Below are 45,916 nucleotides of genomic sequence, written 5' to 3'. Positions count from 1 at the left end.
CCCCCCCCCCCCCCCCCACGGCTCTCTTCCTTTGCATGGCGACACAACGCTTCCGCATCAGCTCCTGGGTCCTCGTACCGACGTTCTTCCTCGCCGCATGCACCTCAGGAACCGGCGACGGACCCGTTCACGCGAACTAGGCCTCCCCGAGCCGAACCACCTCGACCGCGGCGCAGCAGGAGAAGAAGCTCGGTGCCGAAGCCCGGTCGGCCCTCGAAGCCACCGCGACCGGCTCGCTGGTGGCCTCCGGTCTGGAGCGTGTGTCGGACGGACTGCACACTGATGCGGGCCTCTCCCCGGGCACCGCATACCGCCTGACCGTGGTGTGTGCCGGCACCGGAACCGCCGCCATCGAGTTCGCACCGGCTGGCGCGGCCGCGAAGAAGCCGGTTTCCTGCGACGGGACGACGGTCCTGGAACGCTTCACCGCGAAGCACGCGCAGCGCGTCGACATCAGCGGCGAGCAGGGCGCCACAGGGATGATCGCCTGGCGGATCGACAAGGTGTGAACCGACAAGGTGTGAACCGAAAGAGCATGAGTCGGGCGCCGGCCCGCTAGAGCTCGTAATCCCGCGCCAGCCCCTCCCAGTCCACCTCCCGCAACGCCCCCTCCGCCTCGCACTCGCACGGCACCCGCGTAGTCGGCTGGAACCAGACGACCGTGAGCGCCGAGCGGTACTGAAGCGGATCGTGGTCCGGGTCCAGTGCCGTGGACCGGAAAGAGCCGACGCAGGCGACGGGCGGCAGGAGCTCGACCGGGCCGAAGGCGCCCGCGTAGTGGTGCGGGTGTTCGCGCCGGGGTGGGACGAGGTGGATCGGGGTGGTGGGGAAGGTGTGTTCGGCGGTGCTGAGGAGGCTCTTGATCACCATGTCGTTGACCGGTTTGCAGGGGTAGCCCGGGCAGCCCTCCGGCATTCCTCCGTACGTCGACGACAGTCGTAGCTCGGCGAGGTCGACGGAGCGGCCGGAGGCGAGGACCACGCGGGTCAGGGATGTGGTCCGCGCTCTGTGCCGGTCGTGCATGGACTTCCTCTGCTCAGGCTCTGCTCGGTCTCTCGGTGTGTCGTCGGCTTCAGGGCCGATGCCCCGTCATTCGCGCCGCCGACGCGATCGTCGCCCGTGCCTCGCGTTCGGTCAGGCCGGTGTTGAGGGCCGCGTCGACCAGGGGGGCGACGAGGGCGGGGCCGATGCCGTTCTCGTAGGCGCGGCAGGCCGCCCAGAACAGGCGGGTGTTGCGCTGGCCCTCGTGCGCCGCGAGGACGAACTGGACCAGGCCCTGACCGTGGTCGCCGGCCGAGGGGTGTGTCGAGGGGTGGGTGGGGCGCGGCGGCGGCAGGAGGAGGCGGAGGAGGGCGGGCGGGCAGGCGGCGGGGGCGAGATGGGCGGTCCCGGGGGCTGACGAGTACACGCCGTGGTCGGTGCGGGAGCCGGGGCCGACGAGGTAGCCGCCGGCGCCGCGGATGTCGATGCCGGGGGCGAGGCGGCCGGCGGAGTTGGGGACGGCGGCGTCGGGCGGGCCGGTCAGCCAGAGGTGGCGGCCGCCGCTGGGGGTGAGGACGACGACCGTCTCGGGGATGGTGAAGAGGTGGCGCAGGGCCAGTTCGCGCAGGGCTGCCGAGGAGTCCGTACCGGATTTTGTGTCCAGGTCGACGCCGATCAGGTGGTGGGGCGGCAGGCCGCATGCGATGCCGTAGCCGGTTGCCCAGGGGGCCGCGGCGAACAGTTCGCGGATGCGCGCCGGGTCGGTCGAGGCGTCGTACACCCCGTGTCCGAGGCGGCCGCACTCGCCGTGGCAGGGCTGGGGTTCGGGGTCGTCGCGGTGGGGGGAGCGCAGGGCCGGGAGTTTGGTCCGGGACAGGGGGATGACGGCCAGTCCGCGCTCGGCGGCTGACAGGGCGTGTGCGAGGGCCAGCGTCGTGGCCTGCCGGTCGGTGGTGGCCATGCCTCCATGTTCGTACGTACGTTCGAAAAAGGGAAGGGGGGTCGGGTGCGACGCGCCAGGGGAGCAGGGGTTGGCCGGAAAAGTGCCGGAACGCTTCACCCCTTGCGCCGCTTGGGGTCGAGGTGTCCGTACCGCCCTGAATTGGGGCTTGGAAGTAGCGATAGGGGTTTATCGACTTGTCGTAGCACTTGAGGAGGAATGGTGCCTTCCGGGGTGGTTCGCCGGGGATTCGGTGGGCAACTCTGATCTCGCGACGTCGTGCACAGCATCGAGGCGGTCGGCCAACTGCCTTGGTAACAGCCGTACTTCAGCCGTACTTCACGTTGGTGTTCTGGAGGAACAACATGGCAAGCATCCGTACCGCCCGCGTCATCGCCGCCGTCTCCGCCCTTCCGCTGGCAGCCGCCCTGTTCACCGGCGTCGCGGCGGCGGACAACGGCGCCATCGCGGACAACGGATCGAACGCGGGTGTCGCGAGCGCCATCGGCAGCGGTGTCGGGCTCGACAACAACGGCAACTCGTCGACCACGCAGCAGAACGCGGTCGGCTCCGGCGCCTCGAACCAGAGCAACACCGCCCAGGTCAAGGGCTCCGCGTTCACGGCCGTCAACCAGGGGAACAAGAACGTGGCCATCAACTTCTCAGAGCTGTGGTGAGCCGACTCCCCTGACTTCAGGGGGTCGGGGTGTGCTCTGTGGGGTGTGACGCGTCTGCGCGGCGGTACTTCGGTGCCGCCGCGCAGGCGTTTTCGCGTGCGGGCCGCCGACCTTGACAGTGACCATTATCTGACGGACAGTCAGAAACTCTGACGGGGAACGAGGGAGACGGTGAGGGGGCGACATTGAGCGAGGACGAGCTGGGGACACGGCTGAAGGCCTACGAGGGGCGGCGCGCCGCCGTCTCCGGCAGAGGCAGGGATCCCGTCAACACGCCCATGATCCGGCACTGGTGCGAGGCGATGGGAGACATCAATCCGGCCTATGCGGGCCCCGACGCCATAGCTCCCCCCACCATGCTCCAGGCATGGACCATGGGCGGCCTCTCCGGCCACGAGGGACGCACGGGGGACTACGACGAACTGCTCACCCTGCTCGACGAGGCGGGCTGCACCTCGGTCGTCGCCACCGACTGCGAGCAGGAGTATGTGCGACCACTGCGGCCGGGGGACGAGATCACCTTCGCCACGGTGATCGAGTCGGTGTCGGACCGGAAGACGACGAAGCTGGGCACGGGGTACTTCGTCACGACGCGGACGGACGTCAAGGCGGGCCCGACTCTCGTGGGCACGCACCGCTTCCGCATCCTCAAGTACGCACCCACCCGCCGCAAGAAGCCGGAGCAGCCCGCCCTGCGACCCCGCCCGGTCGTCAACCGTGACAACGCCGGCTTCTGGGACGGAGTCGAGCGGCACCGACTGCTGATCCAGCGCTGCACCCACTGCGCGACCCTCCGCTTCCCCTGGCTGCCGGGCTGCAACAGCTGCGGCAGCCCGGACTGGGACACGGTCGAGGCGAGCGGCGAGGGGACGGTGTACTCGTACGTCGTCATGCACCACCCGCCCTTCCCGGCCTTCTCCCCTCCCTATGCGGTCGCCCTCATAGAACTCGCCGAGGGCGTGCGGATGATCAGCGACGTGGTGGGAGTGCCGTACGACAAGGTGCGCATCGGGCTGCCCGTGCGGCTCGAATTCCAGGTGTACGACGAGGAGTTGGTGCTGCCGGTGTTCCGTGCCCGGGAGGAGGAGGCCGTATGAGCGAGGTGGTCGTATGAGTGAGGTGCCGTATGAGGGCCGGTGAGAAGCTGCAGCCGCTGGAGATCCCGATCACCCGCACGCTGATCGTCGCCGGCGCCATCGCCTCCCGCGACTACCAGGACGTGCACCACGACGCCGAGTTGGCCCGGCAGAAGGGCTCCCCGGACATCTTCATGAACATCCTGACGACGAACGGCCTGGTCGGCCGCTACATCACCGACCACTTCGGCCCGACGGCGGTGCTCCGCAAGGTGGCCATACGGCTGGGGGCGCCCAACTACCCCGGGGACACGATGGTGTTGACGGGCACGGTGGAGAAAGTGGTCGAGGAGGTCGACGGTGATACGGCGACGGTCCGGGTGGTGGGGGCGAACGGCATCGGCAGCCATGTCACGGGCACGGTGACGGTCACCGTCCCCGCGGAAGGCCCCGGGGGTGCCGGATGAGCGTCCGCACCCGGGACGGCCTCGGCGGGCGGGCCGCGGTCGTCGGTATCGGGGCCACCGAGTTCTCCAAGGACTCGGGGCGCAGCGAACTGCGGCTGGCTGCGGAGGCGGTGCGGGCCGCGCTGGACGACGCAGGCCTGACGCCGGGGGACGTGGACGGGCTGGTCACGTTCACCATGGACACCAGCCCGGAGATCACCGTGGCCCAGGCCTGCGGGATCGGCGAACTCTCCTTCTTCTCCCGCATCCACTACGGCGGCGGCGCGGCCTGCGCGACCGTCCAGCAGGCGGCGCTCGCGGTGGCGACGGGGATCGCGGAGGTCGTGGTCTGCTACCGGGCGTTCAACGAGCGGTCGGGCCGCCGCTTCGGCTCCGGGGTGCAGCACCGGGAGCCGTCGGCGGAGGGTGCGGCACTCGGCTGGTCGCTGCCGTTCGGTCTGCTGACCCCGGCGTCCTGGGTGGCGATGGCCGCCCAGCGGTATCTGCACACCTACGGCCTGACCCCGGAGGCGTTCGGGCAGGTGGCGGTGGTCGACCGGAGATATGCGGCGACGAACCCGGCGGCGTACTTCCACGGCCGCCCGATCACTCTCGCCGATCATGCGGCCTCGCGCTGGATCGTCGAGCCGCTCAGACTCCTGGACTGCTGTCAGGAGACGGACGGCGGCCAGGCGATCGTCGTCACATCGGTGGAGCGGGCCCGCGATCTGCCGCATCCGCCCGCTGTCATAGCGGCGGCGGCCCAGGGCGCGGGCCGGGCGCAGGAGCAGATGACGAGCTTCTACCGGGACGAGCTGACCGGACTGCCGGAGATGGGAGTGGTGGCGCGGCAGCTGTGGCGCACCTCCGGGCTGACGCCGGCCGACATGGACGTGGCGATCCTGTACGACCACTTCACGCCGTTCGTGCTGATGCAACTGGAGGAGTTCGGGTTCTGCGGCAAGGGGGAGGCGGCGGACTTCGTGGCCGGGGAGTCGTTGCCGATCAACACGCACGGAGGACAGCTGGGAGAGGCCTACCTCCATGGGATGAACGGGATAGCGGAGGGGGTACGGCAGCTGCGCGGGACGGCAGTGAACCGAATACCGGGGGCGGGACGGGTCCTGGTCACCGCAGGTACCGGGGTGCCCACATCCGGCCTGATCCTGGCCGCGGACGACTCCTGACCGACTCCTGACTCGGGCAGCCCCCAGGGGTCATCCCGCAGTATCCCTGGTCCGTTTGTCCACCTACAGGAGGTGCAGCTACCTCCACCCCTACAACCTGAGGCGGACTCGGCTTCGGGACCTGCGGCCGATGAGCCGGAGGTGCCCGCGCTCATAGCGTGGAGCCATGACCACACCCGTCTGCACCAGTGCTTCGACTGCCGCCACGCCGGCGGCGCAGACCCTCCCGTATCCGTCGTTCGCTTCGTATGTGAGGGCCCGGCAGCCGGTGCTGCTGCGTACCGCCCGGTCGCTGACCGCGAACCCGAGCGACGCGGAGGACCTGCTGCAGACCGCGCTCACCAAGACGTACGTCGCCTGGGAGCGCATCGAGGACCACCGTGCGCTCGACGGCTATGTGCGCCGGGCGCTGCTGAACACGCGTACGTCGCAGTGGCGCAAGCGCAGGGTCGACGAGTTCATGTGCGAGGAGCTGCCCGAGCCGGAGCCCGTGCGCGGCGGGGACGACCCGGCCGAGCAGCAGGCGCTGCACGACGCGATGTGGCGGGCGATCATGAAGCTGCCCGCGCGGCAGCGGGCGATGGTCGTCCTCAGGTACTACGAGGATCTCAGCGAGGTCCAGACGGCCGAGGTGCTCGGGGTGTCGGTGGGCACGGTGAAGTCGGCGGTGTCGCGTGCGCTGGGCAAGTTGCGCGAGGATCCTGAGCTGGGGCTTGTGCGGTAATGCGGCTGCCTGGTGTCCGTCGAGGGCCGACCTGGTGGCTATTGGGGGCCGACGTGATGCGATCGATCATCGGCACCTAGTGACATACCACGCGGTATGTGCGCAGAATCAGCGCAGCCCGTACCACCGCGTAGGCAATGTCGCCCCGGGAGGACACCGTGCTGAGCACGATGCAGGACGTACCGCTGCTGATCTCGAGGATCCTGACCCACGGGTCGACGGTCCACGGGACATCGCAGGTGACCACCTGGACGGGAGAGGGCGAGCCGCACCGCCGCTCCTTCGCCGGGATCGGAGCCCGCGCGGCCCAGCTCGCGCACGCCCTGCGCGATGAACTGGGCGTCGTGGACGCCGACCGGGTGGCGACCCTCGCCTGGAACAACGCCGAGCATGTCGAGGCCTACTTCGCGATCCCCTCCATGGGCGCGGTGCTGCACACGCTCAACCTCCGACTGCCGGCCGAGCAGCTGGTGTGGATCGTCAACCACGCGAGCGACAAGGTCGTCATCGTCAACGGCTCGCTGCTCCCGCTGCTCGCCCCGCTGCTGCCGAAGCTGCCCACGATCGAGCACATCGTCGTCACCGGCCCCGGCGACCGCTCCCTCCTGGAGGGCGCCCGTCCCCAGGTCCACGAGTACGAGGACCTGATCGCGGACAAGCCGACCACCTACGACTGGCCGGAGCTGGACGAACGCCAGGCCGCCGCCATGTGCTACACCTCCGGCACCACGGGCGACCCCAAGGGCGTCGTCTACAGCCACCGTTCGATCTATCTGCACTCCATGCAGGTCAACATGGCCCAGTCGATGGGCCTGACCGACCAGGACACCTCGCTCGTCGTGGTCCCCCAGTTCCATGTCAACGCCTGGGGACTGCCGCACGCCACGTTCATGACCGGCGTCAACATGCTGATGCCGGACCGCTTCCTGCAGCCGGCACCGCTCGCCGAGATGATCGAGAGCGAGAAGCCCACCCATGCGGCGGCCGTCCCGACCATCTGGCAGGGCCTGCTCGCCGAGCTGACCGCCAAGCCGCGCGACGTCTCCTCCCTCACCCAGGTCACCATCGGCGGTTCGGCCTGTCCGCCGTCCCTCATGGCGGCCTTCGACAAGCTGGGCATGCGGGTCTGTCACGCCTGGGGCATGACGGAGACCTCGCCGCTCGGTACGATCGCCCGCCCGCCGGCCCATGCGGTCGGTACGGAGGAGGAGTTCGCGTACCGCCTCACCCAGGGCCGTTTCCCGGCCGGAGTCGAGGCCCGCCTCAGCGGCCCCGGCGGCGAGCGCCTCCCCTGGGACGGCGAGTCGGCCGGCGAGCTGGAGGTCCGCGGCAACTGGATCGCGGGCGCCTACTACAGCGGCCCCGACGCCGAACCCCTGCGCCCGGCCGACAAGTTCAGCGAGGACGGCTGGCTGAAGACGGGCGACGTCGGGACGATCTCTCCCGAGGGCTTCCTCACCCTCACCGACCGCGCCAAGGACGTCATCAAGTCCGGTGGCGAGTGGATCTCGTCGGTGGACCTGGAGAACGCCCTGATGTCGCACCCCGAGGTCGCCGAAGCGGCCGTAGTGGCCGTCCCCGACGAGAAGTGGGGCGAACGCCCGCTTGCCACCGTCGTGTTGAAGGAGGGCGCCACCGCCGACTTCGAGACCCTGCGCGCCTTCCTCGCCGACGAGGGCCACATCGCCAAGTGGCAGCTCCCGGAGCGCTGGACGATCATCGAGTCGGTGCCGAAGACGAGCGTCGGCAAGTTCGACAAGAAGGTGCTGCGCAGGCAGTACGCGCAGGGCGAGCTGGACGTCACCAAGCTCTGAGAGACGGGGTCGTACCCGGGGGCTACCGTCGCACGGCGGTAGCCCCCCACCCCAGCACCAGCCACACCCCCGCCACCGCGCACACCCCGCCCCAGCCCCAGTGGCCGAAGGCGAGGCCGGCCAGGGCCGAGGCGCTGGCGCCGCCTGCGAAGCCTGCGACGACGTAGGCACTGTTGGCGGTGGCCGGGGTCGAGGTCGTGGTGAGGGCGAGGGTCTGGTTGGCGACGTGGGAGGCGACCAGGGCCGCATGGACGGCGATCGCCGCCACGAACAGGGCCGCCAACACCCGCCCGCCCAGCCAGAAGAGCGGTACGGACACGGCGGCGAGCAGATACGCGGACCGTACGACCTTGGCTGCGCCGAAGCGGTCGACCAGTCCGCCCGCCAGGGGTGCCACCGCGCTGGCGGCCAGCCCGAAGAGGCCGAACAGACCGGCGGTCGCGGTGGACAGGCCGTACGACCGCCCGGTCAGCAGCAGGGCGAGCGAGGTCCACAGGGCGCTCCAGGCGCCGTACATCCCCGCCTGACGCACGCAGGCGCGCCACAGGTCGGGCGAGTGGCGCACGAGGGACGGCATGGTGGCCAGGCCCGAGAAGAGCGGGCCCTGGCGGCGGCGCGTCTCCGCGGGGAGGGCGAGCGCGGTCGCAAGACCCAGTACGGCGGTCAGTGCCGCCGCGCCCACGAAGGCCGTCCGCCAGCCGAAGGCCTGGCCGACCAGACCGCCGAGCACCCGGGCCGCCACGATGCCGGTGAACAGACCGGAGATGACGGCGGCGACATGGCGGGCGCGGCGGTCGGCGGGGGCGCGCGCGGCGACCAGTGGGACGAGGAGCTGGGGGACCACGGTGGCCGCGGAGGCGACCAGGACGGCGGCCGCGAGTGCGGTGGTCCCGGCGGCGGTGGCGCCGGTGACCAGGGCCGCGGCGGTGACCAGGGACAGGACGGCGACCAGGCGGCGCCGGTTCACGCTGTCGCCGAGCGGGGCGAAGAAGAGCAGGCCGGCCGCGTAGCCGAACTGCGCGACCGAGGCGATCCAGGCGACCGCCGAAGGGGTCGAGCCGAAGTCGTGGGCGATGAGGGGGAGCAGCGGCGCCGCGAGGTAGATGTTGGCGGCCGTGACGGCGGTGCACAGGGCGATGAGGGGGAGGAGCAGACGGGAGGCGCCGCCCGGCTCCCGCACCGGGGTCCGGGCCTGGTCCTGCTGGGCAGTGGTCACTGACGGCATGAGCGGAGGAACTCCTTCGAGCCAGCTCTAGCAACTAACTGGTTGGTTGGAATGTGAACAGCCTGCATCGCCCCCGAATTCCCTGTCAACCAAATAGTTGGTTACCTGTGCCTGCCCATTACCCTGACCCCATGGCAGTAAGAGACCCCGAGGCCACCAAGGCCCGGATCTTCGAGGCGGCGGTCGCCGAGTTCGCGCGGCACGGCATCGCGGGCGCCCGCATCGACCGCATCGCGAGCGCGGCCAAGGCCAACAAGCAGCTGATCTACGCCTACTTCGGCAACAAGGCGGAGCTGTTCACACAGGTCCTCGGCAAGAGCATGGTCGACCTCGCCGCCGCGGTGCCCGTCGACCCGGACGACATCGAGGGCTGGATCGACCGGCTGATGGACTACCACGCCGCCCACCCCGAGGTGCTGCGCCTCCTGTTCTGGGAGGGCATGCAGTACGGCTTCACCGAGCTCCCCGACGAGGACGAGCGTCAGGAGCACTACCGCCGCAAGGTCGCCGCTGTCCAGGACGGCCAGGACCGGGGCGTCATCACCGATGCGATTCCGGCCCGAGACCTGCTCTTCCTCCTGGTGGCCCTCGCCAACTGGGCCACCGTCGTCCCGCAGATGCGCCGCGTCCTGGTGGGCGCCGACGACACGGCCACGGACCGTCTGCGTGACTCCATCAAGGAGGCGGCCCGCAGGCTCGTCGCCAAGTGAGCCCCAAGCAGGGCTAGTTGGTCCCGATCCGCGACAGCAGGTCCACGATCCGCGCCTGCACCTCGCCGCTCGTGGAGCGCTCGGCGAGGAAGAGGACGGTCTCGCCGGAGGCCAGCCGGGGCAGGTCGGCCTGGTCGACGGCGGCGGTGTAGACGACGAGCGGGGTGCGGTTGAGCTGGCCGTTCGCGCGCAGCCAGTCGATGATCCCGGCCTGGCGGCGGTGCACCTGCATCAGGTCCATCACGACCAGGTTGGGCCGCAGCTGCCCCGCCAACGTCACCGCATCCGCATCACTCGCGGCCCGCGCCACCTGCATCCCCCGCCGCTCCAGCGTCGCGGTCAGCGCCAGCGCGATCTCCGCGTGCTCCTCGATCAGCAGCACCCGCGGCGGATGCTGCTCACTGTCCCGCGGCGCGAGCGCCTTCAGGAGTACGGCGGGGTCGGCGCCGTAGGCAGCCTCGCGCGTCGCCTGTCCGAGACCGGCCGTGACCATGACCGGGACCTCGGCGGCGACGGCCGCCTGCCGCAGGGACTGCAGAGCCGTCCGCGTGATGGGCCCGGTCAGCGGATCCACGAACAGCGCCGCCGGGAAGGCCGCGATCTGCGCGTCGACCTCCTCGCGCGAGTGCACGATGACGGGCCGGTAGCCGCGGTCGCTCAGCGCCTGCTGGGTCGTCACGTCCGGCGCGGGCCACACCAGCAGCCGCCGCGGGTTGTCCAGCGGCTCCGGCGGCAGCTCGTCGTCCATCGGCTGCGGCCGCGGGGTGTCCGCGATCTCGACGGCCCCACCGGGACCGTCCAGCGGCTCGGGCCCCTCGGCGGCGTTCTCGTCGGGCGCCCCTATGGCGTACGACCGCCCGGTGCCCTCGGTCACCTGCGCCAGCCGGGACTGCCCGGCGAGCGACGGCTGCGGCTGAGGCTGCGCCGGTACGGAGGCCTGTTCGGCCGCCGGGTGCGGACGGGCCGTCTGCTCCGGAGCTGCGGCGGCGGGTTCGGTCCGTGTACCCAGCTTGCGACGCCGGCCGGAACCGTTCGGGTTGTGCGGCGCGGGTGTGGCCGACGGCTGCTGCACCTGCGCGGCCTGCCGCGTGAACGGCACCCCCTGGCCCAGGGTCCGCACGCTGATCGCCTGGCCCTGAGTGGAGTTCGGGTCGACGGGGGCGGCCGGTGCGGTGGCCGCTTCGGCCGGGAGGGGCTGCGCGGGACGTGCCGGTGCCTGTGCGGCAGGGGCTTCCGGGGGGAGCGGGGTGCCGGGGGCCGGGGTGGACTGCGACGGTACGGGGGCGGGCTGACCGGGGGCCGCCTCCACGGGCGCCGCGGGAAGCGGCTGACCGGCGGCGGGCGCGACCTGGCCGGTGGCGTTCTGGGCGGGCGCGGCCTGCGCGGGAACGGGCGCGGCCTGCTGCACCGGCACCCCCTGCCCCGCAGTCTGCCCGGCGGCTTCCTGCGCCCCCGGCTGCGCCACGGCACGGCGCCGGCGGCCCGTCGGCGCGCTCGTGGGATGCGGCTGGGGCGGGGTGTGGTCGCCGGACTGATCATGCGGAACGGCATCGTGCCGGCCGTCGTCGATCAGGGCGTCACCGGAGGCATCCTGGCCACCCTGCCCGGGGACCTGCGGCTGAGCCGGAACCGGAGCCGGCACGGGCGGCTGCCCCTGCACCGGTACGGGTGCCTGCACGGGCACGGGACCGGGCACGGGCACAGGCGCCTGCGCCTCAGCGCCCGCGGGGGCCCGGTCCGCCTCCGCCGGAGGCAGAGCGAACACAGAGCGGGGAGCCGCCTCCTGCGCGGCGGCGCGATCGTTCGCGGCGGCCAGGGCTCGGCGACGCCGCCCGGTCGGCTCGGCGTTCTCCCCGTTGCCGGCGTTCTGAGTGCTCTGAGTGTTCTGTGCGGGCACAAGCTGGTCGCCCGGAGGAGGGGCCTGTCCGGCAGGTGTGGGGCCCGCGGGCAGCGCCGCCGGCAAGGCGCGCTGTTCGCCGCCGTCACGCCGCGCACGCCGACCGCCAGGCGCGGGCACGCCCTGCGGAGGAACGGTCCCGCCCAGTCCCGTACCGACGGCCGCGGTCCCGGCGCCATGCTCGCCGGCCATCACGACGGCACCCTCGGCGACACCGTCACCGGCACCCTCGGCCGACCGCCCGCGCCGCCGCCCGGTGCCACCGGAAACCTCCAGGGCACCCGCTGCCGAGGCGGCGGCAGACTCCTCGACCGCACGCCTGCGACGCCGCCCCGTGGGCACACCGCCCTCCGCGTCACCGGCCTCCGCGGAGTCACCGGACTCCCCCGGTACCTCGCTCTCCAGGAACGCGTCGACAGAGGACCGCCGCCCGCGCCGCCGCCCGCCACCGGAGGTCTGATCGGACGCGGCACCGTCGTCGGATTCAGCACCCGAAGCGTCGGCCGCGACGGCCCCGGCCCCACCCCCGATGGGCACCTCCAGCACATACGCGCTGCCGCTCATCCCGGGCACTTCGTGCGTCTGCAGCACACCGCCATGAGCCCGTACGATCCCGCGCACGATCGGCTCGTGCACCGGGTCTCCCCCGGCGTACGGCCCGCGCACCTCGATCCGCACGACCTCACCGCGCTGCGCGGCGGCCACGACGACCGTGTTGTCCATGTAACCGCCCGCCGACACGGGCGCGTTGCCGGTCGCGTCTACACCGGCGACATCCGCGATCAGATGGGCGAGCGCGCTCGCCAGACGCTGCGGATCGACCTCGGCCTCGATGGGCGGCGCATGCACGGCGAACTGCACCCGCCCGGGCCCGATCAGCTCCACGGCCCCGTCGACACCGGCGGCGACGACCGCGTCGAGCATGACCTTCGTACGACTGATCTGCTCGCTCCCGGCGTCGAGCAGCTGATAGCCGAGGACGTTGTCGATGAGAGTCGTGATCCGCGAGTACCCGGCCGACAGGTGATGCAGCACCTGATTGGCCTCGGGCCACAGCTGCCCGGCGTCGTCGGCGGCGAGGGCGGCCAGCTCGCGCCGCAGCTCGTCGAGCGGTCCGCGCAACGACCGCCCCAGCAGCGTCAGCAGCTGCTCGTGCCGCCCGGCAAGCGCCTCGTACCGGTCCTTCTCCCGCTCACCGAGCGCGGCATACCGCTCCTCGTTCGCGCCGAGTTCGTCGTCGTGCTGTTCCTGCAGCTCCTCGACCTCGGTGACATGCTTCTGGCGCAGTGCGGTGAGCTCGGAGGCGTGCTCCTCCTCGATCCGCTCGATCTCCTCCGCATACCGCTTCTCGCCGGCGTCCTTCTCCTCTGCCAGGGAGTCGTACGGCCGCCGGTCGGCGAAGGTCATCACAGCACCGACGAGCTGATCGCCGTCGCGGACCGGCGCGGTGGTGAGATCGACGGAGACCTGGTCGCCGCCCTTGGAGAACAGCACCTGCCCGCGCACCCGGTGCTTGCGCCCGGAGCGCAGGGTGTCGGCGAGCGGCGACTCCTCGTACGGGAACGGGGAACCGTCGGCCCGCGAGTGCAGCACGAGCCCGTGCAGCTCCTTGCCACCGAGATCACTCGCCCGATAACCCAGTATCTGAGCGGCAGCCGGATTGACGAGCACAATCCGCCCATCCGTATCGGTCCCGACCACACCCTCGGACGCGGCCCGCAGGATCATCTCGGTCTGCCGCTGCGAACGCGCCAGCTCGGCCTCGGTGTCCACGGTCCCGGTCAGATCGCGTACGACGAGCATCAGCAGCTCGTCGCTGCTGTAGCCGTAACCGTCGTAGGCCTGCTGCCCGTTCTCCAGATTGGCGCTGGTGACCTCGACCGGGAACTCGGCGCCGTCGGTCCGCCGCGCGATCATCCGCGTCGGCTTGGTCCGCCCGGCGGGATCCATGTGATCGGGCCGCCGCATGGACCCGGGAATGAGCTTGGAGTCGAACTGCGGCAGCAGATCGAGCAGCCCCCGCCCCACGAGAGCCGTCCCCGGCGCTTCAAAGGCCTCAAGCGCGATGGTGTTCGCGTTGACGACGGTCCCATTGGCGTTGACCAGCACCAACGCATCGGGAAGCGCGTCGAGTATGGCTGCGAGGCGAGCAGCGCCTCGGGATGGCCTGCTGCTCACGAGACGCTTCCTCCCTGTTACCGCACCTTGCCGACCGCTCGGGCCATCTTGCCAACCGGCCCGCGACGTGTCACGCGAGGGAGTCTACGGGCACTGGTTGCGCTCGCGACGCCGGATGAGAGGGAGGTCGCACGACGAGTTGAAGTAGAACGTGTGCCCGCATCCTCTGGCCTGCGCAGGCCTTCGCGAGACCTTCGCCGGACTCTTACGGAGTCCTGGGTTTCCCCGGTGAAAACCCTGTGCGAGTACCTACGGTTGCCATCCCTGCCATCCCTGCCATCCCTACGGTTGCCCTTGGGGCCGCAGATCGGGCAGCAACGGCACGAGCCGGTTCCAGCGCCCGATCTCACACCCGTTGCTGCGGTCGTACGACGCGTCCACGGGCCGCCCGGCCCAGGTCCCGGTGACATGCGCGATGGCGGGCCCGCCGTACTGCATGGTGCAGAAACTGTCCTCGGGCACGGGCGCGAAGGTGTCCCTGCCCCACCGCGCGACGCGATCGAGCGCCCCGCACGCGCCGCTCACATCGGGATGGTCGCCGCTGTCGGGATGGCAGTAGAGGTCGAACGTCCCGTCCGCACCGTCGCCCGCATGCTGGACGGTGACGGTGAGGTGGTCGCCGGCCCGGTCCTCGCCCTGTACGGGCGGCGGGAGCGCGGGGCGGCCGACCTCCGCGTGGGCGGCGGCGGGCACCACACAGGAGGCTGCAATGGCGGCAACGAAGAGGAACCGAGCGAACATGCCCTGACTAACGCGCCACTCCCGCGGTCGGCACGCCCGGCATGCCCGGCACAGTCGGCGGCGCGGCCAGGAAGGACTTTGCCCTGCGGCCTGCCTGCCTAGTACCGTGGGAGCCGATTGGTGACACCACGCTCGACTGTGTCATCATCTGCACGCACCACTCGCGCTCGCGCGGGCGGCTGTGCTGGAGGCGTCGCCTAGTCCGGTCTATGGCGCCGCACTGCTAATGCGGTTTGGGCCTCAAAGCCCATCGAGGGTTCAAATCCCTCCGCCTCCGCGCATGATCACCGAAGCCCCGGTCCACCCGACCGGGGCTTCGTCGTTCCCTGGGGTGCCTGTAGAGGCGTTTCCGCAGCTCACAAGGGGTGCGGCAAACGGATTTCACATGGCGGCGGCAGTCATGTAATGTTCTTCCTGTCGCCGCGAGCGGGCCGAAAGGACCAGGAACGGCAGAAAAACAAAACAAGCACTCGTAGCTTAACGGATAGAGCATCTGACTACGGATCAGAAGGTTGCAGGTTCGAATCCTGCCGAGTGCACAGAGGTCAAAGCCCCCTCGGGATCATCCCGGAGGGGGCTTTGTCGTGCCGAGGCCGCAACTTCATGGAGCGGGCTGGTAGGTCACGTTCGTATCGGCGCACCCCTCCGCGAGCTGCTTGAGTTCTGCGACTTCGTCGGCGTCGGCGGTGAGTCCCCAGCGGAGTTTGGTTCCGACCCATTCCGAGATGTAGCGGCACATGACATCGCCGGTCGGCGGCAGCCACTTGTACGGGTCCTTGTCGGCCTTGGCGCGGTTCGAGGCTGCTGACACGGCGACGAGGGAGGCCGGGGCATCGAGATCATTGGCGTAGGCCTCGCGCCGCGCCGCCGTCCATTGCGACGCCCCGGAAGCCCAAGCTTGGGCCAGCGGCACCATGTGGTCGACGTCCAAGGCGCCGGCCGAGGTGATCCACTCGGAGTCGTAGTACGACCACCAACGCCCTCCGGACAGCTTGCAGCCCGGAAGGACCTGGGGAGGGTCGACCGCCTCGGAGAGAAGCACCTCGGCTCGGGTGTTGCAGCCGTCGGTCGGGTTCTTGCCCGCGTTCCAGTGCTTGAAGCTCGTGCGCTGATAGCCGTCGCGCACCTCCGCAGCGAGCGGGAGTGCCTTGACCGCCGCCGCGATGGGGAGGGTGAACTCCGGGGCGGAGTGGCCCTGTGCTTGGGCTGGACTGGGTGCTGCGACGGGCACGACGAGGAGTACGACCGCAAGAGCGGCCCACTTGGGGTTCTTGATCACGTCAAGCAGAGTTGACTGCAAGTACCTCGTTCGAGGGGTTCGACTCGAATGAATGAGCCATACGGATGCCTCAGTTCACCGGACGGGTGTGCCAACAGCTACCCATTGAGGGGAGGGGTTGTCCCAATTTCCTTCTCATTCAGCCCCGTTCACGGGCGTTCTCGGCTGGGCGGGCGTCAGCCGCTTGTCTCCGGCCCCCAGCGTTCCGGCCCCACTCCGCGCCAGTCGATCCACGGCGCCCCCGCGACCTCGGCAGGGTCGATCTCCAGGCCGGCTCGGCGGAGGAACTCGGCGACGTCGGCCACGTTGTGGGCCAGGCCGAGGATCTCGCCGTCCACGCGCACGCGGCGGCCACCGGTGGGCGACGGCGGATGCACGATCACGCGAATCGGTCCGGACACGCCTTCAGGATCATCCGGGATGTACGGCTCCGCATTCCAGCGCGTCATTCGAGGATCCTCAGCGTCCGGAGCTCACGTCCCGGTCCGACCGTCGGCCCAGGGCACGCAGTTCCCACCATTCCGCGGCGCTTGGCCGTCGTTGCCGCCAGTGGGGGTGGAAGAACAGCTCAGCCGACAGCCGGTACAGGCGTCGGCGCACCTCGGTACGGCCTGGCTGCTCCGCAAGCTGCCGGTAGGTGGCGCTCCACTCCTGCTGCGCTCGGGCGAGGTCGGCGGGAATCGGTCGCATGGACAAATTCAATCATGTGTTCGATTTATGAGTCCATCGAGGAGGAGGACGTCGCCTGTGGCGTTGTGTCTGAGTGCTTCAGGGGAGCAGGGCGCCATCGCGGTAGTGGCCGTGGCCCCCGGTCGCACTCGAATCTGCGCTCACCGCGATCGGCAGGGCCGCCAACGACAACACGATGTTCTAGCCGTGGTTGCACGGTTCGCAGGCGTCGATTCGGCCCCGGGCGACCGTCAGGCCCCGGGGTGACCGTCAGTCCCTTTCATTCTTGCGTTTCGAGGGGTGCGGTAGCGCGTGGGCGGAGACAGCGCTCGGCGCCCGGAGCTGTGCTCCGGGCGCCGAGACCCAAGTCGGTCAGCTAGGTGACGCGATCAGTAGCTACCTATTCGCAGGTACTGGAACCGACGTGGTTGTTCTGGCCGCCCGCGTTGCCCTCGCCGTTGAGCGCATTGCCCAACAGGCCGTTGAGCAGCCCGACCTGACCGAGGATGTCGATGTTCAGGTCGTGGGACCTGCACCCGCCGCCTTCATGCATGAGGTGCGCGGGCTGGGCGGTGGCGGTGCCGGTGGCTATGAAGGTGAAGCTACCGAGGATGGCGGCCGCGACAGCGGCCTTGTGAAGCTTGCGCATGACTCCTCCTTGGGTGAATGGAGCGCACATCAAAGATCCACTAGGCGCTCATTTAGGAGGCTAATCCGATATGTCCCGCCGCGCTCTTCGGGGCTGGCAGAAGGGGTCAATCGCGCGCAACCGGGCGAACCGGGCATCGTTGCTCCGGTCACGTGGCAGGCCCGAATCCCGTTGATTTCACACGCATTTGAGGCCCCAAAGGATTCCAGGGCCTCGTGTTTTTCGGGATCTGACACCGACACAGATGGGCGGACACATCTGGACGAGTTCAAGCGGCGGCCGCCAGGCGGTCTCGTGGAGGTGCTCCTCGGTCAGGTCGTCCATGGTGGTGCTCGTCCGGGAGGGCAGGAGCGGCTTCATGGCGGTTTCCTTGAGTGTGCTCAGGCGGGCGTAGTACGGCTCGTAGACCTCGCAGGCGCGGGCCTCCACGCCCGACAGGGCGGCTACGCGGACCTGGCGTCGGTCCGCCGGGTCGGGACGGCGGGTGACGTAGCCGGCGCGTTCCAGGCGGTTGAGGATTCCGATGACCGCGCCCGTGGTGACGTGGGCGCGGGCTGCCAGGGCACCGGCCGTGAGCGGGTTCTCGCCAGCCTCGATGGCGTAGGCGAAGCAGGTCAGGTCGGTGACGTTCAGGTCGGAGCCTGCGGCTGCCGAGTCGGGGGCTGAGCTGGGGCGGGTTGCCTCGGGGTGGGAAGAATCGATACCTCTGACACCCGGCAAGAGCTGGTTGCGGCTTCGGACCCCCGCGTGCGGTATCCCCTTCCCGCCGCGCCAGGCCGTTGTCAGTGCCCCCTCTTACTCTCGTGAGCGATGGCACGGTCATGGAAGTGCACGGGACTGCGGTGGTCGGGGGACGGCCCCGTGCTGGTGTGGGACGGCGGGCGGGTGAGCTCGCTGCCGTGGGGGAAACGGGTGGCCTTCGGGGTCGCGGACGGGGGTGTGCGGACATGTGTGGGCGCGCGTGGACATGCGTGTCCGGTACGGGCGGTCGTGTCGGGGCGGAGTACGGGGGCGCGGTGCGAGGAGTGTGCGCGGCTGGACCGGGCGCACTCGGTGGCCGCCGACACGATCGCGGACGACCCGCGGCCGTACCACGTGTATCTGGCGTGGTTCGGGCCCGGCATGGTCAAGGTCGGGATCACGGCCGAGGAGCGGGGCTCCGCACGGCTGCTTGAGCAGGGTGCGGTGTGCTTCAGCTGGCTGGGGGTGGGGCCGCTGATGGCGGCGCGGCGCACCGAGGAGTTGCTGCGCGCCGCGCTCCAGGTGCCGGACCGGATTCCGTACGCCGAGAAGCGGGCAGTGCGGTCCGGGTTGCCGGTGGCGGAGGCGGAGCGGGCGGCAGAGGTCGAGGAGTTGCACGGGCGGGCGCTCGCACTCGACGGCTGGCCGGAGTCACTCGCCCGTGAGCCCTGCCAACCGGTCGATCACACCGAGGTGTTCGGGCTCGCCGACCTGCCGGCCGCCGTCGGCGAGGTGACCGAGCTTGTCGCGGGCGGGGCGGTGAACGGGCGGTTGGTTGCGGCGGCCGGGCCGGATCTGCATCTGGTGGCCGGGCGCGGCGTCGTTGTGCTGGATACGCGGTTGATGCGGGGGTGGGAGTTGCTTCCTGCCGCGGGACCTGTAGGAGAGGGCGAACTCACCCTTCCGATAAAGGAGTTCAAGCGTGGACCCAGCGCGCAGGACGGCTTGTTCTGAGTTGTCGGTCGAACCTGAACGGGCCGGCGTGCGGCGCCTCGGCCATGCGGTTCAGGTTGGGAGTCGGTCAGTAAGGCGGAGGAAGGCTGTCCGGACCCCTGGCGTGACCTGGAGTATTGGCCCGTCCGCGTCCTTAGGAGCCCCGATGCGTAGCCTGCTCAGCCGTCTCCGAAGGTGCCGTGGCGGTACCTGGGTCGCACGGCGAAAGGAGACTCAGATGACAGCCGAGTGGCAGAACGGGATGGCCGAAGCCCGGGCAGCCACCGGGTTCACAGGCAACGTCATCCAGCGCACCGTTGACAGCATCGGAGTGGCCCTTCGCCTCGATCGTCGCGCCGCCTTCTACGGGGAGCTCGGCTCCCTGCCCGACTCTGGTGGCTTCGAGGCATTCCTCACCGCCCTGGTGAGGGCCCTGCTGGTCCTGCCATCGCAGGGCGTGCCGCCGCGGTCGCCCTGTCCGGTTGGCCACCGGGACAGCGCCCGACACCCAACGGGGCCGCTACGACCGTGGTGAGGGCGCGGCCTGCGCGTTGGTGCTCGGCTCGGTCATCCGTGTCCCGCCAAGCCGGACCGGCCGCGGGACCGTTGAATCAGGCTACTTCCAAGGCCGCTGGCCACGAGCGGCAACCAACGTTTAAACAACCAAGATGAGCAGTGAATTGGCAAGCCCGATTAGCCTCTGGGCTACTCCGGCTGTAGCAGGCTGCCTCCTGGATCCGGGTCTATGGCGAGGCCGACACCGACCGCGGCATATTCGTAGAGTGAGTGTTGCGCGTTAGGGAGACAGAGGAGGAAATGACAGGCATAAAGCCCTCCTCCTCTGCCTGTCCCTATCTCACGCGGGGATAGGTGTCATGCACACTGGTTGCCGACGCCGTCGCAGTCGCCATCATCCCCGCCGTGGCGATAGGCGATGGGGCTGGACTGGACCGTTGTGGTCTTTGTGGCGGTGTGAAGGACTGACGGCGCGGCCATCGCGGATCCGGCCGTGGCTGCGAGAGCGAAGCCAAGGGCGGCGCCGATCGCGATTATTCGTGACATGGATATCTCCAGGCGTGTTTGGTGTGTTGCCTTGCGTCCATCACTCTGCCTACTCCTGCGGCGGGTTTCATCTCGGGCGCGGCCAATCGTGTGACCCGCGCGGAATCGTCCCGCCATGTCTCTGACGAGTGGGAATACCTGCGTTCCTGCTCCCGATTCCCCGATAACCGAATTCGAGGAGACCGGTGATCCGCCCCGAGAGAATCTCTCCCCGCATCAGCCTGCACTTGCCGTAACGCGCGATGGCGTCGCACGGTTCGCGGGCTACGGCCAAGAACGCGGAGTGCAACCTCGACAACAGAGGCTCCACTGTGGCCCATTGTTCGCCCGTCAGATCTCCACGTGCCGCGAACCCAAATCCGCCGGGACACGGATTCGGCTCGTCAGTTCGCCCCAGGCGAGCGATGATCCGCTCCAGGGCTCCCATACCCTGCACCCTCCACTACTGGATCTCCTTTGGTAGGCGCTATGGACACCCCATCCCTCTCCGGTCGATCGTGGACGACATGAGCGATCAGCCCGTTGCACCGTCGCCTGTCGTCACCTCTTCCGTACCGTCCACCGCCTGGACGAGCGCAGTTACGGATTCGCGAGGGCGTATGCCTGAGGCCGAGGATGTGCGGCGGTTCTGGCAGCGGCTCGGGCTGCCCGGGCTGGTCGACGTGCACACCCACTTCATGCCCGAGCGGGTGCTGCGCAAGGTCTGGGGCTACTTCGACTCGCTCGGGCCGCTGACCGGCGGCGTCGAATGGCCGATCACCTATCGGAAGGAGGAAGAGGAACGGGTCGCACTGATACGGGAGTTCGGCGTGCGCGGCTTCACCGCCATGCTCTATCCGCACAAGGCCGGCATGGCGCAGTGGCTCAACGACTGGGCCGTCGACTTCGCCCGCCGTACGCCCGACTGTCTGCACACCTCAACCCTCTTTCCGGAAGCGGGAGTCGAGGCGTACGTCCGGGAGGCGATCGAGGCGGGCGCACGGGTCTTCAAGGCGCATGTACAGGTGGGGGCGTACGACCCGGCGAGTGAACTCCTCGACCCCGCTTGGGGTTTGCTCGCCGAGGCCGGGGTTCCGGTGGTGATGCACTGCGGGTCGGGGCCGGCGCCCGGCAAGCACACCGGGCCCGAGCCCGTCGCGCGCGTGCTCGCCCGGCATCCGCGGCTGCGGCTGGTCGTGGCGCACATGGGGATGCCGGAGTACGAGGACTTCCTGGACCTCGCCGAGCGGTACCGGGAGGTGCGGCTGGACACGACGATGGCGTTCACGGACTTCAGCGAGCGGTTCGCGCCGTTCCCGCGGCGGGCGCTGCCACGGCTGGGCGACCTCGGCGACCGGATCCTGCTGGGCAGCGACTTTCCCAACATCCCTTATCCGTACGTCCATCAGCTGCACGCCCTGGAGCGGCTGGGGCTCGGGGAGGAGTGGCTGCGGGGCGTGTGCCATGACAACGGGGCGCGGTTGTTCGGGCTTTGAGAACGACGTCACCAACGACGTCACTCACACTCAAGATCCCCACAGGGAGTCTTTACGCCCTGATCACCATCGGCCGGTGATGATGGGCTCGACCTGCGCGGGCGCCGCTGGGCAAGAGGTTCCCAGGCGTTCCCTGAGAGGTGCCTGTGCGTTTCTTAGGGAAATCACAGGTTGTCGAAAGGGTGCTCTCAGAGGATCCAGACAGTGTGTCCACCATGACCACGACCTCGCCCCAGGGGCGCACCGAACTGCTGAGGCCGGACGGGAGCCCCGTCCGAGTGCTTGTGGTGGACGACGAGATGTCGATCACCGAGCTGCTGTCCATGGCCCTTCGCTATGAGGGATGGCAGATCCGTAGTGCAGGGGATGGCACGGGTGCCATCCAGACCGCGCGGGAGTTCCGGCCCGACGCCGTCGTGCTGGACATGATGCTGCCCGACATGGACGGGCTGGCCGTGCTGGGCCGCCTGCGCCGTGAGTTGCCCGACGTGCCGGTTCTGTTCCTGACCGCGAAGGACGCGGTCGAGGACCGGATCGCGGGCCTCACCGCCGGCGGTGACGACTACGTCACCAAGCCGTTCAGCCTGGAGGAGGTCGTGGCACGGCTGCGTGGGCTGATCCGGCGCTCCGGTGCCGCCGACCGGCGGTCGGACTCCGTGCTTGTCGTCGGCGATCTGACGCTGGACGAGGACAGCCACGAGGTCAGCCGCGCCGGGGAGGGTATCCACCTCACCGCCACCGAGTTCGAGCTGCTGCGGTTCCTGATGCGGAACCCGCGGCGCGTGCTCAGCAAGGCTCAGATACTCGACCGTGTGTGGTCGTACGACTTCGGTGGGCAGGCCAATGTGGTCGAGCTCTACATCTCCTATCTGCGCCGGAAGATCGATGCCGGTCGTGAGCCGATGATCCACACCCGGCGTGGGGCCGGTTATCTGATCAAGCCTGCCGCGTCATGAGCGGACGACGACGACCGCGTACGCAGAAGCGACGAGCGGGACAGCCGCGCACCCTGCGGGCGCGGCTCGTCGTCGCTTCTGTGGTGCTGATCGCCACCGTGTGTGCGGTGATCGGTACGGTGACGACTCTGGCGCTGCGGTCGCATCTCTACACCCAGTTGGACGGTCGGCTGGACGAGGTCTCGGCGCGCGCTTCGGGTGGTTTCGGACCACCGGGAGACGACAAGGGGAACCGCAACCTGCCCGTCGAACAGAAGGGCAGGAACACGGACCTCATTCAGTTCGTCAAAGGCCCGCAGCCCGAGGGCACGATCGCTGCGAAGGTCCAGAACGGCACCATCACCGACGCCAAGGTCGGGAAGAAGTCCACCGACACCAACAACGTTCCGCAGATGGACGCGGAGACGTTGAGCGACGCCCAGATCAAGGTGCTCAACCAGGTCGCCCAGGACAAAAAGATCCACACCGTGGAGATCCCCGGGCGGGGCACCTATCACGCCAAGTACGTCACGGGTGTCAACGGCAGCTACTACGTCGCCGTCCCGACCTCGGAAGACGACGGCACTATCAACACCCTCATCCTCGTCGAGGTAAGCGTCACCGCCGCCGGCCTCGGCGCAGCCGTAATCGCCGGCTACGTCCTCGTCGGCGTAGCCACCCGCCCCCTCCGCCGGGTCGCCGCCACCGCCACCCGGGTCTCCGAACTCCCCCTCCACACCGGCGAGGTGAACCTCAGCGAGCGTGTCGCCGAGTCCGAGACCGATCCGCATACCGAGGTCGGGCAGGTCGGGGCCGCGCTCAACCGGATGCTGGACCATGTCCATGGCGCGCTGCACTCGCGGCAGCAGAGCGAGATGCGGGTGCGGCAGTTCGTGGCCGATGCCAGTCATGAGCTCCGTACACCACTCGCGTCCATCCGCGGGTACGCCGAGCTGACCAGGCGTGGCAGAGAGCAGATCGGGCCCGACACCCGGCACGCCCTCGGTCGTATCGAGTCCGAGGCGGGCCGTATGACGCTGCTTGTCGAAGACCTCCTCCTCCTGGCCCGGCTGGATGCCGGACGTCCGCTTCAGTTCGAGCAGACCGACCTCATACCCCTGGTCGTCGACACGATCAGCGACTCCCGTGCGGCCGGTATGGATCACAACTGGCGGCTCGATCTGCCGGACGAGCCCGCGCTCGTGTCCGCGGACGCGGCACGGATCCAGCAGGTGCTGGTCAACCTGTTGGGCAACGCCCGCAAGCACACCGCCCCCGGCACGACCATCACCGCCCGCATCCAGCGCCGCGGACCGTGGATGTGTGTGGACGTCGAGGACAACGGGCAGGGGATTCCGGCGGAGCTGCTGCCGCATGTCTTCGAGCGGTTCGCCCGTGGCGACTCGTCGCGCTCCCGTGCCTCCGGGTCGACGGGCCTCGGCCTTGCCATCGTGCAGGCCGTTGCGACCGCGCACGGTGGTGCCGTGACCGTGGACAGCGTTCCTGGGCGCACGGTGTTCACCGTGCATTTGCCGGCGCTTGCCCCGGTGCTGCCCCGCCCGGCCCCCGAAACGAATTGGCAATCGCACTCACAGGCAGACCACAGTGCCACCACATGGGTGCAACAGGGCACTTGACCAGAGTCGTTGTCATGCGAACCGACTCTTCTCCCGGCACCCTGCCGGCGCGGGAGCACCTCCCGGCCGGCGACGCCGGTACGCCTGTCCTGGACGTAGTGATCCCCGTCTACAACGAGGAGAAGGACCTCCAGCCGTGTGTGCAGAGACTGCACGACCACCTCAAGCGCACGTTCCCCTACGCGTTCCGCATCACGATCGCGGACAACGCGTCGACGGACACCACCCCACAGGTGGCGGCGCGGCTGGAGGAGGAGATCCCCGAGGTCTCCAACTTCCGACTGGAGCAGAAGGGCCGGGGTCGCGCCCTGCGGACGGTGTGGTCCGCTTCGGAGGCGCCGATCCTTGCCTATATGGACGTGGACCTGTCGACCGACCTCAATGCACTGCTGCCGCTGGTGGCGCCGCTGATCTCGGGCCACTCGGACCTGGCGATCGGCTCCCGGCTGGCCCGCTCCTCCCGCGTCGTACGCGGTCCCAAGCGGGAGTTCATCAGCCGGGCGTACAACCTCATCCTGCGGGGCTCGCTGCAGGCCCGCTTCTCCGACGCGCAGTGCGGTTTCAAGGCGATCCGGCGTGATGTCGCGCAGGTGCTGCTGCCGCTGGTCGAGGACACCGGCTGGTTCTTCGACACCGAGATGCTGGTCATCGCCGAGCGCGCGGGGCTTCGTATCCACGAAGTGCCTGTCGACTGGGTCGACGACCCCGACTCGACCGTCCACATCGTGAAGACGGCGACCGAGGACCTCAAGGGGGTGTGGCGCGTGGGCAAGGCCCTGGCCACCGGGTCGCTGCCGCTGGACCGGATCACCCGGCCCTTCGGCGACGACCCGCGCGACCGCGACATCCAGGACGTACCGAAGGGGCTGGCCCGCCAGCTCGTCGGGTTCTGTGTCGTCGGCGGACTGTCGACCCTCTTCTATCTCGTCCTCTACAGCCTCTTCCGGCAGTTCGGCGGCTCCCAGGTCGCCAACGCGCTCGCCCTGCTGGTCTCCGCCGTCGCCAATACGGCGGCCAACCGGCGCCTCACCTTCGGAGTGCGCGGAAGTGGCGGCGCCGTCCGGCACCAGGCGCAGGGCCTGGTGGTCTTCGGTATCGGGCTCGCCCTGACCAGCGGTTCGCTCGCCGCCCTGAACGCGGCGACGTCCGACCCCGGGCACTCCACCGAGCTGGCGGTCCTCATCGCCGCCAACCTCGCGGCGACGGTGCTGCGCTTCCTGCTCTTCCGCGCCTGGGTCTTCCCGGACAAGAGCGACAGCGGGCAGTCCACGGTGGTGGCCTCGCACACCCCGTCCTCGCCGACCTACGCGACCTACGCCACGGCCCAGTACCCGCAGCAGGCGTACCAGCCGCAGCCCCCGCTGCCGCAGCGCCCGAACGCGCACCCGAACGTGCAGAACCAGAACCAGAACCCGTACCAGTACCAGAACCGCCAGACGACCCAGTTCCGCGCCGGTGAAGTCGCGGACCAGCGCTGGGAGGACGCCACCATGCATCTGCAGCCGGTGCGTCCGACCGACACCGATCCGAGGGACTGACGATGACCACCCACTACGACCGTCCGACCCATCAGGGGGAGGGCTACGGCCCCTCCTCCTGGGGGCCGGAGCCGACGACGGCCGTGCAGGAGCCCGTGGCTCCGTCGGCCGCCCCGGCCCCCGAGGCCGGCGAGCCCAAGCAGCCCTTTGTACGGAGACTGTGGCGCGGCCGCCCCGAGGACCCCCGCTGGGCACGCCCGGCCTTCCTCGGCCTGCTCCTCGCCACCGGCCTGCTCTACCTCTACAACCTGAGCGCCTCCGGCTACGCCAACTCCTTCTACTCGGCGGCCGTCCAGGCCGGCAGCAAGAGCTGGAAGGCGTTCTTCTTCGGCTCGCTGGACGCGGGCAACGCCATCACCGTCGACAAGCCCCCGGCCTCCCTGTGGCCGATGGAGCTGTCGGTCCGCATCTTCGGCCTCAACTCGTGGGCGATCCTCGTCCCCGAGGTCCTCATGGGCATCGCGACGGTCGCTGTCGTGTACGCATCCGTGCGCCGCCGGTTCAGCCCCGGGGCCGGTCTGATCGCGGGCGCGGTGCTCGCGCTCACTCCCGTCGCTGCGCTGATGTTCCGGTTCAACAACCCGGACGCCATGCTGGCGCTGCTGATGGCGCTCGCCTGCTACTTCGTGGTCCGCGCCATCGAGGACGGCCGTACGAAGTGGCTGGTGTGGGCCGGTGTCGCGATCGGTTTCGCGTTCCTCGGCAAGACCCTGCAGGCCTTCCTGATCCTTCCGGCGCTCGCCTTCGTGTACGCGATCTGCGCGCCGGTGTCCTTGAGGAAGCGGCTCGGTCAACTGGCCGCCGCCACGGCCGCGTTGGTGGTCTCCGGAGGCTGGTGGGTCGCGATCGTCGAGCTGTGGCCCGCCTCCTCCCGCCCGTACATCGGCGGTTCGCAGGACAACAGCTTCCTTTCGCTGACCTTCGGTTACAACGGCTTCGGCCGCCTCAGCGGCAACGAGACCGGCAGCGTCGGTGGCGGTGGCGGTGGCGGCGGCACCGGCATGTGGGGCGAGACCGGCTGGAACCGGATGTTCAGCTCCGAGGTCGGCAGCCAGATCTCGTGGCTGCTGCCGGCCGCGCTGATCCTCTTCGGCGCGGGCCTGGTGGCCACGCGCAAGTACAAGCGGACGTCCGTGACCCGCGCCTCGTTCCTGGTCTGGGGCGGCTCGCTGCTCCTCACCATGGTCGTCTTCAGCTACATGGCGGGCATCTTCCACCAGTACTACACGGTGGCCCTCGCCCCCTATCTCGCCGCCGTGATCGGCATGGGCTCCGCGCTCCTGTGGGAGAAGAGGCGCGAGATCTGGGCGTCCCTCACCCTCGCGGCCGCGGTCGTGGCGAGCGCCGCCTGGGGGTACGTCCTCCTCAACCGCACCTCGGACTATCTGCCCTGGCTGAAGTACCTGGTCCTGGTCGGCGGCCTGGTCGCCGCGCTCGGCCTGATCTTCGCCGGCCGGATCAACCGTCAGCTCGCCCTCGGGGCGGCGGCCGTGGGCCTGGCGGCCTCACTGGCCGGCCCGACCGCGTACACCATCAGCACCCTGCAGACGGGCCACACCGGCTCCATCGTCACGGCCGGTCCGGCCGGCGCGAGCATGATGGGCGGCGGCCGCGGCGGTCCCGGCGGCGGTGGCGGCATGCGGGGCGGCACGGGCGGCGGAATGCCGGGCCAGCAGAACCAGCAGGGTCAGCAGAACGGCAACGGCAACACCCAGAACGGCAACGGCTTCCCGGGCGGCGGCACCACCGGCAACGGCAACGGCGGCTTCGGCGGCGGCATGCCCGGCCAGAACGGCAACACCCAGAACCAGCAGGGCCGGCAGGGCGGCATGCCCGGCGGTCAGACGGGTGGCGACGGCGGCGGCATGGGCGGCGGCGGTGGCGTCGGCGGCCTGCTGAACGGCGCGAGCGTCAGCTCCCAGGCCAAGAAGCTGCTGGAGACCGACTCGTCCAAGTACACCTGGGTCGCGGCCGCCATCGGCGCCCAGAACGCGGCGAGCTACCAGCTCTCCACCGGCGACGCGGTGATGGCCATCGGCGGCTTCAACGGCACCGACCCGTCCCCGACGCTGGCGCAGTTCAAGAAGTACGTGGCGGACGGCAGGATCCACTACTTCATCTCGTCCGGCAGCGGCGGCGGCATGGGCGGCAGCAGCAGCGGCACGTCCTCGCAGATCACGTCGTGGGTCCAGAAGAACTTCAAGAAGGTGACGGTCGGATCGTCCACCTTCTATGACCTGACGCAGAAGGCGAGCAGCTGAGCAACTGAACAGCTGACGAGAAACTTGTTGTACACCGTATAGCTGACAGCTATACGGTGTACAACATGTCTACGTCGTCCACGTCCCAAGGCCACCCCCAACGCTGGCTGATCCTCGGTGTCATCTGTCTCGCCCAGCTCACCGTGCTGCTCGACAACACCGTTCTGAACGTGGCGATCCCCTCCCTCACAAAGGAGTTGGGTGCGGAGACCTCCGACATCCAGTGGATGATCAACGCGTACTCCCTCGTCCAGTCCGGCCTGCTGCTCAGCGCGGGCAGCGCGGCGGACCGCTACGGCCGTAAGAAGATGCTGATCGCGGGCCTGGCGCTGTTCGGCATCGGTTCGCTGGTGGCCGGACTCGCGGGCAGCACCGCCCAGTTGATCGCGGCGCGGGCGGGCATGGGCGTCGGCGGTGCACTGCTGCTGACCACCACGCTCGCCGTCGCGATGCAGATCTTCACGCCCGAGGAGCAGCCGAAGGCGATCGGTATCTGGGCCGCGGTCAACGCGCTCGGATTCGCGATCGGCCCGCTGCTCGGCGGTTTCATGCTGAACCACTTCTGGTGGGGCGCGATCTTCCTGATCAACCTGCCGGTGGTGGCGCTGGGTCTGGTGGCCGTAGTGGCCCTGGTCCCTGAGTCGAAGAACCCTCGCGGTGACCGCCCCGACCTCCTCGGCGCCCTGCTCTCCACGATAGGCATGGCCTCGCTGGTGTTCGCGATCATCTCCGGGCCGGAGCACGGGTGGACGTCGGGCCGGGTGCTGGGCACGGCGGCCGTCGCCGTACTCGTCCTCGGTGGCTTCGCGTACTGGGAGAGCCGGATCCCGTACCCCATGCTCGACCTGCACTTCTTCCGGGACCGCCGGTTCACGGGTGCCGTCACCGGAGCGGTGCTGATCACCTTCGGCATGGGAGGCGCGCTCTTCCTGCTCACCCAGCATCTGCAATTCGTGCTCGGCTACGGCCCCTTGGAGGCCGGTCTGCGGACGGCGCCGCTCGCTCTGACGGTCGTCGTGCTCAACTTCTCGGGGCTGTCGGCGAAGTGGGCGGGCAGGCTCGGTACGCCGGTGTCCATCGCGCTGGGGATGGTGCTGATGTCGGCCGGTCTCGTCTCCATCGCGCTGCTGGACTCCGGGGGTTACGCCGGGACGCTGCTGGGGCTGTTGCTGATCGGGGGCGGCTGCGCGGTCGCCAACCCGGCGATGGCGCACGCCATCATGAGCGCGATTCCTCCGGAGAAGGCGGGAGTCGGAGCCGGTCTGAACGGGACGTTGGCCGAGTTCGGGAACGGGTTGGGGGTTGCCGTGCTCGGAGCGGTGCTGAGCTCTCGCGTGCCGAGGGTTGGACTGGCCGCGGGGCTGGAGGCGGGGCAGTTGGTGGGGGCCTGTGCCGTGCTGCTGGGTGGGTTGCTGGCGGCGGCGTTGCTGCGTAGGGCGGAGCGGGCAGACTCGGAGGTGGTGGTCGCCTAGGAGCTCGGGTGGCGGGGTAAGCGTGCGGCTGCAGGCCGTGTGTGGTTGATCGCGCAGTTCCCCGCGCCCCTTAAGGGGCGCTTAGCATGACCGGCGGTCGAAAAGTGAGGAAGGTGCGCCAATGGTGAGGGCAGCCGAGCGTGCGGCGCGGACCAGTGTGTGGCTGGAGGGCAAGGTCCGCCGGGGCGGTCGCGGCGGTCAGCCGTCGGGTCTCGACCGTGACCGGATCACCGAGGTGACCGTCCGCCTCCTGGATGCGGAGGGGCTGGCCAAGTTCTCCATGCGGCGGCTGGCCGCCGAGCTGAACGTCACCGCGATGTCCGTCTACTGGTACGTCGACACCAAGGACGACCTCCTGGAACTCGCCCTGGACGCGGCCTTCGGCGAGATCGGCCTGCCGGACCCGGACCCGGACGCCGACGAGGACTGGCGCGACCAGCTGCGCGCGCTGGCCAGGGAATACCGCTCCCTGCTGGTCCGCCATCCCTGGCTGTCCCCGCTGGCCGGCACCTTCCTCAACATCGGCCCGAACAACCTGGCCTTCGCCCGCGTCGTACAACGCGTCGTCCGACGCACCGGCCTGCCCACGCACGGCCTGGCGGCCGCCATCTCCTCGGTCTTCCAGTTCGTGTACGGCTTCGGCACGATCGAGGGCCAATTCAACGCCCGCAGCGCCGACTTCGGCATGACCGCGGACGAGTACTTCAAGCACGCCATGACCGCGGTGACACAGGACCCGCAGGCCGCCGAGGTCGTCAAGGAGAACGAGGACATCATGGCGGCCCGCGGCGGCGACACGGTGCACGAGATGTGGGAGCGGGACTTCGACTTCGCCCTGGATCTGCTGGTGGCGGGCATCGAGGCGATGGTCGACCGCGGCTGACTACTCCCCGGAGATCAGCCGTGCCGGGAAGCCGCCGGTGGCCACCGGCCCCCACTTCTCGGGCGTGACCCGGATGATCGACTTCCCCTGCTTCAGCATCGCCCCCCGGTACTCGTCCCAGTCCGGGTGCTCACCCGCGATGTTCCGGTAGTACTCCACCAGCGGCTCCACGGACTCCGGCGAGTCGATGACCTCCGCCGTGCCGTCCACCTGCACCCATGGCCCGTTCCACTCGTCGCTCAGCACGACGAGGGCGACCCGCTCGTCCCGCTTGGCGTTGCGGGTCTTGGCCCGTTCGGGGTAGGTGGAGACCACGATCCGCCCCGAGTCGTCGACCCCGCAGGTCAGCGGCGAGGCCTGCGGGCTGCCGTCGGCCCTGCGCGTGAGCAGGATGGCGCGATGGCGCGGTCGTACGAAGTCCAGCAGCTCGTCGAGGGAGACGCGGGTGTTGGTCGCGATGTTCGGTGCCATGCCGTCAGCCTAGGCGTACGACGGCCACCGAGCCTGTCCCTGCCGTGCCTACGCCCAAGGCCGTGCTCAGGTTCACGCCTGCGGCAGCGACTCCCCCTGTACCGCCTGGATGTCCAGCTCCACCTTCAGCGTCGTACCGATGGCGGCGATGCCGGCCTGGAGCACCTGGTTGTAGTTCATGGCGAAGTCCTCGCGACGGAGTTCCGCCGTCGCCCGGAACGCGGCCCGCGTCCCGCCCCACGGGTCCGCGCCCGTCCCCAGGTAGGCCAGGTCCAGATCCACCGGCCGTACGACGCCGTGCAGCGTCAGCTCCCCGTGCACCGTCCAGCGGTCCGCGCCCGCCGCCGTGAGACCGGTGGACCGATAGGTGATCTCCGGGTACTTCTCGACGTCCAGGAAGTCGGGCGAGCGCAGATGGTCGTCCCGCATGCCGTTGCCCGTGTCGATGGACGCGGCCCGGATGACCGCCTCCACCCGCGACTTCGCCACCTCGTCCGGGGCGATCTCGACGCGCCCGGCGAACTCCGTGAACCGCCCGTGCACGCTGGAGATCCCCAGGTGCTGGGCGACCGCGCCCACCGAGGAGTGCGCGGGGTCGATGGTCCACGGCCCGGGCGGCGGCAGCTCCGTGCCGCCCTGCCGGGCCAGCGTCACCGTCCCGACCTCGGCCCGTCCGCTCGCGGTGACGAGCGCGGTGGAGGCGACGGGCGCGTACCCGACGGCCGTGACGATGACGGTGTACGGCCCCGCGGCGAGCTCGGTGGCGTCCCGTACGGCGCCCTCGGCGTCCGTCTCGGCGCGCAGCACCTGAGTGCCGGTCATGTCGGTCACCGTGACGACCGCGTGCGACACGGCCCATCCGTCCCGCGTACGGATCTTCGCGGTCAGTCCCATCCCGTTTCTCCCTGCAGAACTACTGGTCGTAAATGACCGTAAATGGTCTTTGCTTGCCTAAAAAGAACCGGCCCGTGGCATCGGTCCGCGCACCTCCGCTCAGAGCGCGCACGCCGTCCGCCACGGGCCGGGGTCTTCGAACTACTCGCCCGGGTGGGCCAGTTCGATGTCGTGGTCGTCGACGCCGCGGCCGTTCACCGTCAGTGCGGTCGCCACCGGCGGGTAGCCCGTCGCGATGACCGTGTAGTCGCCGCCGTTCAGGTCGGTGAAGGCGTACGCACCGTCCGTGCCGGTGGTGGCGGTGCCGACCACGTTGCCCGCCGCGTCGACCAGGGTGACCCGTGCGTCGGCCAGCGGCCCGTGCGGGGCGCGTACGACGCCCTGGAGCTCGGCGCCCGAGTCGAGGTCGATCTCGATCCGGGTGACCCCGGCGCCGCCCACCTCGACGGGCAGGGCGCGCGGCCGGTACCCGGCGGCGTTCACCGCGACGGTCACGGCACCCGGCACCAGCTCCGCGAAGGAGAACTCGCCCTGCTCACCGGTGGCGGCGGTGGCCAGCAGATCCCCGCGCACATCGGTCACGATGACCATGGCGTCCTTGACGGGCAGCGTGGTCTCGGTGGCCCGCACCACTCCGGTCAGCCCGCTGGTGCCGCTGAGCAGGATGTCGTACGAGACCGGCTCACCGTTCACCACGACGGTGGACGCCTGCGGCTGGAACCCGTCGGCGGCGGCGATCAGGACGTAACTGCCCACGCTCGGCGCCTCGACGGCGTAGGAGCCGTCGGCCTGCGCGACCGACCGGCCCAGCTGCCGTCCCGCCAGCGAGATCAGCGTGACGGCGGCCTGCGGCACGGGCGCGCTCTCGTTGCCGCGGACGAAGCCGCGTACCGGGATGCCGCCGGAACCGGCCGACTCCTCGGGCCGGGCGATGGTCGCCACGGCGGCGAGCCTCTGCGTGCCGTCGACGGCGGCCTCGGTGTCGGAGGACGCGGCCCAGCTCGGGACGTGCTCGGCAGCGGGAGCAGCGTGAGCGGCGGGAGCCTCCACGGCCGCCGGAGCAGCCTCAGGCTCGGCCGGCGTCTCGTCCCCGGCAGCGGCCTGCGCCAGCGCGCCCTTGGTCTTCAGCGGGACCTCCTTGATGAACAGGGTGATGAGGAAGGCGATGGCCGCCAGGCCACCCGCGATGAGGAAGACATCGGCGATGCCGTGGCCGTAGGAGCTCTCCATGAGGGTGCGCAGCGGCGCCGGGAGCTTGTCCATGTCCGGGATGCTGTCGGTCGAGGAGTTCGAACCGGCCAGCGCGGCCTGGTACTTGGGGTCGAGGGCGGCGATGCCGTCCTTGACGTAGTGCGTGATCCGGTGGGACATCACCGCGCCCAGCGCGGACACGCCGACCGCACCGCCGAGGGAGCGGAAGAAGGTGACCGTGGAGCTGGCGGAGCCGAGGTCGCTCGCGTCGACCTGGTTCTGCGTGCTCAGCACCAGGTTCTGCATCATCATGCCGATGCCGAGACCCAGCAGGGCCATGAAGATCGACATCTTCCAGTACGCCGTGTCGTAGCGGATGGTTCCCAGCAGGCCGAGGCCGGCCGTCACCAGCACACCACCGCCGACCAGCCACGCCTTCCAGCGCCCGGTGCGGGTGATGAACTGACCCGAGACGGTCGAGGAGATGAACAGACCGCCGATCATCGGGATCGTCATCACGCCGGACATCGTCGGGGACTTGTCGCGGGCCAGCTGGAAGTACTGGCTGAAGAAGACCGTGCCGGTGAACATCGCGACACCGACGAACAGCGAGGCCAGCGAAGCGAGCGTGATGGTGCGGTTCTTGAACAGCCGCAGCGGGATGATCGGCTCGTTCGCCTTGGACTCCACGAGCACGAAGATCAGACCGAGGACGATCGAACCACCGACCATCGCGTACGTCTGCCACGAGATCCAGTCGTACTTGTCACCGGCGAAGGTGACCCAGACCAGCAGCAGCGAGACCGCGGCGGCGATGAAGAACGCGCCGGCCCAGTCGACCTTCACATCCCGCTTCACGACCGGCAGGTGCAGCGTCTTCTGCAGCACGATCAGCGCGAGGACGGCGAAGGGGACACCGACGTAGAAGCACCAGCGCCAGCCGAGCCAGCTGGTGTCGGTGATGACACCGCCGAGCAGCGGGCCGCCGACGGTGGCGACGGCGAAGGTCGCGCCGAGGTAGCCGGAGTAACGGCCGCGCTCGCGCGGCGAGATCATCGCGGCCATCACGATCTGGGCGAGGGCGGACAGACCGCCGACACCGATGCCCTGCACGACACGGCAGGCGATGAGCATGCCGGCGTTCTGGGACAGACCCGCGGCCGCGGACCCCAGCACATAGATGACCAGGGCTATCTGGACGAGTGCCTTCTTGCTGTAGAGGTCGGCCAGCTTGCCCCACAGGGGCGTGGCCGCGGTCATCGACAGCAGGGCGGCGGTGACGACCCAGGTGTAGGCGGACTGGCCGCCGCCGAGGTCGCTGATGATGTGCGGCAGGGCGTTGGTGACGATCGTGGACGACAGGATCGCCACGAACATGCCGAGCAGCAGACCGGAGATCGCCTCCATGATCTGCCGGTGCGTCATCGGGGCGTACTCGGCGGAGCCTCCCCCGTGCTTGGCATGAGCCCGCACACCGGCTGGTGTGGTCGTTGCCATGGGCTTCCTTCTCTTAAGTGCTTGCGGGTGTACGGGTGGTTTGTTCGAGTTCGAGTTCGCGTGCGGGGGGCGGGAGCCGGGGCGGTACGGCGCGGCAGTCGTCGAAGCTGGCCCGCAGGCGCTCCATGAGCCGGCTGAGCTGGGCGACCTCCTCGTCGCTCCAGTCGGCGAGTCGCTCGGCCAGCAGCTGGGTGGTCCGCTCGGACAGCGCCTCCAGCCGGGCCAGGCCCGTGGGCGTGAGGTGCAGGATCCGGGACCGCTTGTCCGCCGGGTCGGGGGACCGGTCGATCCAGCCGCGTTCGGCGAGGTGGGTGACATGGCGGCTGGTGACCGACATGTCCACGGAGAGCAGCTCCGCGAGCTTGCTCATGCGCATGTCGCCGTAGCGTCCGAGCAGGGTCAGCACCGCGGCGCTGCCGCTCGGGCAGTCGGACGGCAGGATCCGTCCCAGCTCCCGCTTCACGGCTCCGAAGGCGCTGAACTGACGGATCAGCTCCTCGTACTGCGCCCGCTCGGCCATCACACCTCCCGCATTCGTTGCTTGGGGCAACCATAGAAGTTGTTGGTTGCTGCAGGCAAACAAAATGACCCGGGTGCGGGACAAAAACTTGGCAAAGGCAAGTATTGCGCATGTAAATGCGCAGGTGAGAGCGGTTGCGGTTGCGCACAGCCCCCCACTTGGGCCACAACCACTGATTCGCTAGGGTCTCGGGCTATGGCTAACCCCCAGGGCCCCCAGGGCAACCACGACCCCGCAGGCAACACCCAGATGTTCCGTGCGTTCGTCGACGAGGGCCCGCAGGGCCGCCGTCAGCAGCAGGCGCCCGCGTCGGCCGGTCCGCGCATCGGCCTGATCGTCGGCATCGTCGTGGCCGTGGCGGTCGTGGCGGCCGTCGCCTGGCTCGCGCTGAAGTAGAAGCGAATCGCCGCTTCAGGCGAATCGCTACTTCCACTGGACGGCGACGTCCCGCGTCTCGATGTGCATGCCGAGCGGCACGCGCCACTCGTCGACGCACACCGTCCAGGTCTTCTTCTTCCGTGCGCCGGCCCCGATCGGCGCCGGAAGCGCGGCGGTCGACTCGACCGTCCCCCAGTCGATGCCGAGCGCACCGATGATGTGCGTCCCGAAGGCCACCGTGCCGGAACGCACCGCCGTGCCCCCGGAGTTGGCGAAGACGAGGGTCACGTCCTCGCACCATCGCTTGTCCGTGGCCTTGCGGGTGGGGTCGCTCCAGGTCAGGGCCGCGGGGCCGACAGGTGTCGTACGACTTGCAGTCGGTGTCGGAGACGGTGAACCGGGTGTCGTACGACCGGACTTGGCGCCGTCGGCCGAAGGGGCGGCCGGACCGGCGCTCGCGCCCGCCCCCGCCTCGGGGCCGCTCACCGCATTGCCGCTCCCCGCGGAGGAGCCGCCGTTCTCCGGGCCGCCGTCCAGCGGTACCAGGGTCACCCCGCCCGTGGGCGCCGCTGCCGTACCCGACGTCTGAGGCGCACCGCCCACCGAGCCGGTGGCGACGTATCCCTCACGCCCGTCGCCCCCGCAGGCAGCCAGTGCGGCGCCCAGACAGACGACGGCCGCCGACGCACCGATCAGGGTGCCTCGACGGCCACGTGTCCATGTCGTCCGAAGCATCGCGCCATGGTGGCTGACGCTCCGTCAAATAGGAACCCTCAGACGACTCCTGAGGAGGATCAGTCGGAGATGAGCCCCTCCCGCAGCTGCGCCAGCGTCCGGGTCAGCAGCCGGGAGACGTGCATCTGGGAGATGCCGACCTCCTCGCCGATCTGCGACTGGGTCATGTTGGCGAAGAAGCGGAGCATGATGATCTGCCGCTCGCGGGGCGGGAGTTTGGCCAGCAGCGGCTTGAGGGACTCGCGGTACTCGACGCCCTCCAGGGCGGTGTCCTCGTAGCCGAGGCGGTCCGCGAGGGAGCCCTCGCCGCCGTCGTCCTCGGGGGCCGGGGAGTCCAGCGAGGAGGCCGTGTACGCGTTGCCGACCGCGAGGCCGTCGACCACGTCCTCCTCGGAGACGCCGAGCACGGCGGCGAGTTCGGGGACGGTCGGGGAGCGGTCCAGCTTCTGGGAGAGCTCGTCGCTGGCCTTGGTGAGGGCCAGACGCAGCTCCTGCAGCCGGCGCGGGACGCGCACCGACCACGAGGTGTCGCGGAAGAACCGCTTGATCTCGCCGACCACCGTCGGCATCGCGAACGTCGGGAACTCCACGCCCCGTTCGCAGTCGAAGCGGTCGATCGCCTTGATCAGGCCGATGGTGCCGACCTGGACGATGTCCTCCATCGGCTCGTTGCGCGAGCGGAAGCGGGCGGCCGCGTAGCGCACCAGCGGGAGGTTGAGTTCGATGAGGGTGTCCCGGACGTACGCGCGCTCGGGGCTGTTCTCGTCGAGTGCGGCGAGCCGCAGGAAAAGGGAGCGGGACAGGGTGCGGGTGTCGATGGCGGTGTCGATGGTCTCCGGGGCGGGGAGAGCCGGGGCCTCGGGGGCCTCCAGCACCGGAGCTTCGTCGAGCACGGCGTCGGCGGGCGCGGATTCGCTCTTCGTGAGCGTGAGCACCTTGGAGCTGCCCTGGACTGCGGACATGCCACCCCCTCTGGGTCGCGGGACGGTCGCGGCCGATGCTCCCCTGGTGAGGAGTTCAGCCTTCACCTGAATACCGGAGCCGAAGCCACGGCAAACGCGCTTGGGGAAGAATGTCACATGTCGGCAACACGCTGTAGTGACATGTCGACATGCGAGATGTGAATCAGCCCTGGAAAAAGGGGGTCTGAGCGTTTTTCGGCGCAGAACCGTCGGGAACAGCCCTGGTGAGCGATTCGCTCTTGCCGGTTACGCCTCGATCCTGTTTGCGGATCGCAGTCGCTGGAAGCTACGCGCGAGTAGCCGTGAGACATGCATCTGGGAGACGCCGAGTTCCGCACTGATCTGCGACTGCGTGAGGTTGCTGTAGTAGCGCAGCAGCAGGATTCTCTGTTCCCGTTCCGGGAGTTGTACGAGGAGATGGCGGACGAGGTCGCGGTGCTCGACGCCGTCCAGGGCCGGGTCCTCGTAACCGAGCCGGTCGAGGAGCCCGGGCAGTCCGTCGCCCTCCTGGGCGGCCTCCAGGGAGGTCGCGTGGTACGACCGGCCGGCCTCGATGCAGGAGAGCACCTCCTCCTCGGTGATGCGCAGCCGTTCGGCGATCTCGGAGGTGGTCGGGGTGCGCCCGAAGGACGTCGTCAGGTCCTCGGTCGCGCTGTTGACCTGCACCCACAGCTCGTGCAGACGGCGCGGGACATGGACCGTGCGGACGTTGTCGCGGAAGTACCGCTTGATCTCGCCCACGACGGTCGGCATCGCGAAGGTCGGGAACTGCACGCCCCGGTCCGGGTCGAAGCGGTCGATCGCGTTGATGAGCCCGATGGTGCCGACCTGGATCACGTCCTCCATCGGCTCGTTGCGGGAGCGGAAGCGGGCGGCTGCGTAGCGCACCAGCGGGAGGTTGGCCTCGATCAGTGCCCCGCGCACCCGGTTGTGCTCCGGTGTGCCGGGCCCGAGCCCCTTGAGTTCGCCGAAGAGCACCTGTGTGAGCGCCCTGGTGTCGGCGCCGCGGCTGCGCGGCGGTACGGCCTCCGGTGGGGCCGGTGGGGCCGGAGGGGCTTCCAGGGGCGGTGCTTGAGGCGCAGTACTGGCCGGCACGGTCAACTCCACCTCGCAATCGGTCAACGCGGTCGACGCAGCCAACACGGCCCACGCGTTCAATGCATTCGGCAAAAGCGGTCATAGCATCACAAGAGATGTGCACTGTGTGCAAGCACCGCATAACGCCGTGTTGAGGGCAAGTTGGGGTTTAAGACCCATTGAACGCATAAGGGCCCTGCGCCTTTTCGGCGCAGGGCCCCGGCGGGGTCCGGCTCAGTACTCGTAGTCGGCGATCACCCAGGTGGAGAACTCCTTCCACAGCGTCACGCCCGCCTGGTGCTCCGGGTGCTCGACGTAGCGCCGCAGCGCGGCCGTGTCGTCGAAGCCGGAGTTGATGGCGAAGTCGTACGCGATGGGGCGGTCGCTGAGGTTCCAGCCCAGCTCCCAGAAGCGGATCTCGGGGATCTTCCCGTCCAGCGACCGGAAGGCATCGACGCCCTCCAGGACGCGCGGGTCGTCCCGCTCGACGCCCTCGTCGAGCTTGAAGAGGACGAGATGGCGGATCATGTGCGCTCCCAGCCGGGTCTACGGGTCTAGTGGGCGCCGTTGGCGAGCCAGGTGAAGAAGTCGCCTATGGCCTTGGCGGCGTCCGAGATGCCCTCGAACCCTATCTGGACGTAGTCGGCCGCCTTGGCCGGGTCTGTGACGATCACGTACAGCGCGAAGACCACGAGCACATAGACGGCGATCTTCTTGGCATTCACCGCCATCGCGGCCTCCCGAGTCACTTTTGCCCAACGACGGCACATGATCGCACGAAGGGCCCCGTCTTTCGACGAGGCCCTTCTCAAAGCGGTAGCGGAGGGATTTGAACCCTCGGTGACTTGCGCCACACTCGCTTTCGAGGCGAGCTCCTTCGGCCGCTCGGACACGCTACCGAGGGAGACCTTACAGCACGCCGGGTGGTGCTCTGAAATCGGTATTCGGGGGTCGGTATCCAGCGTGTTCAGCGGGAACGGAAGAAGTCGGTGAGGATGCGCGCGCACTCCTCGGCGAGTACGCCCTCGACGACCTCGGGGCGGTGGTTGAGCCTCCGGTCGCGGACGACGTCCCAGAGGGAGCCGGCCGCGCCGGCCTTCTCGTCGCGGGCGCCGTAGACGACTCGGTCCACGCGGGACTGCACGATCGCGCCCGCGCACATCGTGCAGGGCTCCAGCGTGACGACGAGCGTGCAGCCGGTCAGCCGCCACTCCCCGAGGGCGGCCGCGGCCCGGCGGATCGCGAGGACCTCGGCGTGCGCCGTCGGATCGCCGGTGGCCTCGCGCTCGTTGTGCCCGGCCGCGAGCACCGTCGTACCGTCCGGGGCCAGGACGACGGCGCCGACCGGGACGTCCCCGCCCCGGCCGGCCCGTCCGGCCTCGTCCAGGGCGAGCCGCATCGCGGCCCGCCAGCGGTCGCGTACCGGGTCGGGGGTGCCTCCTGCGGTCGCTGCAGCGGTCAGCGGACGGTCTCCAGGACCTCCGAGGCGCCCAGGGCCTCGGCGATCGTGTTCAGGGCGTCCTCGTCCAAGCTGCGCAGCTCCTTGGCGCTGACACCGAGGTCGTCGAGGATCTCGGCGTCGCCGACGGGGCTGTGCGGCACGGACTCGGCGGACGAGCCGTCCTCGTCGCCGTCGTCCTCGTCCTCACCGTCCTCCGTGCCGTCGAGGTCGAGGGAGTCCAGGTCGGCGTCGTCGTCGCCGGGCTCCCTTCCGAGCAGTTCGTCGGTGAGCAGGATCTCGCCGTAACTGCTGCGGGCAGCGGCGGCGGCGTCCGAGACATAGATACGAGGGTCGTCCTCGCCGTCGATACGGACGACGCCGAACCACGTTTCTTCCTGCTCGATCAGTACGAGAACCGTGTCGTCCTCGGGCGAGGCCTCCCGGGCGAGATCGGCCAGGTCCGACAGGGTCTCCACATCGTCGAGCTCTGTGTCGCTCGCTTCCCACCCGTCTTCGGTGCGCGCGAGCAGTGCGGCGAAGTACACCGTGACTCTCCCACTGGTCTTAGGCGTGCCGGTTGGAGGTCCCCCCGGCGGAGTCCTGGGCGGGGAGAGCGTGCTCCGAGCCCCACCCACTCGGAATCGTGGCAGAAACAAGGCGTTCAGGGGACGTCTTCGGCACCCTGTGTCCGCCGGTTTTGATCGACCACGAGCGGGATCGTACGCGGCGATCGGCGTCTGCATGCAACGGGTCGCCCTTACGCGCGTCCCGAGTCGGGCCGTAGCTACCAGCGGAAGGTGCGCATGCGCATGGCGTGGCGCAGCCGGGCGGTCTTGGCGCGCCGGGGCTGGACACGGTCCCTCAGCTCACGGGCTTCGGCGAGATCACGCAGGAACTGGGCCCTGCGGCGCCGGCGCTCGGCGTCGGTCTCGGCCGACGGCGAGTCCTCGCGGGCTTCGCGCTCAGGCAGGTCAGGCATAGGCACACCACCCCCCGGTCCGTTCCTCCCACTTTCCCTCTGATGGGCGGTTTGATGCCAGCGCAACGGTCTCGGGGGCGCGGTTACTGTTAGGGCATGCGTCTCCACGTCGTCGACCACCCTCTGGTCGCCCACAAGCTCACCACCCTGCGCGACCAGCGCACCGACTCCGCGACCTTCCGCCGTCTGGCCGACGAGCTGGTCACCCTGCTCGCCTACGAGGCCACCCGCGACGTGCGCACCGAGGCCGTCGACATCCTGACCCCGGTCTCTCCCACCACCGGCGTCAAGCTCTCCCACCCGCGCCCCCTGGTGGTGCCGATCCTGCGGGCCGGCCTGGGCATGCTGGACGGCATGGTCCGGCTGCTGCCGACCGCCGAGGTGGGCTTCCTGGGCATGGTCCGCAACGAGGAGACGCTGCAGGCTTCCACGTACGCCTCCCGTATGCCCGAGGACCTCTCCGGCCGCCAGGTGTACGTCCTCGACCCGATGCTGGCCACCGGCGGCACGCTGGTCGCGGCGATCCAGGAGCTGATCAAGCGCGGTGCGGATGATGTGACTGCCGTCGTGCTTCTGGCTGCCCCGGAGGGCGTTGAGGTCATGGAGCGGGAGTTGGCGGGTACGCCGGTGACCGTGGTGACGGCGGCCGTCGATGAGCGGCTGAACGAGCACGGGTACATCGTGCCGGGGCTGGGGGATGCGGGGGATCGCCTTTACGGCGCAGCCGAATAGGGGCGCGGGGCTGTGTCGATTTGCGGCTCCGCCGCGTGGGCGCGACCAGCCACAACGGACCCGCAGTCGCACTACAACCGCACCCCTAAGGCGCGAAGGCGCACTCAGCAGCTCTTCGTTGAAGACGTGGGCGTCGGCTGAGGGTTGGCCAGCGCGGCCAGTGCCCTGTCGGCGTCCGGCTTCTTCGTCAGGTCCTTGAACGCATCGCCGAGGATCAGGTCCACAGCCGCACCCTCACGAGCCGCCCCGGGCTGGCCCTGCTGGCCCGGCTCGCCCTGCTGCTGATCACCGCCGCGTTCGCCGTACGACTGCGCAAACGCGACGCATGGCCGCGTCCGCTCCTCGCCGCCGGTACCGCCCTGGCCGTCGCCCTCGCGCTCACCTGGGCCGTCTCCGAGCATGCCTCGGCGGGTATCCAGGTGCCCCTGGCGATGCTGTCCTCCGTGCTGCACCTGCTGGCCATGGCGGTCTGGCTGGGCGGCCTCACGGCCCTGCTGGTCCTGCTGCAGCGCACGGACCTCCCTGCGGCCGCCGTGGCCCGTTTCTCGCGGATCGCCTTCGCCTCCGTGGCCGTCCTGGTCGGCACCGGCGTCTACCAGTCCTGGCGGGGCCTGGGCTCCTGGAGCGCGCTGACGGGGACGACGTACGGGCGCCTGTTGCTCGTCAAGCTGGCCGCGGTGGTGCTGCTGCTGACGGCGGCGGGCCTCTCCCGGCGCTGGACGGCACGGCTGGTGACGGCGGACGCGGAGACGGCCGTACGGGAACGGGTGCCCGAGCCGGTGGGCGGGCCGCCCGCGAGCGTCGCGGAGGAACCCGCAGTCCCGACCGCCGGAGGCACGAGCCGCCGCAATCTGCGCCGCAGTGTGCTCGCCGAAGTCGCCGTCGGGGTCGTGGTGCTGGTGATCACGACCGTGCTCAGCAGCACGCTGCCGGGGCGCGCCGCGGCCGAGGCGGCGCAGGCGCCGGTGACGGCCGGCGGGCTGCCCGCCGCGTCGGTCACGACGATCCCGTTCGAGGTCGGCCGTGCGCGCGGCAAGGTGCAGATCACCCTCGACCCGGGCCGGGTCGGCGACAACACCGTGCAGGCGGTGGTCTTCGGGCCGGACGGCGGCATCGTCACCGTTCCGGAGCTACGGCTCTCCCTCACCCTGCCCGCGCAGAGGATCGGCCCGCTCGACGCGAAACTCACCGATCAGGGCGGCTACTGGGGCACGGATTCGGTCACGCTGCCCATCGCCGGGACCTGGACCATGAAGGCCACGATCAGGACCTCCGAGATCGACCAGGTCAGTGTGACGAAGTCGGTCCGCATCTCCGCCTAGCGGAGGAGCGAAACCGGCATTTACTGTCATCTTCGGGCACTTGCGTTCGATCATTCGGACGAAAATGATCACGAACGTATCGGTCACGTTTCCACAAAGGTCCCCGTCGGCTCTTGACGCATGACCGGACATAGGGCTGATATAAGCGCCACGATGTTCGGTCGAGTTGATTTATGGTCGGTTTCGACTTTTTTTCGACGTGGCGTAGTTGTGGCCGAACCCCTGCCCTCAGGAGCCGTACATGGACCTCTCCCCCTCGGGTCTCTCTCTCCCCTCCCCCAGCCGCCGCAGTCTGCTGCGCGGCGCGGGTGGCGCAGCCCTGCTCGCGGGTGCGGGGATACCCCTGCTGTCCGCCTGTGGCGGCAGCGGTACCGCGTCCGACCCGAAGACCGTGAGCCTCGGCTCCAACGCCTCGGACGCGGTGCCGAAGAAGGCGTTCGCCGAGATCTACGCGGCCTACAAGAAGCAGTCCGGGATCACGGTCGACGTGAACACCAAGGACCACAACACGTTCCAGGAGCAGATCAACTCGTATCTGCAGGGCACGCCGGACGACGTGTTCAACTGGTTCGCCGGCTACCGCATGCAGTTCTTCGCGGCCAAGGGTCTCGCCTCGCCGATCGACGACGTGTGGGCGAAGATCGGGGACAACTTCCCCGACGCGATGAAGAAGCTGAGCAAGGGCGCGGACGGCAAGTACTACTTCGTGCCGCTGTACACGTACCCGTGGGCGATCTTCTACCGCAAGAGCGTGTTCCAGCAGCACGGCTACCAAGTCCCCACCACCTGGGACCAGTTGGTCGCCCTCTGCAAGCAGATGAAGAAGGACGGCCTGGTCCCGATCGCCTTCGGCGACAAGGACGCCTGGCCTGCGATGGGCACCTTCGACCAGATCAACTTCCGTCTCAACGGCTACGACTTCCACGTCGAGCTGATGGGCGGCAAGGCCTCCTGGACCGACGCCAAGGTCAAGGCCGTCTTCGACCACTGGTCCGAGCTGCTGCCGTACCACCAGGACGGCTTCATGGGCCGCACCTGGCAGGACGCCGCTCAGACCCTGGTGTCGAAGAAGGCCGGCATGTACCTGCTGGGCTCCTTCGTGGCGCAGCAGTTCACCAACAAGGCCGACCTCGACGACCTCGACTTCTTCGCCTTCCCGGAGATCAACTCCGCGTACGGGCAGGACACGGTCGAGGCGCCCACCGACGGTTTCATGGTCTCCAAGGCTCCGAAGAACAAGGCGGGTGTCACCAAGCTCCTGGAGTTCCTGGGCACCCCGGCGGCCGAGGCCATCTACCTCAAGGCCGACTCCAGTGTGGTGGCCGCCTCCAGCAAGGCCGACACCTCGTCGTACACCCCGCTGCAGAAGAAGGCGTACGACATGATCTCGGGCGCCAAGTCCCTGACCCAGTTCATGGACCGCGACTCCCGGCCGGACTTCACCTCGACGGTGATGCAGCCCGGTCTGCAGAAGTTCCTCCAGAACCCCAAGGGCGTCGACAGTCTGCTGTCCTCGATCGAGCGCCAGAAGAAGACGATCTTCGCGTCCTCATGAGCTCCGAGACCCCCACGAAGACCCCGGAGGCGGCCGCCGTGCCGCCTCCGGGGCCCGCGCCTGTCAAGAAGCGGGTCCCGCAGGGCCACAAGCGCCTGCTGACCCGCCGTGACCGCATCACGCTCGGCTTCATGGCCGGCGTGCCCACGGTCCTGCATGTGGCCCTTGTCTGGGTCACCGCCCTCGCCTCGATCGCCCTGGCCTTCACCAGCTGGGACGGCATCGGCTTCGACTCCATCAAGTGGGTGGGGCTGGACAACTTCAAGCAGTTGTTCACCGACAACCCGCAGTTCTGGCCCGCGGTCGAGCACAACATCATCTGGTTCGTCGTGCTCATCCTGATCCCGACGCCGATGGGCCTGTTCCTGGCCGTCCAGCTGGACAAGAAGATCCGCTTCAGCCGCGTCTACCAGACCGCGTTCTTCCTCCCGGTCGTGGTCTCGCTGGCGGTGACCGGCTTCGTCTGGCAGCTCGTCTACAACCCCGACACGGGCCTGATCAACAGCCTGATCGGGGCCAACAAGCCGGGCCACTACATCGACTGGATCGGCGACCCGCACCTCAACCTGTGGGCGGTTCTGATCGCCGCGTCCTGGCGGCACACCGGCTACATGATGATCCTGTACCTGGCCGGCCTGAAGGGCGTCGACCCGTCCCTGCGCGAGGCCTCCTCGCTGGACGGTGCGAACGAGTGGCAGACGTTCAAGAACGTCATCTTCCCCACTCTGCGCCCCACCAACACGGTCGTCCTGGTGGTCACCATCATCGAGGCGCTGCGCGCCTTCGACCTGGTCTTCGTCTTCAACAAGGGCGCCCAGGGCACCGAGCTGCTGTCGATCCTGATCACCAACAACATCATCGGTGAGTCCAGCCGGATCGGTTACGGCTCCGCGATCGCCGTCGTCCTGCTGGTCATCTCCCTCGCGGTCATCATCCCGTACCTGATCGCGACCTTCCGGAAGGAGCGGCGCGCATGAGCACCAACGCCGCGGCGCTCGGCAAGCAGCGCACTCCCGTCCGCCCCGCCCGGATCCTGCTGCACACCTTCCTGGTGGTCACCGCGCTGGCCTGGCTCGCCCCGCTGCTGTGGGCGGTGTTCGCGGCCCTGCGCCCGTACTCGGAGACCAGCACCAAGGGATACGTGTCCTGGCCGGACAAGCTGAGCCTCGACAACTTCAAGAACGCGTTCGAGCAGTCGGACATGCTGCACTACTTCGGCAACACGCTGATCATCGCGGTCCCGGCCGTGCTGATCACGCTGCTGCTGTCGTCGATGGTCGCGTTCTACGTCAGCCGCTTCGACTTCCGGCTCAACATCTTCCTGCTGCTGGTCTTCACGGCCGGCAACCTCCTGCCGCAGCAGGTCATCATCACCCCGCTGTACCGCCTGTACCTGCTGATCGACCTGCCCGGCATCACGGTGAGCGGCAAGCTGTACGACTCCGCGCTCGGGCTCGTGTTGATCCATGTGGCGTTCCAGTCGGGCTTCTGCGCCTTCGTGCTGAGCAACTACATGCGGATGCTGCCGCACGAGCTGACCGAGGCCGCCCTCGTCGACGGCGCCTCGGTGTGGCGGATGTACTGGCAGATCGTGCTGCCGCTGTGCAAGCCCGCGATGGCCGCCCTGGCGACGTTGTTGTCCATCTGGATCTACAACGACTTCTTCTGGGCGATCGTGCTGATCTCCACCGGCGAGAACATGCCGATCACCTCGGCCCTGAACAACCTCTCCGGCCAGTACTTCACCGACCCCAACCTGATCGCCGCGGGCGCCCTGCTCACCGCGATCCCGACCCTGATCGTGTACTTCGTGCTGCAGCGGCAGTTCGTCAGCGGCCTGACTCTCGGCGCCAACAAGGGGTGACATCACCCCCGTTTTGAAAGAGAACCACCGTGCCCCACCCCTTCACGCCGGTCGCCTCCGTTCTCGTGGACCCGGCCAACGCCCTTGTCCACGAGGAGGGTTGGCAGTCCTGGAGCCCCAGCGGCGCCTATGCCCTCGACGCGACGCCGTACCGCCCGACCAACGGCA

45 protein-coding genes, 3 tRNA genes and 1 pseudogene (1 of these 49 cut by a window edge) are annotated in these 45,916 nt (G+C 69.3%); 26 read left to right on the top strand and 23 right to left on the bottom strand.

Features of this window, described 5'->3' with window-relative positions; translation table 11 throughout:
* The first annotated feature begins 239 nt into the window (after positions 1-239).
* Positions 240-509 (top strand): DUF6023 family protein, encoded by a 270-nt coding sequence (locus P2Q00_RS44675; protein ID WP_500692240.1) that lies wholly within the window; start codon positions 240-242, stop codon positions 507-509.
* 46 nt (positions 510-555) lie between these two features.
* Here the strand turns inward: P2Q00_RS44675 and P2Q00_RS44670 are convergent, their stop codons facing one another.
* On the bottom strand, positions 556-1,023 hold the full coding sequence (locus P2Q00_RS44670) for a hypothetical protein (RefSeq protein WP_275780525.1): 468 nt from the start codon (positions 1,021-1,023) through the stop codon (positions 556-558).
* 49 nt (positions 1,024-1,072) lie between these two features.
* Entirely contained in the window at positions 1,073-1,942 is an 870-nt protein-coding gene (locus P2Q00_RS44665; protein WP_275780523.1) for a bifunctional DNA primase/polymerase, read from the bottom strand.
* Positions 1,943-2,286: 344 nt separating this feature from the next.
* Here P2Q00_RS44665 and P2Q00_RS44660 point away from each other — a divergent pair, with 344 nt between their 5' ends.
* The 6 genes from P2Q00_RS44660 (at position 2,287) to P2Q00_RS44635 (ending at position 7,845) form a co-directional block, all read left to right on the top strand.
* Positions 2,287-2,598 (top strand): hypothetical protein, encoded by a 312-nt coding sequence (locus P2Q00_RS44660; RefSeq protein ID WP_275780522.1) that lies wholly within the window; start codon positions 2,287-2,289, stop codon positions 2,596-2,598.
* A gap of 185 nt (positions 2,599-2,783) precedes the next feature.
* On the top strand, positions 2,784-3,695 hold the full coding sequence (locus P2Q00_RS44655) for a bifunctional MaoC family dehydratase N-terminal/OB-fold nucleic acid binding domain-containing protein (protein WP_275780521.1): 912 nt from the start codon (positions 2,784-2,786) through the stop codon (positions 3,693-3,695).
* 29 nt (positions 3,696-3,724) lie between these two features.
* The gene (locus P2Q00_RS44650) at positions 3,725-4,141 is read left to right on the top strand and encodes a MaoC family dehydratase (RefSeq protein WP_275780520.1); all 417 of its coding nucleotides are present in this window, start codon (positions 3,725-3,727) and stop codon (positions 4,139-4,141) included.
* Positions 4,138-5,307 (top strand): lipid-transfer protein, encoded by a 1,170-nt coding sequence (locus P2Q00_RS44645; protein WP_275780519.1) that lies wholly within the window; start codon positions 4,138-4,140, stop codon positions 5,305-5,307. The genes P2Q00_RS44650 and P2Q00_RS44645 overlap by 4 nt, the downstream gene beginning before the upstream one ends.
* 166 nt (positions 5,308-5,473) lie before the next feature.
* Positions 5,474-6,031 carry a SigE family RNA polymerase sigma factor gene (locus P2Q00_RS44640; RefSeq protein WP_275780518.1) on the top strand — a complete coding sequence of 186 codons (558 nt, stop codon included), beginning with the start codon at positions 5,474-5,476 and terminating at the stop codon, positions 6,029-6,031.
* Positions 6,032-6,168: 137 nt separating this feature from the next.
* A complete protein-coding gene (locus P2Q00_RS44635; protein ID WP_275780517.1) occupies positions 6,169-7,845 on the top strand; it encodes a long-chain fatty acid--CoA ligase in 1,677 nt (558 codons plus the stop codon).
* Positions 7,846-7,867: 22 nt separating this feature from the next.
* Here the strand turns inward: P2Q00_RS44635 and P2Q00_RS44630 are convergent, their stop codons facing one another.
* A complete protein-coding gene (locus P2Q00_RS44630) occupies positions 7,868-9,070 on the bottom strand; it encodes an MFS transporter (protein ID WP_275780516.1) in 1,203 nt (400 codons plus the stop codon).
* Between the two features lie 131 nt (positions 9,071-9,201).
* Between P2Q00_RS44630 and P2Q00_RS44625 the strand changes: the two genes are divergently transcribed.
* Positions 9,202-9,780 (top strand): TetR/AcrR family transcriptional regulator, encoded by a 579-nt coding sequence (locus tag P2Q00_RS44625; protein WP_275780515.1) that lies wholly within the window; start codon positions 9,202-9,204, stop codon positions 9,778-9,780.
* A gap of 13 nt (positions 9,781-9,793) precedes the next feature.
* Here the strand turns inward: P2Q00_RS44625 and P2Q00_RS44620 are convergent, their stop codons facing one another.
* Complete coding sequence (locus P2Q00_RS44620) at positions 9,794-13,855, bottom strand: PAS domain-containing protein (protein WP_275780514.1); 4,062 nt, start codon at positions 13,853-13,855, stop codon at positions 9,794-9,796.
* Positions 13,856-14,137: 282 nt separating this feature from the next.
* Complete coding sequence (locus P2Q00_RS44615) at positions 14,138-14,596, bottom strand: SSI family serine proteinase inhibitor (RefSeq protein ID WP_275780513.1); 459 nt, start codon at positions 14,594-14,596, stop codon at positions 14,138-14,140.
* 186 nt (positions 14,597-14,782) lie between these two features.
* Between P2Q00_RS44615 and P2Q00_RS44610 the strand changes: the two genes are divergently transcribed.
* Together P2Q00_RS44610 and P2Q00_RS44605 are read left to right on the top strand one after the other, a co-directional pair.
* A tRNA-Ser gene (locus P2Q00_RS44610) sits at positions 14,783-14,873 on the top strand.
* A gap of 189 nt (positions 14,874-15,062) precedes the next feature.
* Positions 15,063-15,135: transfer RNA gene (locus tag P2Q00_RS44605), tRNA-Arg, on the top strand.
* A 62-nt stretch (positions 15,136-15,197) separates the two neighbouring features.
* Here the strand turns inward: P2Q00_RS44605 and P2Q00_RS44600 are convergent.
* The 5 genes from P2Q00_RS44600 to P2Q00_RS44580 form a co-directional block, all read right to left on the bottom strand.
* Positions 15,198-15,875 (bottom strand): HNH endonuclease family protein, encoded by a 678-nt coding sequence (locus P2Q00_RS44600; protein WP_275780512.1) that lies wholly within the window; start codon positions 15,873-15,875, stop codon positions 15,198-15,200.
* A gap of 176 nt (positions 15,876-16,051) precedes the next feature.
* On the bottom strand, positions 16,052-16,276 hold the full coding sequence (locus P2Q00_RS44595; protein ID WP_275780511.1) for a hypothetical protein: 225 nt from the start codon (positions 16,274-16,276) through the stop codon (positions 16,052-16,054).
* A 58-nt stretch (positions 16,277-16,334) separates the two neighbouring features.
* The gene (locus P2Q00_RS44590; RefSeq protein ID WP_275780510.1) at positions 16,335-16,565 is read right to left on the bottom strand and encodes a DUF8825 domain-containing protein; all 231 of its coding nucleotides are present in this window, start codon (positions 16,563-16,565) and stop codon (positions 16,335-16,337) included.
* A 379-nt stretch (positions 16,566-16,944) separates the two neighbouring features.
* On the bottom strand, positions 16,945-17,193 hold the full coding sequence (locus tag P2Q00_RS44585; protein WP_275780509.1) for a hypothetical protein: 249 nt from the start codon (positions 17,191-17,193) through the stop codon (positions 16,945-16,947).
* 177 nt (positions 17,194-17,370) lie between these two features.
* Positions 17,371-17,826 (bottom strand): MarR family transcriptional regulator, encoded by a 456-nt coding sequence (locus P2Q00_RS44580; RefSeq protein WP_275780537.1) that lies wholly within the window; start codon positions 17,824-17,826, stop codon positions 17,371-17,373.
* Between the two features lie 177 nt (positions 17,827-18,003).
* Between P2Q00_RS44580 and P2Q00_RS44575 the strand changes: the two genes are divergently transcribed.
* The 9 genes from P2Q00_RS44575 to P2Q00_RS44535 all read left to right on the top strand — a co-directional run bounded on the left by P2Q00_RS44575 (position 18,004) and on the right by P2Q00_RS44535 (position 30,130).
* Positions 18,004-18,888, top strand: coding sequence for a DUF2797 domain-containing protein (locus P2Q00_RS44575; RefSeq protein WP_275780507.1), 885 nt, complete (start codon positions 18,004-18,006; stop codon positions 18,886-18,888).
* Positions 18,889-19,105: 217 nt separating this feature from the next.
* Positions 19,106-19,402, top strand: a complete 297-nt coding sequence (locus P2Q00_RS44570) for a hypothetical protein (RefSeq protein ID WP_275780506.1) — start codon at positions 19,106-19,108, stop codon at positions 19,400-19,402.
* Between the two features lie 1,126 nt (positions 19,403-20,528).
* Entirely contained in the window at positions 20,529-21,404 is an 876-nt protein-coding gene (locus tag P2Q00_RS44565) for an amidohydrolase family protein (protein ID WP_275780505.1), read from the top strand.
* Positions 21,405-21,619: 215 nt separating this feature from the next.
* Positions 21,620-22,360 carry a response regulator transcription factor gene (locus P2Q00_RS44560; RefSeq protein ID WP_275780504.1) on the top strand — a complete coding sequence of 247 codons (741 nt, stop codon included), beginning with the start codon at positions 21,620-21,622 and terminating at the stop codon, positions 22,358-22,360.
* A complete protein-coding gene (locus P2Q00_RS44555) occupies positions 22,357-23,976 on the top strand; it encodes a sensor histidine kinase (RefSeq protein ID WP_275780503.1) in 1,620 nt (539 codons plus the stop codon). Before P2Q00_RS44560 ends, P2Q00_RS44555 begins: the two co-directional genes overlap by 4 nt.
* Before the next feature lie 14 nt (positions 23,977-23,990).
* Positions 23,991-25,514 (top strand): bifunctional glycosyltransferase family 2/GtrA family protein, encoded by a 1,524-nt coding sequence (locus P2Q00_RS44550; RefSeq protein WP_275780502.1) that lies wholly within the window; start codon positions 23,991-23,993, stop codon positions 25,512-25,514.
* 2 nt (positions 25,515-25,516) lie between these two features.
* Positions 25,517-27,775 carry a glycosyltransferase family 39 protein gene (locus tag P2Q00_RS44545; protein WP_275780501.1) on the top strand — a complete coding sequence of 753 codons (2,259 nt, stop codon included), beginning with the start codon at positions 25,517-25,519 and terminating at the stop codon, positions 27,773-27,775.
* A gap of 65 nt (positions 27,776-27,840) precedes the next feature.
* Positions 27,841-29,247, top strand: coding sequence for an MFS transporter (locus P2Q00_RS44540; RefSeq protein WP_275780500.1), 1,407 nt, complete (start codon positions 27,841-27,843; stop codon positions 29,245-29,247).
* A gap of 121 nt (positions 29,248-29,368) precedes the next feature.
* Positions 29,369-30,130, top strand: a complete 762-nt coding sequence (locus P2Q00_RS44535; protein ID WP_275780499.1) for a TetR/AcrR family transcriptional regulator — start codon at positions 29,369-29,371, stop codon at positions 30,128-30,130.
* Here P2Q00_RS44535 and P2Q00_RS44530 read toward each other — a convergent pair whose 3' ends face one another.
* The 4 genes from P2Q00_RS44530 to P2Q00_RS44515 form a co-directional block, all read right to left on the bottom strand.
* A complete protein-coding gene (locus P2Q00_RS44530; protein ID WP_275780498.1) occupies positions 30,131-30,601 on the bottom strand; it encodes a PPOX class F420-dependent oxidoreductase in 471 nt (156 codons plus the stop codon).
* 72 nt (positions 30,602-30,673) lie between these two features.
* Positions 30,674-31,495: a YceI family protein gene (locus P2Q00_RS44525; RefSeq protein WP_275780497.1), complete on the bottom strand. Its 822-nt coding sequence runs from the start codon at positions 31,493-31,495 to the stop codon at positions 30,674-30,676.
* Positions 31,496-31,636: 141 nt separating this feature from the next.
* On the bottom strand, positions 31,637-34,111 hold the full coding sequence (locus P2Q00_RS44520; protein WP_486389016.1) for an MFS transporter: 2,475 nt from the start codon (positions 34,109-34,111) through the stop codon (positions 31,637-31,639).
* Between the two features lie 85 nt (positions 34,112-34,196).
* The gene (locus tag P2Q00_RS44515; RefSeq protein ID WP_275780495.1) at positions 34,197-34,703 is read right to left on the bottom strand and encodes a MarR family winged helix-turn-helix transcriptional regulator; all 507 of its coding nucleotides are present in this window, start codon (positions 34,701-34,703) and stop codon (positions 34,197-34,199) included.
* Positions 34,704-34,898: 195 nt separating this feature from the next.
* Between P2Q00_RS44515 and P2Q00_RS44510 the strand changes: the two genes are divergently transcribed.
* On the top strand, positions 34,899-35,099 hold the full coding sequence (locus P2Q00_RS44510) for a hypothetical protein (protein WP_275780494.1): 201 nt from the start codon (positions 34,899-34,901) through the stop codon (positions 35,097-35,099).
* Between the two features lie 27 nt (positions 35,100-35,126).
* Here P2Q00_RS44510 and P2Q00_RS44505 read toward each other — a convergent pair whose 3' ends face one another.
* The 9 genes from P2Q00_RS44505 to P2Q00_RS44465 all read right to left on the bottom strand — a co-directional run bounded on the left by P2Q00_RS44505 (position 35,127) and on the right by P2Q00_RS44465 (position 40,275).
* Positions 35,127-35,816: a hypothetical protein gene (locus P2Q00_RS44505; protein WP_275780493.1), complete on the bottom strand. Its 690-nt coding sequence runs from the start codon at positions 35,814-35,816 to the stop codon at positions 35,127-35,129.
* Positions 35,817-35,875: 59 nt separating this feature from the next.
* Positions 35,876-36,778 (bottom strand): RNA polymerase sigma factor SigF, encoded by a 903-nt coding sequence (locus P2Q00_RS44500; RefSeq protein WP_275780492.1) that lies wholly within the window; start codon positions 36,776-36,778, stop codon positions 35,876-35,878.
* A 246-nt stretch (positions 36,779-37,024) separates the two neighbouring features.
* Entirely contained in the window at positions 37,025-37,873 is an 849-nt protein-coding gene (locus P2Q00_RS44495; RefSeq protein ID WP_275780491.1) for an RNA polymerase sigma factor SigF, read from the bottom strand.
* A gap of 216 nt (positions 37,874-38,089) precedes the next feature.
* The gene (locus P2Q00_RS44490; RefSeq protein WP_275780490.1) at positions 38,090-38,383 is read right to left on the bottom strand and encodes a Dabb family protein; all 294 of its coding nucleotides are present in this window, start codon (positions 38,381-38,383) and stop codon (positions 38,090-38,092) included.
* A gap of 26 nt (positions 38,384-38,409) precedes the next feature.
* Positions 38,410-38,586 (bottom strand): hypothetical protein, encoded by a 177-nt coding sequence (locus tag P2Q00_RS44485; protein ID WP_185124107.1) that lies wholly within the window; start codon positions 38,584-38,586, stop codon positions 38,410-38,412.
* Between the two features lie 83 nt (positions 38,587-38,669).
* Positions 38,670-38,754 (bottom strand) — tRNA-Ser (locus tag P2Q00_RS44480).
* 68 nt (positions 38,755-38,822) lie between these two features.
* The gene (tadA, locus tag P2Q00_RS44475) at positions 38,823-39,254 is read right to left on the bottom strand and encodes a tRNA adenosine(34) deaminase TadA (RefSeq protein WP_275780489.1); all 432 of its coding nucleotides are present in this window, start codon (positions 39,252-39,254) and stop codon (positions 38,823-38,825) included.
* Positions 39,255-39,313: 59 nt separating this feature from the next.
* A complete protein-coding gene (locus P2Q00_RS44470; RefSeq protein WP_275780488.1) occupies positions 39,314-39,841 on the bottom strand; it encodes a tRNA adenosine deaminase-associated protein in 528 nt (175 codons plus the stop codon).
* A gap of 239 nt (positions 39,842-40,080) precedes the next feature.
* Entirely contained in the window at positions 40,081-40,275 is a 195-nt protein-coding gene (locus P2Q00_RS44465; protein WP_181922396.1) for a hypothetical protein, read from the bottom strand.
* 96 nt (positions 40,276-40,371) lie between these two features.
* On the opposite strand from P2Q00_RS44465, the gene upp reads away from it, so the two are divergent.
* The 6 genes and pseudogenes from upp to P2Q00_RS44430 form a co-directional block, all read left to right on the top strand.
* Positions 40,372-41,007 carry a uracil phosphoribosyltransferase gene (gene upp / locus P2Q00_RS44460; RefSeq protein WP_275780487.1) on the top strand — a complete coding sequence of 212 codons (636 nt, stop codon included), beginning with the start codon at positions 40,372-40,374 and terminating at the stop codon, positions 41,005-41,007.
* Between the two features lie 227 nt (positions 41,008-41,234).
* Positions 41,235-42,329 (top strand): annotated as a pseudogene (locus P2Q00_RS44450) (CopD family protein); the annotation flags it as partial.
* A 241-nt stretch (positions 42,330-42,570) separates the two neighbouring features.
* Entirely contained in the window at positions 42,571-43,884 is a 1,314-nt protein-coding gene (locus tag P2Q00_RS44445; protein ID WP_275780486.1) for an ABC transporter substrate-binding protein, read from the top strand.
* The gene (locus P2Q00_RS44440; RefSeq protein ID WP_275780484.1) at positions 43,881-44,861 is read left to right on the top strand and encodes a carbohydrate ABC transporter permease; all 981 of its coding nucleotides are present in this window, start codon (positions 43,881-43,883) and stop codon (positions 44,859-44,861) included. Before P2Q00_RS44445 ends, P2Q00_RS44440 begins: the two co-directional genes overlap by 4 nt.
* Positions 44,858-45,748, top strand: a complete 891-nt coding sequence (locus P2Q00_RS44435) for a carbohydrate ABC transporter permease (protein WP_275780483.1) — start codon at positions 44,858-44,860, stop codon at positions 45,746-45,748. The genes P2Q00_RS44440 and P2Q00_RS44435 overlap by 4 nt, the downstream gene beginning before the upstream one ends.
* A 29-nt stretch (positions 45,749-45,777) precedes the next feature.
* Positions 45,778-45,916, top strand: the start of a protein-coding gene (locus tag P2Q00_RS44430; RefSeq protein WP_275780482.1) for a glycoside hydrolase family 36 protein. Its footprint extends 1,175 nt past the window's final position; the window shows 139 of its 1,314 coding nt (coding positions 1-139); the start codon lies at positions 45,778-45,780; its stop codon lies off the right edge, out of view.

Origin of the sequence: Streptomyces coacervatus (assembly GCF_029223485.1) — a bacterium.
In the GTDB taxonomy this organism is placed as follows: domain Bacteria; phylum Actinomycetota; class Actinomycetes; order Streptomycetales; family Streptomycetaceae; genus Streptomyces; species Streptomyces coacervatus.
Note: the sequence above shows the minus strand (reverse complement) of the source record. Positions and strands in the feature narration are given on the sequence as shown.

What these genes read in the sequence shown, in the direction of transcription:
- tadA (WP_275780489.1), bottom strand. Translation starts at nt 39,254, where the DNA reads ATGCGGCTCGCCCTGGACGAGGCCGGACGGGCCGGCCGGGGCGGGGAC.
- P2Q00_RS44465 (WP_181922396.1), bottom strand. Translation starts at nt 40,275, where the DNA reads ATGCCTGACCTGCCTGAGCGCGAAGCCCGCGAGGACTCGCCGTCGGCC.
- P2Q00_RS44570 (WP_275780506.1), top strand. Translation starts at nt 19,106, where the DNA reads ATGACAGCCGAGTGGCAGAACGGGATGGCCGAAGCCCGGGCAGCCACC.
- P2Q00_RS44545 (WP_275780501.1), top strand. Translation starts at nt 25,517, where the DNA reads ATGACCACCCACTACGACCGTCCGACCCATCAGGGGGAGGGCTACGGC.
- P2Q00_RS44440 (WP_275780484.1), top strand. Translation starts at nt 43,881, where the DNA reads ATGAGCTCCGAGACCCCCACGAAGACCCCGGAGGCGGCCGCCGTGCCG.
- P2Q00_RS44550 (WP_275780502.1), top strand. Translation starts at nt 23,991, where the DNA reads ATGCGAACCGACTCTTCTCCCGGCACCCTGCCGGCGCGGGAGCACCTC.
- P2Q00_RS44555 (WP_275780503.1), top strand. Translation starts at nt 22,357, where the DNA reads ATGAGCGGACGACGACGACCGCGTACGCAGAAGCGACGAGCGGGACAG.
- P2Q00_RS44485 (WP_185124107.1), bottom strand. Translation starts at nt 38,586, where the DNA reads ATGGCGGTGAATGCCAAGAAGATCGCCGTCTATGTGCTCGTGGTCTTC.
- P2Q00_RS44585 (WP_275780509.1), bottom strand. Translation starts at nt 17,193, where the DNA reads ATGCGCAAGCTTCACAAGGCCGCTGTCGCGGCCGCCATCCTCGGTAGC.
- P2Q00_RS44640 (WP_275780518.1), top strand. Translation starts at nt 5,474, where the DNA reads ATGACCACACCCGTCTGCACCAGTGCTTCGACTGCCGCCACGCCGGCG.
- P2Q00_RS44635 (WP_275780517.1), top strand. Translation starts at nt 6,169, where the DNA reads ATGTCGCCCCGGGAGGACACCGTGCTGAGCACGATGCAGGACGTACCG.
- P2Q00_RS44515 (WP_275780495.1), bottom strand. Translation starts at nt 34,703, where the DNA reads ATGGCCGAGCGGGCGCAGTACGAGGAGCTGATCCGTCAGTTCAGCGCC.
- P2Q00_RS44435 (WP_275780483.1), top strand. Translation starts at nt 44,858, where the DNA reads ATGAGCACCAACGCCGCGGCGCTCGGCAAGCAGCGCACTCCCGTCCGC.
- P2Q00_RS44500 (WP_275780492.1), bottom strand. Translation starts at nt 36,778, where the DNA reads ATGTCCGCAGTCCAGGGCAGCTCCAAGGTGCTCACGCTCACGAAGAGC.
- P2Q00_RS44530 (WP_275780498.1), bottom strand. Translation starts at nt 30,601, where the DNA reads ATGGCACCGAACATCGCGACCAACACCCGCGTCTCCCTCGACGAGCTG.
- P2Q00_RS44625 (WP_275780515.1), top strand. Translation starts at nt 9,202, where the DNA reads ATGGCAGTAAGAGACCCCGAGGCCACCAAGGCCCGGATCTTCGAGGCG.
- P2Q00_RS44565 (WP_275780505.1), top strand. Translation starts at nt 20,529, where the DNA reads ATGCCTGAGGCCGAGGATGTGCGGCGGTTCTGGCAGCGGCTCGGGCTG.
- P2Q00_RS44660 (WP_275780522.1), top strand. Translation starts at nt 2,287, where the DNA reads ATGGCAAGCATCCGTACCGCCCGCGTCATCGCCGCCGTCTCCGCCCTT.
- P2Q00_RS44575 (WP_275780507.1), top strand. Translation starts at nt 18,004, where the DNA reads ATGGCACGGTCATGGAAGTGCACGGGACTGCGGTGGTCGGGGGACGGC.
- P2Q00_RS44510 (WP_275780494.1), top strand. Translation starts at nt 34,899, where the DNA reads ATGGCTAACCCCCAGGGCCCCCAGGGCAACCACGACCCCGCAGGCAAC.
- P2Q00_RS44505 (WP_275780493.1), bottom strand. Translation starts at nt 35,816, where the DNA reads ATGCTTCGGACGACATGGACACGTGGCCGTCGAGGCACCCTGATCGGT.
- P2Q00_RS44540 (WP_275780500.1), top strand. Translation starts at nt 27,841, where the DNA reads ATGTCTACGTCGTCCACGTCCCAAGGCCACCCCCAACGCTGGCTGATC.
- P2Q00_RS44445 (WP_275780486.1), top strand. Translation starts at nt 42,571, where the DNA reads ATGGACCTCTCCCCCTCGGGTCTCTCTCTCCCCTCCCCCAGCCGCCGC.
- P2Q00_RS44490 (WP_275780490.1), bottom strand. Translation starts at nt 38,383, where the DNA reads ATGATCCGCCATCTCGTCCTCTTCAAGCTCGACGAGGGCGTCGAGCGG.
- P2Q00_RS44650 (WP_275780520.1), top strand. Translation starts at nt 3,725, where the DNA reads ATGAGGGCCGGTGAGAAGCTGCAGCCGCTGGAGATCCCGATCACCCGC.
- P2Q00_RS44560 (WP_275780504.1), top strand. Translation starts at nt 21,620, where the DNA reads ATGACCACGACCTCGCCCCAGGGGCGCACCGAACTGCTGAGGCCGGAC.
- upp (WP_275780487.1), top strand. Translation starts at nt 40,372, where the DNA reads ATGCGTCTCCACGTCGTCGACCACCCTCTGGTCGCCCACAAGCTCACC.
- P2Q00_RS44590 (WP_275780510.1), bottom strand. Translation starts at nt 16,565, where the DNA reads ATGCGACCGATTCCCGCCGACCTCGCCCGAGCGCAGCAGGAGTGGAGC.
- P2Q00_RS44670 (WP_275780525.1), bottom strand. Translation starts at nt 1,023, where the DNA reads ATGCACGACCGGCACAGAGCGCGGACCACATCCCTGACCCGCGTGGTC.
- P2Q00_RS44645 (WP_275780519.1), top strand. Translation starts at nt 4,138, where the DNA reads ATGAGCGTCCGCACCCGGGACGGCCTCGGCGGGCGGGCCGCGGTCGTC.
- P2Q00_RS44615 (WP_275780513.1), bottom strand. Translation starts at nt 14,596, where the DNA reads ATGTTCGCTCGGTTCCTCTTCGTTGCCGCCATTGCAGCCTCCTGTGTG.
- P2Q00_RS44520 (WP_486389016.1), bottom strand. Translation starts at nt 34,111, where the DNA reads ATGACGCACCGGCAGATCATGGAGGCGATCTCCGGTCTGCTGCTCGGC.
- P2Q00_RS44665 (WP_275780523.1), bottom strand. Translation starts at nt 1,942, where the DNA reads ATGGCCACCACCGACCGGCAGGCCACGACGCTGGCCCTCGCACACGCC.
- P2Q00_RS44535 (WP_275780499.1), top strand. Translation starts at nt 29,369, where the DNA reads ATGGTGAGGGCAGCCGAGCGTGCGGCGCGGACCAGTGTGTGGCTGGAG.
- P2Q00_RS44630 (WP_275780516.1), bottom strand. Translation starts at nt 9,070, where the DNA reads ATGCCGTCAGTGACCACTGCCCAGCAGGACCAGGCCCGGACCCCGGTG.
- P2Q00_RS44525 (WP_275780497.1), bottom strand. Translation starts at nt 31,495, where the DNA reads ATGGGACTGACCGCGAAGATCCGTACGCGGGACGGATGGGCCGTGTCG.